44 protein-coding genes, 1 tRNA gene and 1 pseudogene (1 of these 46 running past the window's edge) are annotated in these 57671 nt (G+C 59.2%); 30 read left to right on the top strand and 16 right to left on the bottom strand.

From position 1 onward, the window contains the following. The 10 genes from wecB to ACFWYE_RS15760 all read left to right on the top strand — a co-directional run. A protein-coding gene (wecB, locus tag ACFWYE_RS15805; RefSeq protein WP_379061400.1) for a non-hydrolyzing UDP-N-acetylglucosamine 2-epimerase crosses the window boundary here: on the top strand, positions 1 to 871 show its 3' portion. 206 nt of this gene lie to the left of the window's left edge; 871 of the gene's 1077 nt are visible here — the last part of the coding sequence; its start codon lies beyond the left edge, outside the window; it ends in the stop codon at positions 869 to 871. 17 nt (positions 872 to 888) lie between these two features. Continuing rightward, positions 889 to 1998, top strand: a complete 1110-nt coding sequence (locus tag ACFWYE_RS15800; protein WP_379061398.1) for a glycosyltransferase family 4 protein — start codon at positions 889 to 891, stop codon at positions 1996 to 1998. 3 nt (positions 1999 to 2001) lie between these two features. Further along, a complete protein-coding gene (locus ACFWYE_RS15795; protein WP_379061396.1) occupies positions 2002 to 2814 on the top strand; it encodes a glycosyltransferase family 2 protein in 813 nt (270 codons plus the stop codon). Next, complete coding sequence (gene rfbB, locus ACFWYE_RS15790) at positions 2811 to 3875, top strand: dTDP-glucose 4,6-dehydratase (protein ID WP_379061394.1); 1065 nt, start codon at positions 2811 to 2813, stop codon at positions 3873 to 3875. Before ACFWYE_RS15795 ends, rfbB begins: the two co-directional genes overlap by 4 nt. 8 nt (positions 3876 to 3883) lie before the next feature. Continuing rightward, positions 3884 to 4753, top strand: coding sequence for a glucose-1-phosphate thymidylyltransferase RfbA (gene rfbA, locus ACFWYE_RS15785; RefSeq protein ID WP_379061391.1), 870 nt, complete (start codon positions 3884 to 3886; stop codon positions 4751 to 4753). A gap of 1 nt (position 4754) precedes the next feature. Then, positions 4755 to 5159, top strand: a complete 405-nt coding sequence (locus ACFWYE_RS15780) for a sugar 3,4-ketoisomerase (RefSeq protein ID WP_379061389.1) — start codon at positions 4755 to 4757, stop codon at positions 5157 to 5159. Continuing rightward, the gene (locus tag ACFWYE_RS15775; protein WP_379061387.1) at positions 5152 to 5622 is read left to right on the top strand and encodes an acyltransferase; all 471 of its coding nucleotides are present in this window, start codon (positions 5152 to 5154) and stop codon (positions 5620 to 5622) included. Before ACFWYE_RS15780 ends, ACFWYE_RS15775 begins: the two co-directional genes overlap by 8 nt. Next, positions 5615 to 6718, top strand: a complete 1104-nt coding sequence (locus ACFWYE_RS15770) for a DegT/DnrJ/EryC1/StrS family aminotransferase (RefSeq protein WP_379061385.1) — start codon at positions 5615 to 5617, stop codon at positions 6716 to 6718. The genes ACFWYE_RS15775 and ACFWYE_RS15770 overlap by 8 nt, the downstream gene beginning before the upstream one ends. A gap of 174 nt (positions 6719 to 6892) precedes the next feature. Next, positions 6893 to 8026: a DegT/DnrJ/EryC1/StrS family aminotransferase gene (locus ACFWYE_RS15765; RefSeq protein WP_379061383.1), complete on the top strand. Its 1134-nt coding sequence runs from the start codon at positions 6893 to 6895 to the stop codon at positions 8024 to 8026. 145 nt (positions 8027 to 8171) lie between these two features. Next, on the top strand, positions 8172 to 8726 hold the full coding sequence (locus ACFWYE_RS15760; RefSeq protein ID WP_379061381.1) for a sugar transferase: 555 nt from the start codon (positions 8172 to 8174) through the stop codon (positions 8724 to 8726). Between the two features lie 18 nt (positions 8727 to 8744). Here ACFWYE_RS15760 and ACFWYE_RS15755 read toward each other — a convergent pair whose 3' ends face one another. Both ACFWYE_RS15755 and ACFWYE_RS15750 read right to left on the bottom strand, forming a co-directional pair. Next, the gene (locus ACFWYE_RS15755; protein ID WP_379112572.1) at positions 8745 to 10298 is read right to left on the bottom strand and encodes a polysaccharide biosynthesis protein; all 1554 of its coding nucleotides are present in this window, start codon (positions 10296 to 10298) and stop codon (positions 8745 to 8747) included. Positions 10299 to 10829: 531 nt separating this feature from the next. Further along, positions 10830 to 12200 (bottom strand): UDP-glucose dehydrogenase family protein, encoded by a 1371-nt coding sequence (locus tag ACFWYE_RS15750; protein WP_379112570.1) that lies wholly within the window; start codon positions 12198 to 12200, stop codon positions 10830 to 10832. A 298-nt stretch (positions 12201 to 12498) separates the two neighbouring features. Here ACFWYE_RS15750 and cysD point away from each other — a divergent pair, with 298 nt between their 5' ends. The 3 genes from cysD to cysQ are packed head-to-tail and all read left to right on the top strand — an operon-like array spanning position 12499 to position 16151. After that, a complete protein-coding gene (cysD, locus tag ACFWYE_RS15745) occupies positions 12499 to 13404 on the top strand; it encodes a sulfate adenylyltransferase subunit CysD (protein WP_379112568.1) in 906 nt (301 codons plus the stop codon). Between the two features lie 2 nt (positions 13405 to 13406). Next, positions 13407 to 15344 carry a sulfate adenylyltransferase subunit CysN gene (gene cysN / locus ACFWYE_RS15740; protein ID WP_379112566.1) on the top strand — a complete coding sequence of 646 codons (1938 nt, stop codon included), beginning with the start codon at positions 13407 to 13409 and terminating at the stop codon, positions 15342 to 15344. A gap of 33 nt (positions 15345 to 15377) precedes the next feature. Further along, on the top strand, positions 15378 to 16151 hold the full coding sequence (gene cysQ / locus ACFWYE_RS15735; RefSeq protein WP_379113128.1) for a 3'(2'),5'-bisphosphate nucleotidase CysQ: 774 nt from the start codon (positions 15378 to 15380) through the stop codon (positions 16149 to 16151). 110 nt (positions 16152 to 16261) lie between these two features. Here the strand turns inward: cysQ and ACFWYE_RS15730 are convergent, their stop codons facing one another. From ACFWYE_RS15730 to ACFWYE_RS15715, 4 genes are all read right to left on the bottom strand, one after another. Further along, positions 16262 to 17401 (bottom strand): DegT/DnrJ/EryC1/StrS family aminotransferase, encoded by a 1140-nt coding sequence (locus ACFWYE_RS15730; RefSeq protein ID WP_379112564.1) that lies wholly within the window; start codon positions 17399 to 17401, stop codon positions 16262 to 16264. Between the two features lie 228 nt (positions 17402 to 17629). After that, positions 17630 to 18574 carry a carbohydrate kinase gene (locus ACFWYE_RS15725; RefSeq protein ID WP_379112563.1) on the bottom strand — a complete coding sequence of 315 codons (945 nt, stop codon included), beginning with the start codon at positions 18572 to 18574 and terminating at the stop codon, positions 17630 to 17632. A 4-nt stretch (positions 18575 to 18578) separates the two neighbouring features. Next, positions 18579 to 19016: an RbsD/FucU family protein gene (locus tag ACFWYE_RS15720; RefSeq protein WP_379061369.1), complete on the bottom strand. Its 438-nt coding sequence runs from the start codon at positions 19014 to 19016 to the stop codon at positions 18579 to 18581. A gap of 1 nt (position 19017) precedes the next feature. Next, positions 19018 to 20166, bottom strand: coding sequence for an ROK family protein (locus ACFWYE_RS15715; protein WP_379073120.1), 1149 nt, complete (start codon positions 20164 to 20166; stop codon positions 19018 to 19020). Between the two features lie 295 nt (positions 20167 to 20461). Here ACFWYE_RS15715 and ACFWYE_RS15710 point away from each other — a divergent pair, with 295 nt between their 5' ends. The 8 genes and pseudogenes from ACFWYE_RS15710 to ACFWYE_RS15675 all read left to right on the top strand — a co-directional run bounded on the left by ACFWYE_RS15710 (position 20462) and on the right by ACFWYE_RS15675 (position 32896). After that, positions 20462 to 21493, top strand: coding sequence for a sugar ABC transporter substrate-binding protein (locus tag ACFWYE_RS15710; RefSeq protein WP_379061367.1), 1032 nt, complete (start codon positions 20462 to 20464; stop codon positions 21491 to 21493). Between the two features lie 164 nt (positions 21494 to 21657). Continuing rightward, a complete protein-coding gene (locus ACFWYE_RS15705) occupies positions 21658 to 22740 on the top strand; it encodes an ABC transporter permease (protein ID WP_379112562.1) in 1083 nt (360 codons plus the stop codon). After that, entirely contained in the window at positions 22737 to 23522 is a 786-nt protein-coding gene (locus ACFWYE_RS15700) for an ATP-binding cassette domain-containing protein (protein WP_379112560.1), read from the top strand. The genes ACFWYE_RS15705 and ACFWYE_RS15700 overlap by 4 nt, the downstream gene beginning before the upstream one ends. A gap of 197 nt (positions 23523 to 23719) precedes the next feature. After that, positions 23720 to 26188: a glycogen/starch/alpha-glucan phosphorylase gene (locus ACFWYE_RS15695; protein WP_379112559.1), complete on the top strand. Its 2469-nt coding sequence runs from the start codon at positions 23720 to 23722 to the stop codon at positions 26186 to 26188. A gap of 52 nt (positions 26189 to 26240) precedes the next feature. Continuing rightward, positions 26241 to 28442 (top strand): annotated as a pseudogene (gene glgB / locus ACFWYE_RS15690) (1,4-alpha-glucan branching protein GlgB); the annotation flags it as partial. Between the two features lie 107 nt (positions 28443 to 28549). Further along, positions 28550 to 29815 carry a glucose-1-phosphate adenylyltransferase gene (glgC, locus tag ACFWYE_RS15685; RefSeq protein ID WP_379061359.1) on the top strand — a complete coding sequence of 422 codons (1266 nt, stop codon included), beginning with the start codon at positions 28550 to 28552 and terminating at the stop codon, positions 29813 to 29815. A 3-nt stretch (positions 29816 to 29818) separates the two neighbouring features. Beyond that, a complete protein-coding gene (gene glgA / locus ACFWYE_RS15680) occupies positions 29819 to 31264 on the top strand; it encodes a glycogen synthase GlgA (protein ID WP_379112558.1) in 1446 nt (481 codons plus the stop codon). A gap of 3 nt (positions 31265 to 31267) precedes the next feature. Then, a complete protein-coding gene (locus ACFWYE_RS15675) occupies positions 31268 to 32896 on the top strand; it encodes an alpha-D-glucose phosphate-specific phosphoglucomutase (protein WP_379061355.1) in 1629 nt (542 codons plus the stop codon). Positions 32897 to 33011: 115 nt separating this feature from the next. On the opposite strand, the gene ACFWYE_RS15670 is transcribed toward ACFWYE_RS15675, so the two are convergent. Then, the gene (locus tag ACFWYE_RS15670; RefSeq protein WP_379061353.1) at positions 33012 to 33452 is read right to left on the bottom strand and encodes an SRPBCC family protein; all 441 of its coding nucleotides are present in this window, start codon (positions 33450 to 33452) and stop codon (positions 33012 to 33014) included. A 160-nt stretch (positions 33453 to 33612) separates the two neighbouring features. Between ACFWYE_RS15670 and glgX the strand changes: the two genes are divergently transcribed. Beyond that, complete coding sequence (gene glgX, locus ACFWYE_RS15665) at positions 33613 to 35616, top strand: glycogen debranching protein GlgX (RefSeq protein ID WP_379112557.1); 2004 nt, start codon at positions 33613 to 33615, stop codon at positions 35614 to 35616. After that, positions 35613 to 37244, top strand: a complete 1632-nt coding sequence (locus ACFWYE_RS15660) for an alpha-glucosidase family protein (protein ID WP_379112555.1) — start codon at positions 35613 to 35615, stop codon at positions 37242 to 37244. Before glgX ends, ACFWYE_RS15660 begins: the two co-directional genes overlap by 4 nt. Positions 37245 to 37299: 55 nt before the next feature. Here ACFWYE_RS15660 and ACFWYE_RS15655 read toward each other — a convergent pair whose 3' ends face one another. Next, entirely contained in the window at positions 37300 to 39096 is a 1797-nt protein-coding gene (locus tag ACFWYE_RS15655) for a pilus assembly protein TadG-related protein (protein ID WP_379112553.1), read from the bottom strand. After that, complete coding sequence (locus ACFWYE_RS15650; RefSeq protein ID WP_379061345.1) at positions 39096 to 39557, bottom strand: TadE/TadG family type IV pilus assembly protein; 462 nt, start codon at positions 39555 to 39557, stop codon at positions 39096 to 39098. Before ACFWYE_RS15650 ends, ACFWYE_RS15655 begins: the two co-directional genes overlap by 1 nt. Before the next feature lie 380 nt (positions 39558 to 39937). Here ACFWYE_RS15650 and ACFWYE_RS15645 point away from each other — a divergent pair, with 380 nt between their 5' ends. The 4 genes from ACFWYE_RS15645 (at position 39938) to ACFWYE_RS15630 (ending at position 45265) form a co-directional block, all read left to right on the top strand. Further along, the gene (locus ACFWYE_RS15645) at positions 39938 to 41533 is read left to right on the top strand and encodes a peptide ABC transporter substrate-binding protein (protein ID WP_379061342.1); all 1596 of its coding nucleotides are present in this window, start codon (positions 39938 to 39940) and stop codon (positions 41531 to 41533) included. 64 nt (positions 41534 to 41597) lie between these two features. Then, complete coding sequence (locus tag ACFWYE_RS15640) at positions 41598 to 42521, top strand: ABC transporter permease subunit (protein ID WP_379112551.1); 924 nt, start codon at positions 41598 to 41600, stop codon at positions 42519 to 42521. Further along, complete coding sequence (locus ACFWYE_RS15635; protein WP_379112549.1) at positions 42514 to 43644, top strand: ABC transporter permease; 1131 nt, start codon at positions 42514 to 42516, stop codon at positions 43642 to 43644. The genes ACFWYE_RS15640 and ACFWYE_RS15635 overlap by 8 nt, the downstream gene beginning before the upstream one ends. A gap of 1 nt (position 43645) precedes the next feature. Continuing rightward, on the top strand, positions 43646 to 45265 hold the full coding sequence (locus ACFWYE_RS15630) for an ABC transporter ATP-binding protein (RefSeq protein WP_379061336.1): 1620 nt from the start codon (positions 43646 to 43648) through the stop codon (positions 45263 to 45265). An 87-nt stretch (positions 45266 to 45352) separates the two neighbouring features. Here ACFWYE_RS15630 and ACFWYE_RS15625 read toward each other — a convergent pair whose 3' ends face one another. Together ACFWYE_RS15625 and ACFWYE_RS15620 are read right to left on the bottom strand one after the other, a co-directional pair. Then, positions 45353 to 45667, bottom strand: coding sequence for a YMGG-like glycine zipper-containing protein (locus ACFWYE_RS15625; RefSeq protein ID WP_379061333.1), 315 nt, complete (start codon positions 45665 to 45667; stop codon positions 45353 to 45355). A 218-nt stretch (positions 45668 to 45885) separates the two neighbouring features. Continuing rightward, positions 45886 to 45962, bottom strand: a tRNA-Pro gene (locus ACFWYE_RS15620). A gap of 219 nt (positions 45963 to 46181) precedes the next feature. On the opposite strand from ACFWYE_RS15620, the gene ACFWYE_RS15615 reads away from it, so the two are divergent. Beyond that, positions 46182 to 47702, top strand: coding sequence for a phosphomannomutase/phosphoglucomutase (locus ACFWYE_RS15615; RefSeq protein ID WP_379112547.1), 1521 nt, complete (start codon positions 46182 to 46184; stop codon positions 47700 to 47702). Between the two features lie 20 nt (positions 47703 to 47722). Continuing rightward, on the top strand, positions 47723 to 49975 hold the full coding sequence (locus ACFWYE_RS15610) for a mannose-1-phosphate guanylyltransferase/mannose-6-phosphate isomerase (protein ID WP_379112545.1): 2253 nt from the start codon (positions 47723 to 47725) through the stop codon (positions 49973 to 49975). On the opposite strand, the gene betB is transcribed toward ACFWYE_RS15610, so the two are convergent. From betB to betI, 5 genes are read right to left on the bottom strand one after another with little or no spacing between them, the layout of a single operon-like run. Continuing rightward, positions 49972 to 51435, bottom strand: a complete 1464-nt coding sequence (gene betB / locus ACFWYE_RS15605) for a betaine-aldehyde dehydrogenase (protein ID WP_379112543.1) — start codon at positions 51433 to 51435, stop codon at positions 49972 to 49974. The genes ACFWYE_RS15610 and betB overlap by 4 nt on opposite strands. A 49-nt stretch (positions 51436 to 51484) precedes the next feature. Beyond that, positions 51485 to 53137, bottom strand: a complete 1653-nt coding sequence (gene betA, locus ACFWYE_RS15600; RefSeq protein ID WP_379112541.1) for a choline dehydrogenase — start codon at positions 53135 to 53137, stop codon at positions 51485 to 51487. Beyond that, on the bottom strand, positions 53130 to 54131 hold the full coding sequence (locus ACFWYE_RS15595; RefSeq protein ID WP_379113126.1) for a threonine/serine dehydratase: 1002 nt from the start codon (positions 54129 to 54131) through the stop codon (positions 53130 to 53132). Before ACFWYE_RS15595 ends, betA begins: the two co-directional genes overlap by 8 nt. Then, on the bottom strand, positions 54131 to 55657 hold the full coding sequence (gene betC / locus ACFWYE_RS15590) for a choline-sulfatase (protein WP_379112539.1): 1527 nt from the start codon (positions 55655 to 55657) through the stop codon (positions 54131 to 54133). Before betC ends, ACFWYE_RS15595 begins: the two co-directional genes overlap by 1 nt. Beyond that, entirely contained in the window at positions 55654 to 56238 is a 585-nt protein-coding gene (gene betI, locus ACFWYE_RS15585; protein WP_379061324.1) for a transcriptional regulator BetI, read from the bottom strand. Before betI ends, betC begins: the two co-directional genes overlap by 4 nt. 201 nt (positions 56239 to 56439) lie before the next feature. Here betI and ACFWYE_RS15580 point away from each other — a divergent pair, with 201 nt between their 5' ends. Continuing rightward, positions 56440 to 57606 (top strand): acetyl-CoA acetyltransferase, encoded by a 1167-nt coding sequence (locus ACFWYE_RS15580; RefSeq protein WP_379112537.1) that lies wholly within the window; start codon positions 56440 to 56442, stop codon positions 57604 to 57606. Positions 57607 to 57671: the final 65 nt, after the last annotated feature.

Here is a 57671-nt window from a genome sequence, read left to right as displayed (position 1 = left end):
ACACGGTGAGATGACGGGCCGGATGCTTGTCGAAATCGAACGTATCCTGCTAGCGGAAAAACCTGACAGGGTTCTCGTATACGGGGACACCAATTCGACCTTGGCTGGCGCGTTGGCGGCAATCAAACTTCATATTCCCGTCGCGCACGTCGAAGCTGGCCTTCGCAGCTTCAACATGGAGATGCCCGAGGAAGTAAACCGGATATTGACCGACCAGGTCAGCGACGTTCTGTTTTGCCCGACTGAAACTGCGGTTCAAAATCTCGAAGCTGAAGGGTTCGGCAGAAAGGCTGTTAGCGTCATTAATGCGGGTGATGTGATGCAGGATTCCGCGATCGCATTTGCAAGCAAAGCCGCAAGGCCTCTGGGCCTTCAGTTTGAGGGCGGGTTTATTATCGCAACTTTGCATCGTGCTGAAAATACCGATAGCAGGGATCGTCTGGCTGCGATTGTTCAGGCTCTAAATGAAGTTCAGCGGCGACTTGGTCCTGTTGTGCTGCCATTGCATCCGAGAACTCGAAAAGCTATTGAAAATCATGGGCTTAAACTGAGTGTCACCGTTATTGATCCGGTTGGCTATCTTGAGATGCTCTGGCTGCTGAGCCGCTGCGAATTGGTAATCACCGACAGTGGCGGTGTTCAGAAGGAAGCATTTTTCTTCGGGAAATTCTGCGTGACGATGCGCGATCAGACAGAGTGGACCGAATTGGTAAAGATTGATGCTAACGTACTTGCCGGCGCGAACGAAGCGGCGATTGTTGCTGCTTCGGTCAGTAAATTTGGCACGCGTGTTGTAGATGATGCCTCCCTCTATGGAGGGGGGCATGCAGCGATCCGCATTGCCGACGAATTGGTCGCGCGGACAGTTTAGTTCCGGGGTGCCGAATTGTGAGAGTTGCTCATTTAACATCCGTTCATCCGCGCGACGACGTGCGGATTTTTCGAAAGCAGTGCCGAACTTTGGCGAGTGCGGGCTATCATACGACTTTGGTTGTGGCTGATGGCAAAGGCGATCAGGAAGTTGACCGCGTGCAGGTCATCGACGTTGGCGTCTCGGGAAGTGGGCGGTTGCGTCGAATGATGGCTACAACGCAGCTTGTCTATAAGCGGGCATGCCTGTTGGACGCAGATTTGTATCACTTACATGACCCTGAGCTGCTCCCAGTTGGGTTAAAGTTGAAAGCGCAGGGGCGGAGGGTAATTTTCGATGCTCACGAAGATTTCCCTGCCGACATTATGACAAAGCCCTATCTGAAAAGAGGATTGCGTAAAGTTATTGCTGGATCTTTTTCTATCTTTGAAAATTATGCTTGTAAGAAGATGGATTTTGTTGTGACGGCAACGCCGACTATTCGGTCAAAATTTGAGAGATCGGGTTGTCGGGCGGTCGATATCAATAACTATCCTCTGCTTGAAGAGTTGAGCGAATATCTTTCCTGGGATGAAAGGCGCAAGCATGTTTGCTACGTCGGGGCGATGACGAGTATTCGTGGCGTTCCGCAGTTGGTTGATGCAATGGCATTAACGTCTGAAGAGGTGAGACTCGCCCTTGTCGGTAATTTTACCGAGAAGGAAACCGGTCGGCGCTGTCGAGAGAGCGCCGGGTGGTCCAAGGTCGATGATCATGGATTTGTTGGGCGTTCTGAAGTTCGCAGGGTTATGGAGAACTCTGCGGCCGGAGTTGTGACGTTCCTCCCTGCGCCGAATCATATCGATTCGCAGCCGAACAAGATGTTTGAATACATGTCCGCTGGTATACCTGTGGTGGGATCGGATTTTCCGCTTTGGCGTAGCATCATAGAAGGCAACGAATGTGGCTTATGTGTCGATCCGACGAAGCCTCAAGATGTCGCTCAGGCCATAGACCGACTGTGTCGTGATCAAGAGGCCGGCCAAGCCATGGGCAAGCGCGGCCGTGAAGCAGTTCTGGCGCGCTATAATTGGGATAGCGAAGGACGGAAACTGGTCGAACTTTACAAGTCGATCCTGGGGCACTGAGCAATGGCTCCTTCCACTACCGTCAGCGTTGTCATACCGAGTTATAACCACGCAACTTATGTGATTGATGCGATCGGGAGCGTCATTAGGCAGAAAAAGGGCGGGTTCGAACTCGACCTTATCGTCATAGACGACGGATCGACTGACGGGAGCGTGGAGTTATTGAAGCGTCTCCATGGTGCGGACACGTCCGCGTTCCGCCTTGTTACCAAGCACAATGAAGGGCTTTGCAGAACCCTCAACCGTGCTATTCGCGAACACGCGGTCGGTTCACATATCGCCGTTCTAGCATCCGACGATATGTGGCGAGCCGACAAGCTCCGTACCCAATTGGTGGCTCTCCAGCAGGCTCCCGATTGCGAACTTTGCTACAGCAATGCCGAGACCTTTGGCGAAGGGCGGCGGGAAGGTCGCTCATCGTCATTTCTCTTTTCCGGTGCCGTCAAGCCGTGGCTTACGGTCTACAATTTCGTGCCGGCGGGAACGATGCTCTTCACTCGTCGTCTTTTTGATAAAATCGGCGGGTTCGATGAGACAGGGCTCAAGCTTGAAGATTGGGATTTTCTGCTTCGCGCATCGGCACATACCCGTTTCTGCTGTGTCCGTGAAAATCTTCTACTCTACCGTGTCCACAGCGAGAGCTCGCTGATTAAGATGCGGCGAACCGGTACGCTCTTCGGTGAAAAAATGAAGGTTCTAAAAAAGAATATTTCTATAACATCTCCGTTTTTGCGGCTTGTTTCAACTTGTCTTCATTTTGGCCTCGATCGTATATTGCGTCCAGTCCTGTATAGAATTGAGGCAACGCGTTCATGAAAGTACTTGTTACCGGAGGTGCAGGATTCATCGGTTCTGCTGTCATCCGTCATATTATCCGGGATACCAACGACAGCGTCCTTAATGTTGACAAGCTAACATATGCCGGAAATCTGACTTCCCTTGCGGAGATCGGAGGTAGTAATCGGTACACATTCGAACAAGTGGACGTGTGCGATAGCTCCGCTCTGGATCGGATACTAAATAGCTATCAACCTGATGTAGTGATTCATTTGGCAGCCGAATCACATGTAGACCGTTCGATTGACGGGCCCGCTGCCTTTATCGAAACTAATATCGTTGGCACTTATTCCCTTCTGGAGGCGACACGAAAGTACTGGAAAGGACTGAGTGTCGAACGAAGGGATACTTTTCGATTCCATCATGTCTCGACCGACGAGGTCTATGGTGATCTCGATCACCCCAAAGCGCTTTTTCTAGAGACCACGCCCTACGCGCCAAGTTCTCCTTATTCAGCAAGCAAGGCTGCGTCAGACCATCTGGTCCGTGCTTGGCGGCGTACATATGGCCTTCCGACGATCATCACCAATTGCTCCAACAACTACGGGCCATATCATTTTCCAGAGAAGATGATTCCGCTCATGATCCTCAATGCTTTGGAGGGGAAAAAGCTGCCGGTGTATGGAGCTGGCGATCAGATCCGCGACTGGCTCTATGTGGAGGATCACGCGCGAGCGCTCTATCAAGTCGCTACCAAAGGGAAATCCGGTGAGACTTACAATATCGGGGGGCACAACGAGAAACGCAACATCGATGTTGTTCGTTCGATTTGCGCAATCCTCGAAGAACTTGCTCCTGAAAAACAAGGAGACTTTACCCGTTATGAGGATCTGATCGCTCATGTGGAGGATCGTCCCGGCCATGATAAGCGATACGCTATCGATGCCACCAAGATCGAGCGCGAACTGGGTTGGAAGCCGCTTGAGACGTTTGAGACAGGGTTGCGTAAAACCGTTGAATGGTATTTGAGCAACCGAGAGTGGTGCAGGCACGTTCAGGACGGCAGCTATCAGCGCGAGCGCCTGGGCGCAGATATCTAGGAATTTTGATGAAAGGCATTATTCTAGCGGGAGGCTCGGGAACAAGGCTCTACCCCATTACCATTGGTGTGTCGAAGCAACTGTTGCCAGTGTACGACAAGCCGATGATCTACTATCCGCTGTCGGTGTTGATGCTGGCTGGAATTCGCGATGTGTTGATCATCACGACACCCGAGGATCGGTCCAGTTTCGAGCGTCTTCTCGGTAGCGGTTCGCAGTTTGGCATCTCGATTTCTTATGCCGTTCAGCCACGTCCCGATGGCTTGGCGCAAGCGTTCATTATTGGCGAAGAGTTCATTGGCAAGGACGGGGTCTGCCTTGTTCTGGGGGACAACATTTTTTATGGGCAAGGCTTCACCCCCATGCTCAAGCGCGCTGTCTCACGCGAAAAAGGCGCGACTGTATTCGGCTACAAGGTGAAGGACCCGGAGCGCTTCGGCGTTGTCGCCTTCGATGAAGAGTTGCGTGCGATTTCAATCGAGGAGAAGCCTCAGTATCCGAAGTCAAATTACGCGGTTACCGGTCTTTATTTCTATGACAATGACGTCGTTGCCGTCGCTAAGGATGTTAAGCCTTCCCATCGGGGTGAATTGGAGATCACCAGCGTTAATCAAGCCTACCTTGATCGCGGTAATTTGAGCGTTGAGATTCTTGGTCGCGGGTTTGCTTGGCTCGATACAGGCACTCACGAAAGCCTCTTGGAGGCGAGCATGTTCGTGCAAACTATAGAACACAGGCAGGGTTTCAAAATCGCCTGCCTGGAGGAAATTGCATTCTACAACCGTTGGCTTGATGCTGCTGCGCTTAAAAGTAAAGGCGATGCGCTCGCAAAAAACGGATATGGGCAATATTTACTTTCTCTAGCGGCGGGCAACTGAAATGCCCGAGATCATTCGCTTGAATTTTCGCTCATTGGGTGATGACAGAGGCACTCTGGTTGCGCTGGAGGGTAATCGTAACATCCCTTTTGCGATCAAGCGGGTTTATTACATGACGGGTATGTCGTCAGACCATCCGCGAGGCTTTCATGCCCACAAGCTCTTGCAGCAAGTGGCCATCTGTGTAGCAGGCCGCTGTAGGATGGTTCTGGATGATGGCGTTGAGCGCAGCGAAGCTTTGCTGGATTCGCCGGACAGCGGAATTTTTATCGGCAATATGACATGGCGGGAAATGCATGATTTCTCGGGCGATTGTGTGCTGCTGGTCCTAGCCAGCGAGCTATATGATGAGGCGGATTACATCCGCGACTACGATGAATTCTTGAAAGCCGTGAAACATGCCTAAGATCCATCCTTTCGCCGATGTAGCAGAAGGCGTTGCAATTGGAGAGGATACACGCATCTGGCAGTATGTCGTGGTGTTGAAGGGGGCTCGAATTGGCTCGGGATGTAATCTCTGTGCTCATACTTTTGTGGAAGGTGACGTAGTTGTCGGCAACAATGTGACTCTTAAGTCCGGAGTCTTCCTTTGGGACGGCACCCGTATTGAAGACGATGTTTTCATCGGACCAAACGCGACTTTCACGAATGACAGAATGCCTCGCTCAAAGGCATATCCGGAGAAATTCCTAGGTGTAACGGTTAGAAGGGGCGCAAGTATCGGTGCAAATGCGACGATACTGCCAGGGATCATCATTGGTGAACATGCGATGATTGGCGCCGGTGCGGTCGTCACAAAGGATGTGGAGCCATATTGCGTCGTCGTCGGCAATCCTGCGCAAATTATCAGAAAGCTCCCGCATGATTAAGTTTCTAGATCTCCAGGCCGTCAATCGGTCCTATAGAGATGAGTTGCTTGACGCCTGCGCGCGCGTCATCGATTCCGGTTGGTATATCGGTGGCAAGGAATTATCCATTTTCGAGCAAAATTTCGCAGCCTACTGCGGCACGAAGCACTGCGTGGGCATGGCCAATGGGCTCGATGCCCTCGTGCTCACCTTGCGCGCCTGGAAAGTGCTCGGTCGTTTGCGGCCGGGAGACGAAGTCATAGTTCCCGCCAACACTTACATTGCTAGCATCTTGGCAATTACGGAAAACGAGCTCGTTCCCGTTCTTGTCGAGCCGGATGAGAGGACATTCAATCTTAGCGTCGCCGGGGTAGCTAGTGCGTTGACTGCCAGGACAAAGGTCATTCTGCCGGTTCATCTTTATGGGCAGATAACCGATATGCCGGGGATCATGGAGCTTGCAAGTAAGCACGATCTGCTCGTCCTGGAAGATGCGGCTCAAGCCCATGGAGCCGAAATCGCAGGTCGGCGTGCCGGGAGTTGGGGGCATGCCGCAGGTTTCAGCTTCTACCCTGGGAAGAATCTGGGAGCGCTCGGTGATGCTGGAGCGATGACAACAGATGATGAAAATCTCGCCAGGACTGTTCGCTCGCTTGGAAACTATGGATCGATAGAAAAATATCGTTGCGACTTCCAGGGTGTGAACAGCAGGCTGGACGACATTCAGGCGGCGATGCTTGATGTTAAATTGAAGCACCTCGATGGTGAGATTTCAGCTCGGCGTCGTGTTGCGGGCGCGTATCGAAGTGGTATCCACAACAAAGCGGTTACGGTTCCCTTCTGCAATGATGAGGCTGGCCATGTCTGGCACCTGTTTGTCTTGCGTTGCCGCAGACGTCCAGAACTGCAAGCGCATCTACAAGCATTGGGTGTTCACACACTTATCCATTACCCAATTCCGCCACATCGACAGAAGGCTTACCCTGAACTGTCTTCTTTGAGCCTGCCATTGACGGAGTCGATTCACGATGAGGCCTTAAGTCTGCCGATCTCATCTGCCATGGCAAAGGCGGAGATAGAGGCGGTTATTGCCGGCGTTAATTCGTTCCTTTCGTAACTGAGTGGCTCAGGGGCATTGCAAATGGACATTTGCTTTGCTGCTATTCGTTCGAAGCACGAGGCGGCCTTCGATCTCCTCGGTCGGAATATGGTTGCCGGTATCTGGCGCTTTGTATAGAAGCTGCCCAACGGCCATCGTCATTCCTCGGCCGCGTTCGCAAAAAGAAAATCTATGAGTGTCAAAGACATGGCTATTCCTTTTATTGATCTTGCTGCTCAGCAGAGCCGGATTCGCAGCAATCTGGACTTAGCCATTTCAAATGTTTTGGATGAGGGCCAGTACATAATGGGTCCTCATGTTGCCAATTTTGAACGAGCAATCGCTGAATATTGCGGCGCCAAGCATTGTCTATCATGTGCGAATGGTACAGATGCTTTGCAGTTGGCCTTGATGGCTTTGGGTATCAAGGCTGGTGATGCGGTGTTTGTTCCCGCTTTTACATTCGCGGCTACCGCGGAAGTTGTTCCGTTTCTGAATGCGACGCCGATTTTTGTCGACGTCGACGAGAATACATTCAACATGGATCCCGAAAGCCTCAAACGTGCGATAATTTTTGCCAAATCCGCAGGGTTCAGGCCGGCCTGTGTCATCCCGGTTGATCTGTTTGGGCTGCCCGCTGACTACGATCCGATCATTTCGATTGCACGCGAAAACGGCATGTTCGTGGTTGGAGACAGTGCCCAGGGCTTCGGCGGTGTGTATAAGGGCAGGATGACTGGTTCTCTTGGGGACATCACCACGACATCATTTTTCCCGGCAAAGCCACTTGGCTGCTATGGAGATGGCGGTGCCGTCTTCACGGACGATGATGATCTGGCCAGCTTGATCGACTCTTTTCGGGTGCACGGGAAGGGCACTCATAAATACTACAACGATCGGATTGGTATGAATAGCAGGCTGGATACGCTCCAGGCGGCCATTCTTATCGAGAAGCTGGCCATCTATGAGGATGAAACCAAAGCGCGTCAACGGATCGCTGAACGGTATAATTCCGGGCTATCGAATCGATATGCCACTCCTTATGTTCCTGATGGTTCTTCCAGCATCTGGGCGCAATACACCTTGAAGATGCGGGATCAAGGGGAGCGCGATGCGTTTCAGGCGCGGGCCAAAGACGCGGGAATACCGACGGTCATCTACTATCCTGTCCCTCTTCATCGTCAAAATGCTTATAAGGACTTCCCTAGCGATCCGGCAGGTTTGTCGATCAGTGATGATCTATCCAAACGCGTAGTCAGCTTGCCAATGCATCCTTACCTGACAAGAGAAACCCAAGATGTAATCATTGAGGCTGTCGGCGGTTAACAAGCGGAACCGCAACATTTTTGCTATGGGCGTTGCGAAGCGCCGTGTGGTTATTTGTGGCGATGACGACGCCCGCGATCGGGGTTAAGCAGCAGTCTGCTCACTAGTTGAAGGCAGATCAAATTGTGCCGTGGAAATGCTTTCTATGAAAAGGCTCTTTGATATTGTCGCGGCCACATTAGCGCTCATAATTTTCGCGCCGTTTATCGCAGTTGGCATCTTCATTGTGCGTTGGACTTCACCAGGGCCAGGCATATTTCGTCAGGTGCGAGTCGGGCGCAGGGGAAAGCACTTTTGCTGTTACAAGATGCGAACCATGTTTTATGGGTCGCCATCGGTTCCCACACATGAGGCGACTGTTTCGCTCATAACTCCAACCGGTCAGTTTCTGCGCCGTACAAAAATTGACGAGCTACCCCAACTTTGGAACGTCTTAAAAGGTGAGATGAGCTTTGTGGGCCCTCGCCCCTGCCTTCCTTCGCAAGACAGGCTGGTTTCGGAGCGACAGGCTTTGGGGGTTCTTGAGGCGCGTCCAGGCATTACAGGGCTGGCACAGGTCCGGGGCATCGACATGTCCGACCCGGTACGCCTTGCCCGAATTGACGCCGAGTACCTGGAGACCGCTACCTTTCTCGGCGATCTGTTGATTATCCTGAAAACAGTTTCCGGCGGCGGACAGGGCGACAAGGTCGGAATATAATTTTTTCCCGGCCTTTTCTCAAAGGCGAGGGATGTCGGCCCTGTTGCTGGCATTTTCATGCGCGGCATTCTCACCAGCTTTTTTATACTCCGGAACGATGTGTGTCAGAAGTTCAAGCGCTCGTGCGGCATTCTCATGTGTGATAACGTCTTCGAGTGAAGCGAGCGACTTCAGAAGCAGGGTCTTGTCGGTAACGCGCGGGGATGCAACGACGTATCCATCCGCTGTCTGCATCTTTTGCACTTCCGACGGATCGAAAAGCTCTTCGTAAAGCTTTTCGCCAGGTCGTAGTCCCGTATAGATGATCTCGATATCAACATAGGGTCGAAATCCGGCGAGCTGTATCATGCGTTCTGCCAGGTCAACAATTCGAACTGGCTTACCCATGTCCAGCACCATGATCTTGCCGCGCTTTTCCTGCTCATCCTCATCGTGGGCCGAGGCGTTCAGAACCAATCGAACCGCCTCAGGTATGGTCATGAAAAAGCGAACAATGTTCGGGTGGGTAACCGTAATGGGGCCGCCGTCTATGATCTGTTTCTGAAAGCGAGGCACCACGGACCCGTTGGATCCAAGCACGTTGCCGAAACGCACGGTTTTGAAGCGTGTCTTAGGCGAATCCACATCCAGTGACTGACAGTAGGCTTCCGCCGCTCGTTTCGTGGCCCCCATGACATTGGTTGGATTGACCGCTTTGTCGGTTGAAATCATGACAAAGTTCGCAACGCCGTGTTCAACAGCTGCGTTGGCGACATTTCGCGTTCCCAGTAAATTGGTCTTGATGGCTTCCAGCGGATTGTCTTCCACTAGGGGGACATGCTTGAGAGCCGCCGCATGAAAGACGGATGCCGGTTGGAATTTAGAGAATAAGGCTGAGACCCTGGCCTTGTCGCGCACATCCATGATGCACGTAATAACATCCAGGCTCGGATAAGATTCGCGAATTTCAATATCCAGGGTATAGAGATGAAACTCCGAACTGTCGGTGAGGATCAGTTGCCTTGGACCGAATGCGGCAATCTGACGGCATAACTCCGATCCAATGGAGCCAGCAGCTCCGGTAACTAGAATGATCTTGTTATTGAGCATATCGGATACAACTTTGAGGTCGGCAACAACCTCAGGCCGACCGAGTAGGTCACCCAACTCAATAGCCTTGGGTTGCAGGACAGAACCACTGGTTAGGGCAGAGGTAACCGTGAAGTCGGGAATGCGCGACGCTTTGATGCCCAGGCCTGAGGCTTTTTCAACAATTTCCGCCAGTTGATTTCGAGCGTGTCCCGCGTCTGTCAATATAAGCTCGGATATCTTGTATCCTCTTTGATCAAATCTGCTAACAATCGACGAAAGAGCGGAAAAGTCACCCAGTACCTTCACCCCTTGTATCATTCTGGACTGATTAAGTAATCCGTCGTCCAGGATCCCGATGACATTGAACTCACTTTTTGTTCCGCGGCGATTTGCGCGAATGAAGCTTTCTGTATTATCCGTGAGGCCGTACAGAAGAACGTTACGGGATTTTCGCGCGAGACTAGCGTTGTCACTAGAAGGGGCAAAAAAAGCTCGCTCCATTAGCAGTCTGTAAATTAACCTGGAGGAGGACAAGCCTGCTATTAGGTAAAGTAACGTGAGGACGGGGGCCGATCGGGGAAGATTCGATCCGCGAGTCACAAGGAAAGAGATCACAGTGTAAGTTATGACAGTAAACAAACTTACCCGAATTATATTTGTAAGATCTGGGATGGAAACGTATCGCCACGACCCTCTGTGCACCGAGAAGAATAAGTAAAACAGGAAAAATATGGCGACGAATCCAAAGGCTTTTTCTTCTATACCGGGTATCGATCTCGTGATCCTCAGATCGTACCCGAAAATAGTTACATAAGAAAGCGTAAATGCAGACAGTGCTGTCAGCATGTCCAGGCAAAAACCAGTGTACCTCCGTAGAAGCTCTGGTGAAGTGAGCTTCTCAATACTCACGCGAGGGTTAGGTTTCTTTTTCATATAAATCTTATTTGTTCTTTGTTTCTGGGGCTTCGAAAGAGAGGGGTATGCATTTTCGACAATGGTATTTCGCGTCGATGCTGTACCTCTCTTGGAAACTTAACCGCTATCCGGGCTGTCGATATTGGCAGCTCGACCAATACCATAATATTTCCATCCACTGGCACCCAATATCGCGGGCGAGTAGAGATTTCTTCCATCAAAAATGACTTTGTTTTTTAGAAGCCGCCCGATTTTTTCAAAATCGGGCGCCCTGAACTGCGGCCACTCCGTGCAAATGATCAGCGCATCTGCATCGATTAGCGTGTCGTATTTCTCGTCGCACAATACCAGATCAGGCCTGATACCGTAGAGCCGTTGGGCTTCCTCCATTGCAACCGGGTCGAACGCTTGGACGTTGGCTCCGGCTTCCCACAGTGCTTCCATCAGCGTTCGGCTTGGCGCTTCGCGCATGTCGTCGGTATTGGGCTTGAATGCGAGTCCCCAAACTGCAAGTGTTTTTCCCCTCAACTTGTCAAGGCCGCCAAAGTACTGGGCAAGCTTCTGGAAAATCCGGCTCTTCTGACGGTTGTTGACGTTTTCAATGGCTCTAAGAAGTTCGGCGTCATAGCCTAGCTCACGGGCTCTATGCTCTAGCGCTCTGACATCTTTTGGAAAGCAGGAGCCGCCATAACCGGCGCCTGCGTAGATAAAGTGATACCCGATGCGTGGATCTGAACCTATCCCGGTTCGAACCTGCTCTATGTCGGCTCCAACCAGCTCGGCAATATTCGCCAGTTCGTTCATGACGCTGATTTTGGTCGCGAGCATAATGTTGGCTGCATACTTTGTAAGCTCTGCCGAGACGACGTCCATAAAGATCATGCGGTTGTGGTTTCGGTTAAAGGGCTCGTAGAGGGTGCGCATAAGCGCGCCCGCGCGCTTAGAATTTGTGCCAACGATGATGCGATCTGGCTTCAAAAAATCGGCAATCGCCGCGCCTTCTTTCAGGAATTCCGGATTGGAAACGATGTCGAATTGTAGCGGGCCGATGGTCGTCTCACGGTGACGTGCGTCAAGAACACTCTGTACTCTTCCTGCAACTCTCCGCGCGGTTCCAGCTGGAACCGTGGATTTCGTTACGATCACGCGGTAGCCGTCCATGTGGGCGGCAATTCCTTCAGCGACCGCGAAGATGTGACTCAGGTTCGCGGCACCGTCGCTTGCAGGAGGAGTGCCGACTGCTATAAATTGGATTTCGCCATGCCGTGCCGCCGCGGCAGTGTCGGTTGTAAAGCTCAGGTTGCCGTTCTCCAAATTGCGGCGAACGATGTCCTCTAACCCTGGCTCCCAGATAGGCAGTTTGCCATGGGCAAGGCCCTCGATCTTGCCTTGATCCACATCCATGCAAAGTACCGAATGACCGACTTCGGCAAGACAGGCACCGGTGACCAGCCCAACATATCCAGTTCCGAAGATGGTGACTTTCATGCTGCTTTCCGGATTCTTCTTGGATAACTTGTAGGGACGGTATGCCCTTGTCTTGTTAATGAGGGGGATTGGAGCGGTCAAGCAAACCCGGAATTGGCTCGACGCGCGACTCGCGCGGATTTTTCCGATTTTCGATCTTTGGAGATTTTTGTTTCGCGCAATGGCCGCTGAAGGGGGTAGTTTGCCTGTAAGGCATGCCATCTATTTGCTACAGCGCAATTGTGCCGTCCGGTTGTTTCCATGTGATCAGCTGTTGGCTTCTTATATGCGGTCGATTTTGTGATGAAGGGTACGTGGCATGAATGCGGCTCTAACCCACCTCCAGCGGCTGGAAGCGGAGTCCATCCACATCTTCCGTGAGGTTGCGGCCAATTTCTCCAAGCCGGTGATGCTTTATTCAGTGGGCAAGGATTCTTCGGTCCTCATGCATCTGGCGATGAAGGCCTTTTATCCAGCCAAGCCGCCGTTCCCGTTCCTGCATGTCGACACGACCTGGAAGTTCCGCGAGATGATCGCTTTCCGCGATCAGATGGCAGAGAAGCTCGGCTTCGACCTTTTGGTGCACGTCAACGAGGACGGTGTGCGCGACAACATCAACCCGTTTGACCACGGTTCGAACGTGCACACCCACGTCATGAAGACGGTTGGCCTGCGCCAGGCGCTCGACAAGTATGGCTTCGATGCCGCATTCGGGGGTGCCCGCCGCGATGAAGAGAAGTCGCGCGCCAAGGAGCGCATCTTCTCCTTCCGCAATGCCAGCCATGCCTGGGATCCAAAGAACCAGCGGCCGGAGATGTGGAACATCTACAACACCCGCATCGCCGCTGGTGAATCGATCCGTGTCTTCCCGCTGTCCAACTGGACCGAGCTCGATATCTGGCAGTACATTCTGCAGGAAGACATCCCGATCGTGCCGCTCTACTTCGCCAAGGAGCGGCCCGTGGTCGAGCGCGACGGCATGCTGATCCTGAAGGATGACGACCGCATGAAGCTGCGTCCTGACGAGGTGGTCGAAAACCGTCTGGTGCGCTTCCGCACTCTCGGTTGCTATCCACTCACGGGTGCCATCGAATCCAGCGCCGACACGCTGGAAGCCATCGTCGGCGAGATGCTGACGGCGCGCACCTCCGAGCGGCAAGGGCGCCTGATCGACCGCGACGAGGCCGGCTCGATGGAAAAGAAGAAGCGCGAGGGGTATTTTTGAGAATGCGCCATGTTCCGGCAAAGACCCTCGAGCCGAGCAACGAGGTGCGCGACTATCTGGCTGCGCAGGAGAAGAAATCGCTGCTGCGCTTCCTAACCTGTGGCTCGGTGGACGACGGCAAGTCGACGCTGATCGGCCGCCTGCTTTCCGACACCAAGCAGATCTTCGAGGACCAGCTGGCGGCACTTGAGCGCGATTCCCGCAAGCACGGCACGACCGGTGAGGATGTCGATTTCGCGCTGCTGGTCGATGGTCTCGAGGCCGAACGCGAGCAGGGCATCACCATCGACGTTGCCTACCGCTTTTTCGCCACGCCGAAGCGCAAATTCATTGTCGCCGACACGCCGGGGCATGAACAATACACCCGCAACATGGCGACCGGCGCTTCTACCGCCGATCTCGCCATCGTGTTGATCGATGCACGCCAGGGCGTGCTGCGCCAGACAAGGCGTCATTCCATCATCGCCTCGCTGCTTGGCATCCGCTACATCGTACTGGCGGTGAACAAGATCGACCTGGTCGGTTTTGACCGTGTCACCTTCGATCGCATCGTTGCCGAATACCGGGATTTCGCGCGTGACCTCGGCTTCGAAAGCATCGCGCCGATCCCGATGTCGGCGCGCTATGGCGACAATGTCTCGATGCGTTCGGAGCGCCTGGCCTGGTATCAGGGGCCGACTCTGATCGAGCATCTGGAGACTGTCCCGGTTGACAGTGCTTCGGCGGAACAGCCGTTCCGTTTTCCCGTTCAGTACGTGAACCGGCCGAACCTCGATTTCCGTGGCTTTGCCGGCACTGTCGCGTCCGGCTCGGTGTCGCGTGGCGACGAGGTGGTGGTGGCGAAGTCCGGCCGCTCGGCCCGCGTCAAGCGCATCGTCTCTTATGGTGGCGACCTTCAGAAGGCCGTTGCTGGCCAGGCGGTAACACTGGTGCTGGACGAGGAAGTCGAGGTCTCGCGCGGCAACGTGCTGGTGCAGCCGGATGCGCGCCCGCAGGTGTCCGATCAGTTCGCCGCCAATCTGGTGTGGTTCGACGAACAGGCATTGCTTCCGGGCCGCTCCTACATCCTGCGCACCGAGACGGATGAAGCAAGCGCGACCGTCACCGAGCTGAAGCACCGCCTCAACATCAATGACTTCGCGGAAGAAGCAGCGAAGTCGCTGGAGATGAACGAGGTCGGCGTCGTCAACATCTCGACCCGTACACCAATCGCTTTCGACGCTTTTGCTGAAAACCGTTCGACCGGCGCGTTCATCCTGATCGACCGCATCACCAATGCGACCGTAGGCGCTGGCATGATCCAGCATGCGCTGCGCCGCGCCGAGAATATCCACTGGCAGTCGCTCGATGTCGACAAGCGCGCGCGCTCCGACATGAAGCACCAGCGCCCGGCGGTGTTCTGGTTCACCGGGCTTTCGGGCTCGGGCAAATCGACCATCGCCAATCTGCTTGAGAAGAAGCTCGCCGCAACGGGGCGCCATACCTATCTGCTCGATGGCGACAACGTGCGCCATGGCCTCAATCGCGACCTCGGTTTCACCGACGCCGACCGCGTCGAGAACATCCGCCGTGTCGCCGAGGTGGCGAAATTGATGGCGGATGCCGGTCTGATCGTGCTGGTCTCCTTCATTTCGCCGTTCCGCGCCGAACGGCGTCTGGCGCGCGAACTGATGGCTGGCGGCGAGTTCGTCGAAGTGTTTGTCGATACACCGTTCGACGAATGCGCTCGTCGCGATCCGAAGGGACTGTATGCGCGGGCGTTGCGCGGGGAGATCAAGAATTTCACCGGCGTCGATTCTCCCTACGAGCCGCCGGAGAACCCGGAGATCCGCCTTCAAACCGTGGGCAGGACCGTTGAAGAGATGGTCGATATTCTGGACGACTGGCTGGCCGAGCGTGACAAGGCAGAGACGCAGTATGAAAGCGGCGGCGGCATCTAGATGAGCCCGGTGGACGCGACCGCTGACGCGGCGATGCTTGCCATACTCGAAAGGCTGTCCCTGGCCGCCGGCAGCGCCATCATGCGCATCTTCCATGAAGGCTGCGCTGTCGACGCCAAGGCGGACGCCTCGCCGGTAACGGAAGCCGACCGGCAGGCCGAGCAGATCATCCTGGCAGGTCTGCGTGAAATCTATCCGGATATCCCTTGCGTGGCGGAAGAAGAGGCTAGCGCTGGTATCCTGCCGGCTTCGCTGGGCGAAGCCTTCTTCCTGATCGATCCTCTCGATGGCACCAAGGAATTCGTCAAGCGAGGCAATGACTTCACCGTCAACATCGCGCTGATACGCCATGGTGCGCCGGAGGTGGGTGTCGTCTTCGCGCCATGCTCGGGAAAGCTTTATTCGGGGCGGCCGGGCAGGGCGGAAATGGCAGATGTCGATGCCGACCTCGGCGTTGGCGAACGCCGGTCAATCACAGCGCGTGCAGCAGCTTCACCGCTAGCCGTAGTCGCCAGCCGCTCGCACCGCACCGCGGAAACCGATGACTACATCGCGACGCTCGGCCAGACCGAGATTGTCTCGATTGGCTCGTCGCTGAAGTTCTGCTTGCTGGCGGAAGCCGTGGCCGACATCTATCCGCGCTTCGGTCGCACCATGGAATGGGATACAGCGGCGGGGGATGCGGTATTGCGCGCCGCGGGCGGCAGCACTTCGACTCTTGACGGCGCGCCGCTCATCTATGGCAAGCGCAACCAGGTGGATGACGCCGATTTCGCCAACCCGTTCTTCATTGCGAAGGGCAGGTGAGGCCTTTCTGTCCCGCCAGGACAGGTGTCTGAACAACCGCTGTAGCGGAGGCGATGCTTGACCGGCGTCGCCTGTCTCACTTGCCTGCAAACACCGGCGAAGGCAGCTGCCTATTCCGCCGCCTGCGCCGAGTTCGAGCCGATATAGTTGCGTATCGTCTCAATGACGCGATCCTGGTCGGCTTCGCTGAGATAAGGATGCATCGGCAGGCACAGGATCCGGTTTGGCAAGCCCTCCGATACCGCCAGGCCCGTTGGCGTGCGCGGGAAGTGGCGATAGGCAACTTGCTCGTGCAGCGGCTTGACGTAGTAGATGACGGACGGAATTCCCTTTTCCTGAAGGTGCGCCTTCAGCCCGTCGCGCTTTGGCGTTTCAATGGCGTATTGCGCCCACGCCGAACGCGTCCCGTCGAGGTTGCGCGCTGCGGTAACAATGTCACCTAGGCCGTCGGCATAACGCGCCGCCACCTTCTGGCGGGCTACCATCTCGTCTTCCAGGATCGCCAGCTTTTCGATCAGGATCGCCGCCTGCAGTGTATCGAGGCGCGAATTGATGCCGACATGGACATTGTCGTATTGCGTCTCGCCCTTGCCATGGAAAGCGAAGGACCGCAGCTTTTCGGCGAGCGCCGCATCATTGGTAAACATGGCGCCGCCGTCACCATAACAGCCGAGCGGCTTTGCCGGGTAGAACGAGGTGCCGGCAACGTGGCCGAAAGTCCCGCATTTGGCATTGTCAGCGGTGCCACCGATGGACTGCGCCGCGTCTTCGATGACCAGCAGGTTCTCACGCTTGGCAATCGCCATGATCGCGTCGTAGTCGGCGGCAAGGCCGAACAGGTCGACAGGGATGATCGCCTTCGGCTTCAGCCGACCCTCGGCCTTCACCATGGCGATGGCCGCTTCCAGGCTTTCGATGTCGATGTTGTAGGTCTTGGCATCGACATCGACGAAGATCGGTTCCGCCTTGGCCAGCGCCACCACCTCGGCGGTAGCCGCGAATGTGAAGCTTGGCACGAACACCGCATCGCCGGGCCCAATGCCTGAGGCATAGAGAGGAAGCAGCAGCGCGTCAGTGCCATTGGCACAAGCCACCACATGCTTGACGCCAACGTAGTCGGCCAGCTTGGCTTCGAATTCGGCGACCTGCGGCCCCAGAATATAGCGGCCTTCCTCAACGACCTTGTCCATGGCCGCTTTCAGCCTGTCGTGGATGCGTGCGCGCTGCGCGCCTAGATCGATGAACTGCATGTCGGTTCCGAATTTTGCCTGATAACGCGCCGCTGGTACCAGAGTTGCACGCCGCGCGAAAGATTTGCGGTCGGGCTGCGGCTTTAGGCAGCGGCGATCCTCGTTACCAGCAGATGTCCGCCTGCTTGCGCAAAAAGCCGCAAAGCCAAGCTTTTGCAGGGCTTCTTGTGCGGCAGACCGCAACGGCACCGCAATCCGCGAAACATAATGTGATTGCGCCGGCCGCTGTTAGTCAGCGACGGCGGCACTTTCGACAAGCTCCCGCCGCGACGGCGGATTGGCGCCGGCACGGGAAACGGTGATGGCGGCGGCCTTGGCGCTGAAGGCGAGCACCGTACGGATCTGGTTTTCGGAAAGGCCGGCGATTGCCTGCTTGGATAGCAGTCCTTGATCGCGCAGTGAGGCGAGGATTCCGGCATTGATCGTGTCGCCCGCACCTACCGTGTCGACGACTTTGACTGGCTCGGCGGGCACCGAAACCGAATGGTTCCGGGAAAAAGCCACCACGCCCTTGGCGCCTTGCGTTACCACAATCAGGCTAGGCCCCAGTTCAAGCCAGCGCGCGGCGATGTCTTCGAGGCTGCCTGTCTCGCCAAACCAGTCCAGATCCTCGTCGGAGAGCTTCACGATGTCTGCGAGCGCCAGCATCCGCTGCATGCGTGCGAGATGCCTCGGCTTGTCCTTGATGAAGTTCTTGCGGATGTTGGGATCGAACATCATCACCCGCTTGTCGTGCTCGCGGCGCATCAGCGTTTCATAGGTTGCCCCGCATGGCTCCTGGATAAGGCTGACGCAGGAAAAGTGCATGGCTTCAACCATGTCACCGACGGCGGGCAAGTCGGCTTCAAGCAGCATGCGGCCGGCCGTGTTTTCATCGTAGAAGAGGTAACTTGCGTGGCCGGCGTTGAGCCGTACGAAGGCCAGCGTCGTCGGCAGGTCGGCAAACTTGATGAAGTCGAGCGAGACATTACTGGCGACAAGGGCGTTGCGCAGCATGTCGCCGTAGAAATCCGTCGAGATACCGGTGAAGAAACCAACCGGAATGTCCAGACGACCGAGCGCCACTGCCGTGTTGAACACCGCCCCCCCGACATAGGGTGCGAAAGCCGCTTCGCCCGCCATGGTCTCGCGCGGCAACATGTCGATGAGGGCCTCGCCGCAGCACAGGATCATGCGCTCAAGCTCCGGTCGGGTAGATCACGCCCTTGCGGACGATGATGTTGGCGTAGAGCCGTGGCTCCGATGTCTGGACGATGGCATGGGCGGCTTTCACCCTGGCATAGAAATCGGCGCCGGGCATGGCGGTCACCTTACGACCGGGCGCTCGTTTGGCACAGACCGCCTCGATCTCGCCATGGACGGGGTCGACCAGTTTCGGATCGCCTTTTTTCGAAGAGCGGAACAGCGCTTCTTCGACAAAGTCATCCACCGGCAGAACGGAAAGGATGGCATCGAGCATTGGCACCAGGTCGACGCCGTCTGCCCGGATCAGGCGGGTAGCCTGTTCCTCGGCTGGATAGTTGCCGTCGACGATGGCGATTTCGTCGCCGTGGCCCATGGCGCGCAGCACGGCAAGAAGTTCGGGCCCGAGCAGGGGGGAAATGCCGATCAGCATGTCAGAGTGTTCCGGATGTGGAGGTTGGGCCGACGAGGAAACGGTCGGATAGCGGCAGGCTGGCGCCGCCGAGCGCACGGGCATGGATGCCGACGGTGCCTTCGCGCACGGTTGGCAGTTTGAGGCCCTCGGCATCGACTTTGTCCAGTGCGCTGCCAACGGCCTTGACGAGGCGCGCACGGATCGTGGTGGGCATCCAGCCGTCAATCACCGCTTCCTCGAAATCGATCACGGAAGATGCGGAGGCAATGGCGTAGGCGAGGGCATCGGCAGCGTCGGCAAGCCACGTGTCGAGCTCCGGCCCGATGTCGCCCCATTCCTCGGGTGATGTCCAAAGGTGCTGGGCATCGACGCCGCGCAGCGCGAGCGCCTTTTCCAGCGTCGCGATGGAGGCAACGTCGATGAGCTGCATTGGCCTGCCGTCCGGTCCAGGCACTGGCATCGACCCAAGGGCGCCGGCATTACCCGTCGGTCCGCTGTAGATGCGACCGTTGAGCACGATGCCACCGCCGGCAAAGGCACCGATATAGAAATAGACGAAGTCGCGCACATCCAGGGCATTGCCGAAAACAAGCTCGGCGCCGCAGGCCGCGGTCGCGTCGTTTTGCAGATAGACGGGGAAGTCACACAGCGCCTGGATGTCGGCGCGGATGTCGCGATGACGCCATTCCTCCATGATCGAACGCGGCGCACCGGCTGCGTCGGCCCAGCTCCACAGTTCGAAAGGTACGGCGATGCCGAGGCCTGAGACGCGCCGGTCCTGGGCTGGCGTCAGCTCCGATCTCAGTTTGGCGACTCCTGCCGCAACGAAATCCACGGTCTCCGATGGCGCCGGATAACGGTAGGAGTGGTGCAGCATCGCGCGCACCTCGCCGAGGAAGTCGATCAGCACCAGTTCGGCGCTGCGGCGGCCGATCTTTAGACCGATGAAGAAGGCGCCTTCCGGATTGAGCGCCATGGGAATGGACGGCTGGCCGATGCGTCCACGCAGCGGTTCGCGCCTGAGCAGCAGACCCTCGTCCTCCAGCTCACGCATGATGACGGAGACGGTCTGCGCCGAAAGGCCGGTCATGCGCGCGATGTCGGATTTTGCGAGGCCGCCGTGCTGGCGCACGAGCGAAAGCACGAGCCGCTCATTGTGGTCACGCATGCCGCTCTGGTTCGTGCCACGGTGGAGACGGCTGGCCGCCGGCTCGCCCGAACCGTGCTTTTGAACGCCGTCGTCCAACAGCTTCCTCCCTCCCGTGATTTCTTGTCTGACTTTTGGCCGAGAATGAGCCGGCTCCGCAAGTGTGTCAATAATAAATAAGAGTGATTTAATTATTGACTCGAGGTTGCGATTGGTGTTTCGTTTGTGCCGGGGAGCTCACCGGGAAAAGCAGACGGGCGCCTCGGCGGTGCACATTCAGCTGGCCGCGATCTTTGGTTCTGGGAGGAGTACCTCAATGCGATTTTCTGTTCTCAAGACGTCCGTGTTCGGTGCTGCGGTCGCAGCACTCGCAAGTTTTGCCGCGCCTGCCTCGGCAGCCGACGTCGGCGCATGCCTGATCACCAAGACCGACACCAATCCGTTTTTCGTCAAGATGAAGGAAGGCGCCACCGCCAAGGCGAAGGAACTGGGGGTCACCCTGAAGACCTATGCCGGCAAGATCGACGGCGACACCGAAAGCCAGGTCGCTGCGATTGAAAGTTGCATCGCCGACGGCGCCAAGGGCATCCTGATCACCGCTTCCGACACCAAGGGCATCGTGCCGACCATCAAGAAGGCGCGCGATGCCGGCATTCTCGTGATTGCGCTCGACACCCCGCTCGAACCGGCCGATGCCGCGGACGCCACCTTCGCCACCGATAACCTTTTGGCCGGCAAGCTGATCGGCCAATGGGCTGCAGCCACGCTCGGCGACAAGGCCAAGGATGCCAAGATCGCGTTTCTTGACCTCACCCCGTCGCAGCCAACCGTCGACGTGCTGCGCGATCAGGGCTTCATGATCGGTTTCGGTATCGATCCCAAGGACCCCAACAAGATCGGCGATGAGGATGATCCGCGCATCGTTGGTCACGATATCACCAACGGCAACGAAGAAGGTGGCCGCAAGGCGATGGAGAACCTGCTGCAGAAGGATCCTTCCATCAACGTCGTCCACACCATCAACGAACCGGCGGCAGCGGGTGCCTATGAGGCACTGAAAGCCGTCGGCATGGAAAAGAACGTCCTGATCGTATCGGTTGACGGCGGTTGCCCGGGCGTGAAGAACGTCGAAGGCGGCGTCATCGGCGCCACCTCGCAGCAATATCCGCTGCTGATGGCGTCACTCGGCGTCGAGGCGATCAAGAAGTTCGCCGACAGCGGCGAGAAGCCGAAGCCGACGGAAGGCAAGAGCTTCTTCGACACTGGCGTGGCCCTGGTCACCGACAAGCCGGCAAAGGGCGTCGAATCCATCGACGTCAAGACCGGCCTTTCAAAGTGCTGGGGTTGATCTGAACCCACAACGGCGTGACATTGCTTAAGCGGGTGCTCTCCTGGCGGAGCACCCTCTCATCCGGTTGGTTTCCGGCCGGGGAGGGGGCATCGGCGCGCCGGCGAGGCATCACCACCTTGGGCGTATGACGGGGCATCAGTCCCCGATCGGGAGGAGCCGACATGACCGACGCTTCGGCGGATGCCAGGCGACCGCAGGAATTCGAGAAAGTGCTGACTGGAGCCGACACGGCAGTGGCGGACTTCGACACGCACACGCGTTCGACCCTGGAAAAGATACAGCATTTCCTGCATTCCAATCCGGCGGCCGTGCCATTGATCGTGCTGGTGGCTTCGGTGCTGATCTTCGGCCTGATCATCGGCGGCAAATTCTTCTCGGCCTTCTCGATGACGCTGATCCTGCAGCAGGTCGCCATCACCGGCGTGATCGGCGCAGCGCAGACACTGGTCATTCTCACTGCCGGCATCGACCTTTCGGTGGGCGCCATCATGGTGCTGTCGTCGGTGGTGATGGGGCAGTTCACCTTCCGCTACGGTTTGCCGCCTTCGATCGCCATCCTCTGCGGCTTTGCCGTCGGCGCGCTGTGCGGCTGGATCAATGGTGCGCTCGTCGCCTATATGAAGCTGCCGCCTTTCATCGTCACACTTGGCATGTGGCAGATCGTTCTGGCCTCGAATTTCCTCTATTCAGCCAACGAAACCATTCGCGCGCAGGATATCGAGACGCAGGCGCCGATCCTGCAGTTCTTCGGCAACAATTTTCGCATGGGCAACGCGGTCTTTACCTATGGCGTCGTCGCCATGGTGCTGCTGGTCGCCGTTCTCTGGTACGTCCTGAACCACACCGCCTGGGGCCGCCATGTCTACGCGATCGGCGACGATCCGGACGCGGCCGAACTGTCGGGGGTGCGTGTCACCCGCATGCTGCTGTCGGTCTATGTGCTGTCGGGCCTGATCTGCGCACTCGGCGGCTGGCTGCTCATCGGCCGTATCGGTTCTGTTTCGCCGACGGCTGGCCAGTTCGCCAACATCGAATCCATCACCGCGGTGGTGATCGGCGGCATTTCGCTGTTCGGCGGGCGCGGATCCATCCTCGGCATGCTTTTCGGGGCGCTGATCGTTGGCGTCTTCTCGCTCGGGCTGCGCCTCATCGGTACGGACCCGCAATGGACCTATCTCTTGATTGGCGTGCTGATCATCAGCGCCGTCGCCATCGACCAATGGATCAGGAGGGTCGCAGGATGACCAATGAACCCATTCTCACCGCACGCGGACTGGTCAAACGGTACGGCCGCGTCACGGCACTGAACAACGCCGATTTCGACCTCTATCCAGGTGAAATCCTGGCCGTCATCGGCGACAACGGTGCCGGAAAGTCGTCGCTGATCAAGGCGATCTCCGGGGCCGTTACGCCGGACGAGGGCGAGATCCTCCTGGAAGGCAAGCTGGTACAGTTCAAGTCTCCGATGGAGGCGCGCGCCGCCGGCATCGAGACCGTGTACCAGAACCTCGCCTTGTCGCCGGCCCTGTCCATCGCCGACAACATGTTTCTCGGCCGCGAGATCCGCAAGCCCGGCATTCTTGGCTCCTGGTTTCGTATGCTCGACCGCACGGCGATGGAAAAGCGGGCGCGCGAAAAGCTCACCGAGCTTGGCCTGATGACCATCCAGAACATCGGCCAGGCGGTCGAGACTCTGTCAGGTGGCCAGCGCCAGGGTGTGGCTGTGGCGCGCGCGGCCGCTTTCGGCAGCCGCGTCGTCATCATGGACGAGCCGACGGCTGCACTCGGTGTCAAGGAGAGCCGGCGTGTCCTGGAACTCATCCTCGACGTGAAGCGGCGCGGCCTGCCCATCGTGCTCATCTCGCATAACATGCCGCACGTCTTCGAGGTGGCGGACCGCATCCATATCCATCGGCTTGGCCGACGTCTCACTGTCATCAATCCGAAGGAATATTCGATGTCGGATGCGGTCGCCTTCATGACCGGGGCGAAGGTTCCGCCGGAGGCCGCCGCGGCCGCTGCATGATCTGCCGATTGCGCCCGGAGTGCATTGCGATATGCTCTGGGTGCAATGCGGAATATTAGCAATATTAAATCGATTGAAAAATTCCGATCGGCTGTCTAGTCTGGACCGGAACGTCCTGCTATGCATGCTTTTTGAAAGGCAAAATCGGTTCTCGGCGAGATGAGTGAGCTCTGATCGCCGGTCGCGCGAGAGGCAAGATGACCCGCACCAAGACGCCGAGTGTCCCGCTGCCAGATCTCGATCATCCGGACCCTCAGACGCTCGCGTCCGAGGTGCTGATGGCGCTCAAATATCGGGTCGGCAAGGATACCACGGTTGCGACGCCCTACGATTGGTTGACAGCCTCGATCAAGGTGGTGCGCGACCGCATCATCGACCACTGGATCAGCGCTACAAAAGAGACCTACGATCAGCAGGAGAAGCGCGTCTATTACCTGTCGCTCGAGTTTCTGATCGGCCGGTTGATGCGCGATGCGTTTTCCAATCTCGACATCATGGAACCGATGCGCGAGGCGCTGTCCTCGCTTGGCGTCGACCTCGACGAGATCGCCACGCTCGAGCCAGATGCCGCACTCGGCAACGGCGGTCTGGGCCGGCTTGCCGCCTGCTTCATGGAATCAATGGCGACCGTCGACGTGCCGGCCCACGGCTACGGCATCCGCTACGCCAACGGCATGTTCCGCCAGGAGATACAGGACGGCTGGCAGGTGGAACTGCCGGAGACCTGGCTCGATCATGGCAACTCATGGGAGTTCGAGCGTCGCGAGCGCTCCTTCGAAGTCGGCTTCGGCGGCTCGGTGGAATCCGTGACGGCCAGGGATGGTCGGCTCGAGCGGCATGTCTGGAAACCCTTGGAGCATGTGCTGGCGGTTGCCTATGACACGCCTGTGGTCGGCTGGAAGGCCAAGCGTGTCAACACATTGCGGCTCTGGTCCGGCATGCCCGTCGACCCGATCCTGCTCGACAAGTTCAATGCCGGCGATCACATCGGCGCGCTGGCTGAAAGCAACAAGGCGGACGCGTTGTCGCGCGTGCTCTACCCGGCGGATTCGCACAAGGCTGGCCAGGAGCTGCGCCTGCGGCAGGAATATTTCTTCTCGACCGCTTCGCTGCAGGACATCCTGCAGCGTCATCTCAGCCAGTATGGCGAGCTGGAATCGCTGCCGGACAAGGCCGCCATCCATCTCAACGACACCCACCCGGCTGTTGCCGTGCCGGAACTGATGCGGCTGTTGATGGATGTCCATGGCATGGATTTCGCCAAGGCCTGGGACATCACCAAGCGAACCTTCGCCTATACCAACCACACGCTGCTGCCGGAGGCCCTGGAAAGCTGGCCGGTGCCGCTGTTCGAACGGTTGCTGCCGCGGCACATGCAGATCGTCTACGCCATCAATGCCGAGGTGTTGCAGGAAGCGCGCGCGACGGGTCGTTTCTCCGGCGACCAGATCGCTTCCATCTCGCTGATCCAGGAAAACGGCGACCGCCGCGTGCGCATGGGCAATCTTGCCTTCGTCGGCTCGCATTCGATCAACGGCGTGTCGGCGCTTCACACCGAACTGATGAAGCAGACGGTGTTCGCCGATCTGCACCGGCTCTATCCCGACCGTATCAACAACAAGACCAACGGCATCACGCCGCGGCGCTGGTTGATCCAGTGCAATCCCGGCCTGACTTCATTGGCACGCGAAGCCATCGGCGATCGTTTCCTCGACGACATTGCAGGCATCAAGGATCTGGACCGTTTCGCGGACGACGCGGCATTCCGCAAGAAGTTCGCGGCCGTCAAGCGCGCCAACAAGGTGCGGCTTGCCAATCTGGTCGCCGACCGGCTGGGTATCCGCGTCGATCCATCGGCGCTGTTCGACATCCAGATCAAGCGCATCCACGAATACAAGCGGCAACTGCTCAACATCCTGGAAGCCGTGGCGCTTTACGACCAGATCCGTTCGCATCCGGAGAAGGACTGGACGCCGCGCGTGAAGTTCTTCGGCGGCAAGGCGGCCCCCAGCTATCACAACGCAAAGCTGATTATCAAACTGGCCAACGACGTCGCCAAGGTCATCAACGGCGATCCCGCTGTTCGCGGGCTGCTCAAGGTCGTGTTCGTGCCCAACTACAACGTCAGCCTTGCCGAGATCATGATGCCGGCGGCCGACCTGTCGGAACAGATCTCGACGGCCGGCATGGAAGCGTCGGGGACCGGCAATATGAAGTTCGGACTGAACGGCGCGCTCACCATCGGTACGCTTGACGGCGCCAATGTCGAAATGAAGGAACATGTCGGCGACGACAACATCTTCATCTTCGGCCTGAAAGCCGACGAGGTGGCCGAGCGCCGCCGCAGCGGCTACCAGCCGCGCGCCGTCATCGAAGGTTCGCCGGAACTGGCGCAGGCCATTTCAGCGATCTCGTCCGGAGTGTTCTCGCCGCATGATCCGGATCGCTATCGCGACCTGATGAACGGTCTCTACGACAGCGACTGGTTCATGGTCGCGGCAGACTTTGACGCCTACGCCGCCAAGCAGCGCGAGGTGGACGCGGTTTGGGGCGACAGTGCTGCTTGGAACGCCCGCGCCGTCCGCAACGTTGCGCGTATGGGCTGGTTCTCTTCGGACAGGACGATCCGACAGTACGCGAAAGAAATCTGGAACGTGCCTGTGTGATGTGATTGCATGAGGCCATGTCCGTGGCCGTGGACCCAGGGAGGGGTACTGCTTGACAAAAAAGCCGCGCGCGACCGCGACGAGCGATCAATCTGACGGGCCGGCTTCAGCTGTCGACGTCAAGGCGATTGCGGCGGGCACGCATGGCAATCCCTTCTCGGTCTTGGGCGTCCAGGAAGCCGGAAAGGGTTTTGTCGCACGGTGTTTCATTCCCGATGCCGAGACCGTCGCTGTGTATACCTTGGCCGGCAAGGAGATCGGTGAACTCTCCCGTCGCGGCGAGGCCGGTTTTTTCGAAGGGCCTATCGCGGTCAGCAGGCGCCAGCCTGTGAAGTATCATGCGCGCAACGCGGGCGGCGACTGGTGGATCACCGATCCTTACTCGTTCGGACCGGTCCTGGGGCCGATCGACGATTATTACATGGCCGAAGGGTCGCATCTGCGCCTGTTCGACAAGCTGGGCGCGCATCTCATCGATCATGAAGGGGCGAGCGGCGTGCATTTCGCTGTCTGGGCACCCAACGCCAGACGCGTTTCCATCGTTGGCGATTTCAACGCATGGGATGGCCGCCGCCATCCGATGCGGCAGCGGCAGGACAGCGGCATCTGGGAGATATTCATTCCGGACCTGGGCGAGGGACGGCCCTACAAATACGAGATCGTCGGTGCAAAGGGCGTTCGCCTGCCGCTCAAGGCCGATCCCTTCGCTTTCCGCTCGGAATTGCGGCCAGCCACTGCTTCGGTGACGACCGCGCCCTCAAGTCGCAAATGGGGTGACACCGCGCATCGCAAATTCTGGCGCGAAGCGGAGGCGCGCCGCCAGCCTATCTCGATCTACGAGGTTCACGCCGGATCCTGGCAACGCAACGAAGACGACAGCTTTCTCACCTGGGATGAACTGGCGGAGCGGCTCATCCCGTATGTGATCGATACCGGCTTCACGCATATCGAACTGCTGCCGATCTCGGAACATCCTTACGATCCGTCCTGGGGTTATCAGACCACCGGTCTCTACGCACCGACCGCTCGTTTCGGCGACCCGGAGGGCTTCGCACGTTTCGTCGACGGTGCGCACAGGGCTGGCATCGGCGTCATCCTCGACTGGGTGCCGGCGCACTTCCCAACCGACGAATTCGGGCTCGCCAGGTTCGATGGAACCGCCCTTTATGAACATGCCGACCCACGCAAGGGCTACCAGCCCGACTGGAACACGCTGATCTACAATTTCGGTCGCCGCGAAGTACTTTCCTTCCTCGTCAACAACGCGCTCTACTGGGCCGAGAAATACCATGTCGACGGGCTGCGCGTGGATGCGGTCGCCTCGATGCTTTATCTCGACTATTCCCGCAAGGCTGGCGAGTGGATCCCCAACGAGAAGGGTGGGCGCGAGAACCTCGAGGCTGTCGCGTTCCTGCAACGCATGAACAAGGAACTCTACGGTACCCATCCCGGCGTCATGACGATTGCCGAGGAATCCACTTCCTGGCCGAAGGTTTCGCATCCCGTGCACGAGGGCGGGCTGGGTTTCGGCTTCAAGTGGAACATGGGTTTCATGAATGACACGCTGGAATACCTTGCCCGCGAGCCGATCTTCCGCAAGCACCACCACAACCAGATCACCTTCGGGCTGATGTATGCCTTCACGGAGAATTTCGTGCTGCCGCTCTCGCATGACGAGGTGGTTCACGGGAAGTCGACGCTGATCGGCAAGATGGCCGGCGACGACTGGCAGAAGTTCGCAACGCTGCGTGCCTACTACGCGTTCATGTGGGGATATCCCGGCAAGAAATTGCTGTTCATGGGACAGGAGTTCGCCCAGCGCCGCGAATGGAGCGAGGCCCGTGCACTCGACTGGAACCTGCTGCAGCATCTTCCGCATCGCGGCGTGCAGGATGCGGTGCGCGATTTGAATCGCCTTTATCGTGAAAAGCCGGCGCTGCATGAACGTGACTGCGAGCCGGAAGGCTTTGAATGGCTGATTGTCGACGACGCAGAGAATTCCGTGTTTGCCTGGCTGCGCAAGGCTCCTGGTGCCAATCCGGTCGCCGTTGTTTCCAATTTTACACCGGTTCCGCGCGAGAACTATCGCGTTCCATTGCCTGAGGCGGGCACCTGGCGCGAGATTATGAATACCGATGCCGTCGCCTATGGCGGCTCGGGCAAGGGCAATGGTGGTGTTGTGGAAGCGCACGCCGAAGGCGATCGTGCGGCGGCACTGATGATGTTGCCGCCATTGGCGACGCTGATGCTGGAATTCGTGCCGGCGACCAAGGGCAGCAAGGTCGAAGGCCGAGTTGGTTCGGGTACGGGGCCACGCGCGAGGAAAACGGCGGCTCCAAGGGCAAAGCAGGGAGGTTGATAATGGCGGATTTCAAACGGTCGCAACCGCTGGCGCGCGATGCGATGGCCTACGTCCTGGCAGGCGGACGCGGGAGTCGCCTCAAGGAGTTGACCGACCGGCGTGCAAAACCCGCCGTCTATTTCGGCGGCAAGACCCGCATCATCGACTTCGCGCTTTCCAATGCATTGAACTCGGGCATCCGACGCCTCGGCGTGGCTACCCAATACAAGGCGCATTCGCTGATCCGCCATCTGCAGCGCGGCTGGAACTTCCTGAGGCCTGAGCGAAATGAGAGTTTCGATATCCTGCCGGCCAGCCAGCGCGTATCGGAAACGCAATGGTATGAGGGCACGGCCGACGCGGTCTACCAGAACATCGACATCATCGAGGCCTATGGGCCCGAATACATGGTGATCCTGGCCGGCGACCACATCTACAAGATGGACTATGAGCTGATGCTGCGCCAGCACGTCGACGCTGGTGCCGATGTCACTGTCGGGTGTCTCGAGGTCCCTCGCATGGAAGCCACCGGCTTCGGCGTCATGCATGTCGACAACAAGGACGCCATCCTCTCCTTCATCGAAAAGCCGGCTGATCCCCCGGGCATCCCTGACAAGCCCGACTATGCGCTCGCCTCGATGGGCATCTACGTCTTCAAGACCAAGTTCCTGATGGAACAGCTGCGCCGTGATGCCGCCGAGCCGGACTCCAGCCGCGATTTTGGCAAGGATATCATCCCGTACATCGTCCAGCACGGAAAGGCCGTGGCGCACCGTTTTGCCAAGTCCTGTGTGCGTTCGACTGCTGAGGCTGGACCCTATTGGCGCGATGTCGGAACCATCGACGCCTATTGGGAAGCCAATATCGACCTCACCGATATCACGCCGGAGCTTGACCTCTACGACCGCGACTGGCCGATCTGGACCTATGCGGAATTGAAGCCCCCGGCGAAGTTCGTGCATGACGACGAGGGACGGCGCGGCATGGCTGTGTCGTCACTGGTGTCGGGCGACTGCATCGTTTCGGGTGCCTCGCTGAAGCGCAGCCTGATCTTCACCGGAGCCCGCATCAATTCTTATTCCAGCCTCGACCATGTCGTGATGCTGCCGGACTGCCATGTTGGCCGCAATGCGCAACTGACCAATGTCGTCATCGATCACGGTGTGCACATCCCCGAAGGCCTTGTCGTTGGTGAGGATCTGGAACTTGACCGCAAGCGCTTCCGGGTTTCGGAAAGGGGCATTGTTCTGATAACGCAGGACATGATCGACAGGTTGGGAACGTAACGCATGCAGGTTCTGTCCGTCACGCCGGAGATATTCCCGCTGGTCAAGACCGGCGGGTTGGCCGATGTCGCGGGCGCTCTGCCGGTGGCACTGGCCGGCAAGGGCGTGGCGATGCGTTCGCTCGTGCCGGGCTACCCTGTCGTGATGGATGCGCTGAAGAAAAAGAAGGCCGCGGCGACATATCAGGCACTCTATGGCGGCAAGGCCACCGTCCAGGCAGCGCAGGTGGACGGGCTCGATCTCCTGGTGCTCGACGCACCGCATCTGTTTGATCGCGTCGGCGGGCCCTATGGCGATGCCAATGGCCGCGACTGGCAGGACAATTGGCGTCGCTTCGCGGCGTTGAGTCGTGTCGGAGGCGATATCGCCGGCGGCGGCATCGACGGCTACAAGCCCGATATCGTGCATGCGCATGACTGGCAGGCGGCAATGACGCTGGCCTACATGCGCTACGGCAAGGCGATCGGCACACCATCGCTCATCACCGTACACAATCTGGCCTTCCAGGGTCAGTTCGGCGCCGGCATCTTCGGAGAACTTGGCCTGCCTGCGCAGGCCATGAGCCTCGACGGCGTCGAATATTATGGCGGTGTGGGGTATCTGAAGGCCGGCCTGCAGGCCGCCTGGGCGATCACCACCGTCAGCCCGACCTACGCACAGGAAATCCGCGTGCCGGAGTTCGGCATGGGACTGGACGGACTGATCAACCTGCGGGCTGCCGATCTCCATGGCATCGTCAACGGCATCGACGTCGACATCTGGAATCCCGCTACCGACAAACATCTGGTCTCGACCTATTCCGCCGAGACCCTGGGCAAGCGCATCGCGAACCGTGCGGCGGTGGAAGAACGCTTCAATCTCGCCAAGGACGACAGCCCGATCATCTGCGTGGTCAGCCGTCTCACCTGGCAAAAGGGCATCGACATCCTTGCTGCTGTAGCAGACAGTGTTGTCGCTGCCGGTGCCAGGTTGGCCGTGCTGGGATCCGGCGATCCGGGTCTCGAAGGCGCCTTGCTGGCTGCCGCTGCTCGCCATCGTGGCCGTATCGGCACCGTGATCGGCTATGATGAGGCGCTGTCGCACGTCATGCAGGGTGGCTGCGATGCCATCATCATCCCGTCTCGATTCGAGCCATGCGGCCTGACCCAGCTCTATGGTCTGCGTTATGGCTGCGTCCCGTTGGTGGCGCGCACCGGCGGGTTGGCCGACACGATCATCGATGCCAACGAGGCCGCTGTGGCCGCCGGTGCGGCGACCGGTTTCCAGTTCGCCGCCAACAGTGGTGATGCGATGCTGCACGCGGTACATCGCTTGATGCAGGCACACGGCAATGCCGGCGTCTGGAACTCGATCCAGCGGCAAGGCATGAAAGCTGACGTGTCCTGGGACCGCAGCGCGGAGAAATATGTCGAGCTTTACCGCTCGCTGCTTGCAAGGAAGGTTGCCTGAACGATGATCCGTACCGTTGCCACCAAGCCCTTTGACGACCAGAAGCCCGGCACGTCGGGACTGCGCAAGAAGGTGCCGGTGTTTCAGCAGGAGAATTATGTCGAGAATTTCGTGCAGTCGATTTTTGATTCACTGCAGGAATTTCAGGGCAAGACGTTGGTGCTGGGCGGTGACGGCCGGTTCTATAACCGTGAAGTGGCGCAGAAGGTGATCGCCATCGCCGCTGCCAACGGCTTTGGCAAGGTGATGGTCGGGCAGGGTGGTATCCTGTCGACACCGGCCGCTTCGAATGTCATTCGCAAATACAAGGCCTTCGGCGGCATCATCCTGTCGGCCTCGCACAATCCCGGCGGTCCGCACGAGGATTTCGGCATCAAATACAATGCCGAGAACGGTGGTCCGGCGCCCGAAAAGCTGACCGACGCCATCTATGAGCGTACCAAGGCAATCACCGAATACAAGATAGCCGATATCGCGCCTGTCGACCTCGACACGATCGGCACGGTGCAGGCGGGCGACATGACGGTGGAGGTGATTGATTCCGTCACCGACTACGCCGAGCTGATGGCTGAGTTGTTCGACTTCGATGCGCTGCGCAGACTTTTCAAGTCTGGCTTTCGCATGCGTTTCGACGCAATGCATGCCGTCACCGGCCCATACGCCAAGGAAATCCTGGAAACCCAGCTCGGCGCGGCTGCCGGTACCTGCCGCAACTTCAAGCCACTGCCGGATTTTGGTGGCCACCATCCCGATCCGAACCTTGTCCACGCCAAGCATCTCTATGACGAGATGATGGGGCCGGATGCGCCTGATTTCGGCGCGGCTTCCGACGGCGACGGTGACCGCAACCTGATCATCGGCAAGGGTATTTTCGTCACGCCGTCGGATTCCGTTGCCATGCTGGCCGCCAACGCACATTTGGCACCGGGCTACAAGGACGGTCTCAAGGGCATCGCGCGCTCCATGCCGACCAGCGGCGCGGCCGACCGCGTGGCGGAGAAGCTCGGTATCGGCATCTACGAGACGCCGACTGGCTGGAAGTTCTTCGGCAACCTGCTCGACGCCGGCATGGCCACGATCTGTGGCGAGGAAAGTGCTGGCACAGGTTCCAACCATGTGCGCGAGAAAGACGGTCTCTGGGCCGTGCTGTTGTGGTTGTCGGTCCTGGCCGCGCGGGGAGAAAGTGCCAAGGAGATCGTCACCGGGCATTGGGCTGAATATGGCCGCAATTACTACTCCCGCCACGACTACGAAGAAGTCGACAGCGCCCGTGCCAACGCGCTGGTCGATGAACTGCGCGCCAAGCTAGCCACGCTTGTGGGAACGGTTGTGCGGGGCTTGAACGTCGCAGCGGCCGACGACTTTTCCTATCACGATCCGGTCGATGGTTCCGTCAGCCAGAAGCAGGGCATCCGCATCCTGTTCGAGGGTGGCTCGCGCGTGGTGCTGCGGCTCTCCGGTACCGGCACGTCGGGCGCGACGCTGCGTGTCTACATCGAGCGCTACGAACCGGATCCTTCCAAACATGGCCTCGACACGCAGGAGGCGCTGGCCGACCTCATCGCGGCCGCCGACGACATCGCCGGCATCAAGCGCCATACCGGTCGTGACAAGCCCAGCGTGATCACCTGAACCGTCTCGGCGGCAGGACCAGAGCGTTTCCGTTTTACACGGAAACGCTGCGGTTCTCTTGTAGTCACGCAACTCAGGACGCAAAAAACCGCTGCGCGCTTTTCCCGGAATTGCTTTAGGGAATGTTGGGCTCGACCACATTGGCGAGCTGCAGCAGCGACTCCTGCCAACCGAGATAGCAGCCGGCTTCCGGGATCAGGTCCGGTATGCCGGCCTGCTCGATCCTGAGGTCGGTGCCGCAGAACACTTCTGTGAGTTCAACCGTCACCTTGATCTCTCCGGGCAGGTTGGGATCATCGAAGCGATCGGTGTAGACGAGCTTGCGGTTGGGCTCGAGTTCCAGGAACTCGCCACCGAAGGAATGCGCATGGCCGGTCGTGTAGTTCCTGAACGCCATGCGGAAGCTGCCGCCAACCTTGGCGTCGACATGCTCGACGCTGCAAAGGAAACCGTAGGGCGGCAGCCAACGCGACAGGGCATCGGCATCGAGGAAGGCGCGATAGACTTTTTCGGGCGGAGCTTTCAGGACACGGTGCAAGCGGATGGTGTAGGGCACGACTTACTCCTCATCGGTTGCCGGCAAGAAATTCGGGTGAAACAGCCAGTATCGACTTTCTGAAACAGGGTGATGAAACGCGTGGTTTCGCGTCGCGGCAAGCTTGCTATTGTTGCTTGCTGGCGAGTCGCACACAACACTGAATTCACTGCAGGAGCGCATGGCCCCCGCCACACTCGGAGCACGACCCGACACATCAGGCACCGAATTTGCGGTCTGGTCCAGCCGTGCCGGAAAGATCGAGCTCTGCCTGTTCGACGCCGCCGATCATGAGATCGAGCGCCTGCCAATGGTGCGCAGCGAGGACGGGATCTTCCGGCTGCGTGCGAAGGGCATCACGGCAGGCGCACGCTATGGCTATCGAGCCGATGGCGACTACGACCCGGCCCGCGGCCTTTGGTTCGATCCTGACAAATTGTTGGTCGATCCCTACGCCGTCCTCATCGACCGCCCCTATGTCTACGATGCGAAGCTCGGTGCAAGACGCGGAGAAGGTGGCGATACCGCGCCTTTGGTGCCGAAGGCGGTTGTTGCGGCCCTGTCCAGCGTACCGTCAGTGCCGCCGCCGTTGTTCCAGCCCGGCGGGTTGATCTACGAACTGCCTGTCCGCGCTTTCTCCATGCGCCATCCGGACGTCCCGGAGAATGATCGCGGTACGCTGCGCGCGCTTGCACATCCGGTCGTTATCGATCATCTGAAGAAGATCGGCGTTTCCGCTGTCGAATTGATGCCTGTCACCGCAAAGATCGACGAACGCCATTTGCCGCCGCTTGGCCTGACCAATGTCTGGGGTTACAACCCTGTTACGTTCATGGCGCTGGATCCGCATCTGGCGCCGGCAGGTATTGACGATCTGCATGCCGCAACGGATGCCCTGCGCAAGGCTGGCATCGGCGTCATCCTCGATCTGGTTTTCAATCATACCGGCGAGAGCGACGAACACGGCCCAACACTGTCGCTGCGTGGCCTGGACAGTCTCGCCTACTATCGCCAGACCTCGGACGGCCGGTTGATCAATGACACCGGCACCGGCAACACGCTTGCCTGTGACCACCCGGCGGTGCGCGATCTTGTACTGGCGAGCTTGCGCCATTTCGTGCGCCATGCCGGTGTAGACGGTTTCCGTTTCGACCTCGCTCCCGTGCTGGGGCGCGACGACAACGGCTTCACACCGAATGCGCAACTGCTTGCGGCCATGCGTGCGGATCCGGTTCTTTCAGACCGTATCCTGATTGCCGAGCCTTGGGATATCGGGACGAGTGGCTATCAACTCGGCAGGTTCGGTTCCCCCTTTCTCGAGTGGAACGACAAGTATCGCGACGATGTCCGCCGATTCTGGCGCGGCGATGCCGGTCTGGTCGGACGGCTGGCGACGCGGCTGGCCGGGTCTTCGGATGTTTTCGCGGGCGAAACGCAAAGCCGCAGCGTGAACTTCATCGCCGCTCACGACGGCATGACGCTCGCCGACCTCGTGCGCTACGAGAAAAAGCACAACCAGGCCAATGGCGAAGCCAACCGTGACGGCCATGACGAGAACCTGTCCTGGAACTTTGGCGTCGAGGGCGAGAGCGCGGAACCTCGTATCGCGGCTCGACGCGCCGGCGACCAGCGGGCGCTGCTCGCGACGCTGTTTGCCTCCCGTGGCACCATCATGCTGACTGCAGGCGACGAATTCGGCCGCAGCCAAGGTGGTAACAACAACGCCTACGCGCAGGACAACGAGCTCACCTGGCTGGATTGGGGCAGGCGCGATCAGGCCCTGGAAGATCATGTCGCCGCTCTGTCGGCTTTGCGCGCCGATCTGCCTGGGCTGCGCAACACAGTCTTTTTGACCGGAAAGCCGCGTGATGACGGCGGGTTGCCCGATGTCGTCTGGATGACGGAGACCGGTCTGCCGATGGATGAGGCAGCCTGGAATGATCCGAGCCGGCGCCGCCTGGCTATGGTGCTGGGCAGTGCCGGCGTCGACGGAGGCCGGCTCGCCGTTCTGGTCAATGGCGACCGGCGATCTTCGACCTTCGTCATGCCGCTGCGCGATGGTTATCGCTGGTTCGATGCCCTTGACCCCAATGCATCTGCGGAGGCTTGGCGCCTGATCGAGGGCAGGGCGGTCTGCTTCATGATCGAGCGTGAGTGGGACGAGAACGGTGGAGAGCCGAGATGACCAATCCCGGAAACGAATGGTGGCGCGGCTGCGTCATCTACCAGATCTATCCGCGGTCCTTTCAGGATACGACCGGCGACGGCAGCGGCGATCTCAAGGGTGTCACAGCGCGGCTTGCTCATGTCGCCTCGCTCGGCGTCGACGCCGTTTGGCTCTCGCCTTTTTTCAAGTCTCCCATGGCCGACATGGGCTACGATGTTTCCGATTACCGTGCCGTCGACCCCATTTTCGGTTCGTTGGAGGATTTCGATGCGTTGCTGGCCGAGGCGCACCGGCTGGGACTGAAGGTCATCATCGACCAGGTGCTGTCGCATACGTCCGACCGGCACGATTGGTTCCGGGAAAGCCGTACCCGCCGCGACAATGAAAAGGCGGATTGGTACGTCTGGGCCGAGGCAAAGCCGGATGGCTCACCCCCAAATAACTGGCTGTCGGTGTTCGGAGGTCCTGCCTGGGAATGGGACGCGACACGACGGCAGTACTACATGCACAATTTCCTTGCCGCCCAGCCGGATCTGAATTTCCACAATCCCGCGGTGCAGGACGCGCTGCTGGACAGCGTTCGGTTCTGGCTGGAGCGTGGCGTCGACGGCTTTCGCCTCGATACGGTGAACTACTATGTCCACGATCGCTGGCTGCGCTCCAATCCACCTCTGACGGCAAGCCTCGCGGGCACGTTGACTGAAACCAATCCCTATCTTTTCCAGGAGCATCTGTTCGACAAGACGCGGCCGGAAAACCTTGAATTCCTGAAGCGCTTCCGTAGCTTGATCGACGAGTATGGCGACCGCGCGGTGGTCGGCGAAGTGGGTGACGAAGGCCGATCGTTGCAGACCATGGCGGCCTACACTTCGGGCGTCGATCGCCTCAACATGTGCTACACTTTCGATCTGCTGGGACAGGCTTTTTCGGCTGCGCATGTACGTGGCTGCGTCGAGGCGTTTGGCGCTGCCGCGCCGGAAGGCTGGGCCTGTTGGGCGTTTTCCAACCACGATGTCGTTCGCCATGTCAGTCGCTGGACGCCTCCTGGTGGAGATGGCGACGTCGTGGCGAAGTTCGCCATTCGATTGATCGCTTGCCTGCGCGGTTCGATCTGCCTTTACCAGGGCGAAGAACTTGGCTTGCCCGAAGCCGAGCTCGCCTTTGAAGATCTGCGCGATCCCTACGGCATCCGCTTCTGGCCGGGTTTCAAGGGGCGCGATGGCTGTCGGACGCCGATGCCTTGGGAGGCTGGTGCCGTCAATGCAGGTTTTTCGACTGCGAAACCATGGCTTCCTGTACCGGAAGAGCACCGCATTCGCGCCGTTGATGTTCAAAGCGATAGCAACGAGAGCGTGCTTGCCGTTTATCGCGCGGTGTTGGCGTTGCGCCGGCAGCATCCATCGCTCGCAACGGGCTCGATCCGTTTCCTGGATGCGGAGGGCGATGTGCTTGCCTTTGTGAGGAAAGGGGACGGAGAGGCGTTGCTGTGTGTCTTCAATTTCACCGGCGGGGACGCCGTCTGGCCGTTGCCTGACGGGTTGGAAGTCGCGGAAGTACTTGATTTCGCCGGGGGCGAAGCTGTCGGCTTTGATGCGAATGTTTCGCTGCCGCCACTGGGGATGTTTCTAGCCAGGCTGGTAAATTGAAGGAAGACGGAGGGCAAGCCCTCCGTCTTCATGCTTCGGATATCGCGAATAGCGTTTATTGCACGAGGACCGATTGTCCGCAGGTGGCTCCGGTCACGCGCACGTCAGCCTCGCCCAGCCCGATGCCGAGAGATGAGAGCAGCCACGCGAGGACGTTGTCCAGCGGGGTGGTAATCGTTTGCAGGATGGGAATCAGTGCCGGGCGGATGGTGTTCAGGAGAAGGTCCGTGATGAGGTCCAGTTTTATACCCAGGACGGTTGCACTCAATTGCAGATTTCCGAGCAGTGAGGTTGTTGCCGAATTGGTATAGTTCGTCGTTTTAACAGTTTTGGCCGTTTTGGCGGTTATGTCCGTATTGTTGAATGTCAGATTTGTCGTGTTCGTATTGCCGATGTCGATATCGGCATAAGCATTCACAGTCACGAGATTGAGCTGCAGCAGCAACAAGTTGATTCCTACATTCAGGATAGGTGCCGGGGTAAAGCTCTGCGGTTGTGTGAAATCGGCGAAACCCGTCCCTGTGGTCTGCGCGATCTTCACGTCACCGATCCCTGGGCGGGCTGCGATCGTGACGACACGGCTCGCGGGCTGTCCGGTCGAGCAGCTGATGTCACTCAGTGTGGCTTCGGCATAAGCCAGTTCTACGTTGACCGGTAATGTGATTACTCCTGGGTTGCCCTGTTGGTCCCTTTTAATATCGACGCCCGGCGTTAGTTGACTGGAGGCCGGAAGAACCTCGACGACCAGTTTCAACCGTGTCTGGGCGGTGCGTACCACGTCCCCTTTCTGCCCCACCCTGAACCATGGGGAGGATTGAGGTGGTTCGCCAACGGCGAGCAGGATGCTGATCTTCAGCACGCCCGGAATGTTCACGGCAGCTCCGAGATCGATCTGCTTGTTCCCGTTGGCGAGGCCGGCCGCCGCGGACACCATGTTGAACAGGCCGGCATCGACAGTCAGGCCGGCTGGTCGCTGGCCGAGGCCGAGGCGTCCGACATTTCCAAGGTCGACAAGGGCATTGAGCGGTATCTTGATCAGGTTGGTCGCGCCTGCCGCCAGGGTTTGCAGCGCAAGCTGGCTGCGTGAATCCAGCCCAGGCACGCTGGCCAGCGCGCTGAGGATCTGCCCGATGGTGGCCTTGGAGCCAAGTACATCTGAATAGCTGACGCCGGTAAGGTTCAGCTTGATGGCAAGCTGATCCAGAAACGACAGAACGTTCACATCGGCGCTGAGCAGCGAATTATAGTCCATCACGTTGAGCGCGACATTGGTGCCGAGAAGGCCGCCGAGTACGGCATTGAGCAGGGGGCTTTTGCTGGTGTCGACTGATGCCAGCCGCGAGCCGACGGAGAAGGCAGCCTGCGGTGTGACCGAGGCGATGGCGTTGTTGCTGATTATCGGCGGGCTCATGAAGGCCCCGCCAAAATACATCGTGCCAACCTTGCGCACCGATACCGAGACCGCGTTGTAGGGCTGCACATTGGCCTGGAAACGCTGGCCGATAGCCAAAGTCGGTGTGTATCGGCCTCGCACGACACTCACCAGCGGATTTGCAGGGGTTGGTGTGCCCGTGCCGGGTTGGACCACCGTCGCGCCGGTCAGGCCGTTGTCGTTCAAGGTGTTCAGCACAGCCTGGTTGGCATTGGTGATGTTTGAGCCGGCCGCGATAGCGGCAAGGTCGGTGATGGATTGCGATGCGCGCCGCTCGGTATAGAGAGAGCCTTCATCAATGGCGACGGCCATCAATGCAAAGACGACGGGCATGGACAGTGCCGCCATGATGGCGAAGTTGGCGTTCCGATCAGGCAGGAAGCGTTGAACCAGATCGCGCAGACTGGATGAAGCGCTCATCAGATGCCCCCGACACGGATCGTGGACTGGCGCGCGATGTTCGTGCCAGGCAGCGGCAACCCGGACAGGAGGTTCCAGATCGGGAGGTTGCGCGCATCATAGGTAACGGAAACGACGAACTGGCTGCCGTCGGCTGTGCTGTCCCTGGCCACCACGGTGAGCTTGGTGGCATCGACAAACGGATAGCCTGCGGCGTTGTTGGCCAGGAAGGTGGTAACGAGCGATTGACGCTCGGTCTGGTTCAGCCCGCCGATCGCAGTGCGGGCCGCGTCCGCCGCTATCTGTTGAACAGAATGGCTGGCACCAAAATAGATGCCGTATGCAACCATTCCGAGCAGAAAGAGAACGAACAGCGGCGCAAGCAAAGCAAACTCTACCGCCGAAGTTCCATCGTCGTTTTCTTTCCATCTCGAAATTTTCGAGTGGAGAGTGAAAGTTGAGACTCCTCGTATACTATGCATGCTTTCTCCCGCCTAAAAAAGAAAAGCCTACAAAAGTACATTCGAAAGTAACCGGTGGTTGCTTAATGCCGCATTAATATTTTGGGCGGCTGTCAAACGAGTTGGGTTTTTCGTGGGTTAAGCCGAATAATGGTTAGTTATGGGTTACGTATTTGATTTTATTAATCTTTCGAAACATCTGCACAACTATCCATGAAAGATGACGCTGGGGAAGGTTGAAGGTGTGTTGAAATAAAAATTCGCGGCGTTAGTGTCTGGCCATCTGCTGCGGAGAGGGAACCGCGGCTCGCCCCAGGAGAGGCCGGTGTACGGCCTGCGGGCGTCAACGTCCCGCGAGCCCCGATAGGGCCGGCTCGCATGAGAAAGGGAGAATTGATTCCATGCTGAAAACAATGCTGAAGGCGACCGTGTTCGCCTCTACGCTCGCTTTGTCGAGCGGTGCCTTCCATTCGGCGGCGTTCGCCGAAGTGGTCTATAATCGCGGCAGTGCCGCCGAGCCGGAAACCGTCGATCCGCACAAGACGTCGACTGTCTATGAAGCCCATGTGCTGCGCGACCTGTTCGAAGGTCTGGTCATGCAGGACGCCAAGGCCGATCTCATTCCGGGCGCCGCAGAAAGCTGGACGATTTCCGACGACGGCAAGACCTATACTTTCAAGCTGCGCAAGGATGCGGTCTGGTCGGATGGCAGCCCGGTGACGGCTGACGACTTCGTCTATGCCTTCCATCGCCTCGAAGATCCGGCGACCGGCGCTGAATACGCCTCGATGCTGTATCCCGTGGTCAAGGCGGAAGACGTCAACAAGGGCAAGGCCAAGCCCGAAGAGATGGGGATCAAGGCGATCGACCCGCTGACCCTCGAGGTCAAGCTCAATGCGCCGACGCCTTACTTCCTCGAAATGCTGACCCACCAGGCCGCCTATCCGGTCAACAAGGCTTCGATCGAGAAGCTCGGCGCGGAATGGGTGAAGCCGGGCAAGCTGGTTTCCAACGGCGCCTATACGCTCGCCGAATGGGTGCCGAACGACCACATCAAGATGGTCAAGAACCCGAAATTCCACGATGCGGCCAACGTCAAGATCGATGTGGTCAACTTCATCCCCACCGAAGACCGTTCTTCGGCGATGAAGCGCTTCGAAGCCGGTGAAATGGACAGCTATGATGATCTGCCGACCGAGCAGCTGCCCGACCTGAAGGCGAAGTTCGGCGATCAGATCCGTGTCGCGCCGTACCTCGGCACCTACTACTACGCGATCAAGACCGACAAGAAGCCCTGGGACAACGTTGAACTGCGCAATGCCATCTCCGAGGCGATTGACCGCGACTTCCTGGCCGAGAAGGTCTGGAACAATTCAATGTTCCCCGGCTATTCGATGGTGCCTCCGGGCATCAAGGGCTATACGCCCGCCATGGCCAAGTTTGCGGAGAAGTCGCAGATCGACCGCGAGGACGAAGCCAAGAAGGTCCTGGAGAAGCTTGGTTACGGTCCGAACAACCCGCTGAAGATGGAAATCCGCTACAATACTTCGGAGAACCACAAGAACACCGCCGTCGCCATCCAGGAGCAGCTGAAACCGCTGGGCGTCGAGGTTACCCTTCTCAACACCGACACCAAGACCCACTATGGCTTCCTTGAGCAGAAGGGCAATTACGACGTTGCCCGCGCTGCCTGGATTGCCGACTATCAGGATCCGGAAACCTTCCTCGGCATCACCCGCAAGGACAGTGGCAACAACTATTCGAGCTACAACAGCCCGAAATTTGAAGAAGCCATGAACAAGGCCGCCGCTGCTGGTGGCAATCCGGAAGAGCGCATGAAGCTGCTGAGCGACGCCGAACGCGTCCTGATCGACGAAGTCGGTCAGATTCCGCTGCTCTACTACAGCTTCCACAACATCGTCTCTCCGAAGTTGCACGGCTTCGAAGACAATGTGATGGACGTGCATCCTTCGCGCTTCATCAGCAAAGACCAATAATCCGTATGGACCGCCGTCTCCAGCAGGAGACGGCGGCTTCCTACGCTTGTGAGGTCTGGCGACTATGTTGATTTATGTGTTCCGGCGGCTTTTGACCGCCATCCCGACGCTATTCGTAATCGTTACGCTGGCGTTTTTCCTGATCCGGGTGGCCCCTGGCGGCCCCTTCAACCAGGAGCGCGGGTTAAGTCCCGTCATCAAAGCCAATCTTGAGGCCCAGTTCGGGCTCAATGATCCGCTCTGGAAACAATATCTGAATTATCTCAACAACTTGCTGCATGGCAGTTTCGGGCCGAGCTACAATCTGCCTGATTTCACCGTTGGCGAGCTCTTCTGGAAAGGGTTGCCGATCTCGGTCCAGCTAGGCACCTCCGCCTTGATCCTGGCACTGATCCTCGGCTCCATCCTTGGTGTCGTCGCCGCGCTCAATCAGAACAAGACGGCCGACTACACCGTGATCGCCGTGGCAACCGCCGGCTCGACGATCCCCACCTTCGTCATCGCGCCTTTGATCCAGCTTGTCTTTGGGCTGAGCTGGAAACTGTTGCCGATCGGTGGCTGGGGTGACGGCGCCTTGATCAACAAGATCGGCCCCGTCATCACACTGGCCCTGCCGCAGATTGCCATCGTGGCGCGCCTCATGCGCGGTTCGATGATCGAATCCCTGCGATCGCATCATATTCGAACAGCGCGGGCGCTCGGTCTTTCCGACTGGTCGGTCGTGGTCAAGCACGCTTTGCGAGGCGCATTGCTGCCGATCGTCTCTTATGCCGGTCCTGCAGCGGCGGCGCTGCTGACCGGTTCCATCGTGGTCGAGACCATCTTCTCGATCCCCGGGGTCGGCCGATACTTCGTCGATGCGGCGCTCAACCGTGACTATACGCTGGTGATGGGCACGGTGGTGGTGATCGCGATCTTCACGATCATCTTCAACCTGATCGTCGATATCCTCTACGCCGTGGTCGATCCGAGGGTGCGCTATGACTGAGATCGCAGCCACCTCCGCTCCTGCCTCAACCGTGGTGGGCCGCTCGCTCTGGGGCGATGCCTGGGCGCGATTGAAAGCCAATCGTGCTGCCATGATCAGCCTCTGTTATCTGATCCTGATGGGGCTGGTCTGCATCATCGGTCCCTGGTTCGTGCCGCACCAATACACAACGATCTATTCCGACTATGTGCGCACGCCGCCCAGTTTTTCGGCCTATCCGAAGGAAGAGATGATCAAGACTGCGCTGGACGATGTGGTTCGGCGCATGCGTGTCGATGTCAAGGACGTGAAGCAGGATGGTGGCAATCTCACCATAACCCTGACCTCGTCCAAGCCGATCGATGAACGCTATCTGCGCTACCTGGACCGTTCTGATACCTTCGATGGTGCGCAGGTGCTGAGCAAGTCGCCGGAAGGCAACGAAATCGTCATCGGCACGACGGTGCGACAGGCCTATTTCTTCTTCGGCACCGATAATATCGGCCGTGATCTGTTGTCCCGCACCCTGGTGGCGGGGCGGATTTCGCTGGCCATCGGCTTGCTTGCCGGTGTCGTCGCCGTCGTCATCGGCGTGCTCTACGGCGCTACGGCAGGCTTTGCCGGCGGCAAGGTCGATGAAGTCATGATGCGCATCGTCGATGTGCTCTATTCACTGCCTTTCATCTTTTTCGTCATCATGCTGGTGGTGTTCTTCGGGCGAAACTTCGTGCTGATGTTCCTGGCGGTCGGCGCCGTGCTATGGCTGGACATGGCTCGCATCGTCCGCGGCCAGGCATTGTCCATCCGCCGGCAGGAGTATGTGCAGGCGGCGGAGGCGCTTGGAGTTGGCCAGCGCGGTATTCTGCTGCGCCACGTCATTCCCAATCTGCTCGGCCCGGTCGTCATCTACATGACGTTGCTCGTGCCGCAGGTCATCATCCTGGAAAGTTTCCTGTCGTTCCTGGGGCTTGGCGTGCAGGAACCGATGACGAGCTGGGGCGTGCTCATCTCCGCCGGAGCCAAGAACATCGGTACCGCCAATTGGTTGCTGTTGTTTCCAGCCTTCTTCCTTGTTTCGACGCTGTTTGCGCTAAACTTCGTCGGCGATGGCCTGCGCGATGCGCTCGATCCGAAGGACCGTTGAGATGGCTGCTGCAGAAACCGTTCTCAATGTTCGCGACCTCAAGGTGCGTTTCCGCACACTCGATGGTGCCGTTGACGCCGTGAAGGGCATCAACATCAACGTGAAAGCCGGCGAAACCGTCGCCGTCGTCGGCGAGTCGGGCTCCGGCAAAAGCCAGACGATGATGGCTGCGATGGGGCTGCTCGCTTCGAATGGTGAAGCAACCGGCGCGGTTGACTACCGTGGCTCGAACCTGCTCACCATGCGCAAGGGCGAGCTCAACAAGGTCCGCGGGCGCAAGATCAGCATGATCTTCCAGGAGCCGATGACCTCGCTTGATCCGCTCTACACGATCGGCAACCAGTTGATGGAGCCGATACGGCGGCATCGCGGCCTGAGTGCTGCGGCCGCGCGTGAGGAGGCGCTGAAACTGCTGCGCCTCGTCCATATTCCCGATCCCGAGCGGCGGCTGAAATCCTATCCGCACGAGATGTCGGGCGGCCAGCGCCAGCGTGTGATGATCGCCATGGCGCTCGCCAACGATCCGGACATCCTGATCGCCGACGAGCCGACGACGGCGCTGGACGTGACCATCCAGGCGCAGATCCTGGTGCTGCTGGCCGAGCTGCAGAAGAAGCTCGGCATGGCCATCGTCTTCATCACGCACGATCTGGGCATCGTGCGGCGCTTCGCAGATCGCGTCTATGTGATGCGTTCCGGTGAGGTGGTGGAGGAAGGAGAGGCCACAGCGCTCTTCGCCAATCCGCAACATCCCTACACCAGGATGCTGCTGGCGGCCGAACCCACAGGCCACAAGGCGGCACCGGCGCCCGATGCCCCGGTTCTGCTCGAGGGACGCAAGGTTGAAGTCACATTCAAGATCGGCGGTGGTTTCCTTGCCGGTGATCCGGTCATCCTGCGTGCTGTCGACGACATCTCCATTCGGCTCAAACGCAACCAGACCATCGGCATTGTCGGTGAATCCGGTTCGGGCAAGTCGACGCTCGGACGCGCGTTGCTGCGGCTCTTGCCGAGCGACGGGCAGATCCGTTTCGGCGACAACGACATTTCCCGAGCCGACAAACAGGCCATGCGCCCGTTGCGCCGCGAGTTGCAACTGGTTTTCCAGGATCCGTTCGGTTCGCTGTCGCCGCGCATGACGGTTGGGCAGATCATCACCGAGGGGCTCCTGGTGCATGAACCTGCGCTGTCGTCCAAGGAGCGCGATCACCGTGCGGTGGAGGCGCTGAAGGAGGTCGGGCTCGACCCGATCATGCGCAATCGCTATCCGCACGAGTTTTCAGGCGGCCAGCGCCAGCGCATAGCCATTGCCCGTGCAATGATCCTGAAACCGAAAGTGGTGGTTCTGGACGAGCCGACTTCGGCGTTGGACCGTTCCGTGCAGAAGCAGATCGTGGAATTGCTGCGCAAGCTTCAGGCCGATCACGACCTGTCCTACCTGTTCATAAGCCATGACCTTGCGGTGGTGCGGGCGATGGCCGACTACATCATCGTCATGAAGCAGGGCAAGATCGTCGAAGAAGGGCCAACGGATGCCATCTTCGACCATCCACGCGAGAAGTACACGCAGACGCTGATGACTGCCGCCATCGACACCACCCGCTTCCGGGCAAGCGCCTGACGCCAGTTGGACGCAGATCGATCGATATGAAAAAGCCCCGGTTCGAACCGGGGCTTTTTTCATCTTGGCGGCAACTGGGCCTGGGGTTCAATAGTTGCCGTTATAATAGCGGTCATCGCAGGGCGCGGTATAAATGCGGCCGGAACGATCCTGGTAACGGCACATCTCCTCGCCGCGGCGTTGCGGGGTCGTCGAGCTGCCCACGGCCGCGCCAAGCAGTGCACCGGCGCCGGCTCCGATCAATGTGCTCTTGGTGTCGCGGCCGATCGCCTGGCCGACCAGTGCGCCGCCAGCGCCACCGATCAACGCGCCCGTACCTGCCCGCTGCTGCTGTTCCGACGTCTCGCAACCCGCGAGCGCCACCGCCATCAGCATGGCGGCAATTGTAGTATAAAGTCGCATCGGGAAATCCTCTCACTGAAGCCCCATCGTTGCCCTGAAAGGCCATTGCGGCGGAACGGGGGCAGGAAATCATGTCGTGACCGCCGGCAACGCAACGTGATCGGCACCAACAACACGGATTCGATGATTGTCTCGCGGCAAATTCGCCGCATGGCTCGGAATGGATAGCAGGAACTGAGAACCGGCTGATTTCGGGAAGCCAAGTCACTGACTTTTTCTGGTCGGAGTGGCAGGATTCGAACCTGCGACCCCATCGTCCCGAACGATGTGCGCTACCAGGCTGCGCTACACTCCGTGACCAGACGGCGGGCTTATAGCTGCCACGTTCGGTTCCTGCAAGCGGGTATGGCGCAGTTACGGTCGCATTTCATGAGCTTTGTTGAGCTTTGTCGGCGCAGTGCTTTTCCCAATAAGGTTCCTGTTAGGCAGATGTGCTAAGAGCGCTGCACGCGACGGCGAAGCGCAAGGTCATTCTCGCTGCAAAAAAGCCCGCGCCGATGGGAGTTTCGCTGCCTTGACCTTCAAGATCGTCACTGAGGCCAAGCCCAATACCTTCGCGTTCGAAACCTCGGCGCTCGTCAAGCCGTCGGGTTTCCGTGAGTATGATGCGCGCTGGTGGTTCGGTCATTCCGGCTCTGCTCAGCTGCCTGAACTCAACCTTGTTGGTGTCCAGGCACTGGGCATGGGGCTGGGCACCTTGATTCGCCGTCTGGGCGTCGGGCCAGCTATCGTCACGGCTCATGATTTTCGGTCTTATTCGCTGTCGATAAAACTGGCGCTGGTGTCCGGCCTGATGGCCGCCGGCGCCAAGGTCAAGGATATCGGACTGGCGTTGTCGCCCATGGCCTATTTCGCCCAGTTCGCGCTCGACGTTCCGTCTGTCGCCATGATCACCGCATCGCACAACGAAAACGGCTGGACAGGTGTGAAGATGGGGGCTCAGCGGCCACTCACCTTTGGCCCGGAAGAAATGGCTTCATTGCGCGACATCGTGCTCGGTGGCGATTTCGATCTCGTCGATGCTGGCAGCTATGCGTTCGTTCCGGACTTTCGCACTGCCTATATCGATGATCTTGTTTCCGGTGGATGTATCTCCCGAAAATTGAAAGTGGTGGCTGCGTGCGGCAACGGCACCGCAGGGGCTTTTGCACCTGAGGTGATGAAGCGTATCGGCTGTGAGGTGGTTCCGTTGGACGTTGAACTCGACCATACGTTCCCGCGCTACAATCCCAACCCGGAAGACATGGCAATGCTGCATGCCATCCGGGACAAGGTGCTGGAGACCGGTGCCGATATCGGCCTGGGTTTCGATGGTGATGGCGACCGCTGTGGTGTGGTCGACAACGAAGGCAATGAGATCTTCGCCGACAAGGTGGGAGTGATGCTCTCCCGCGACATCTCCAGCGAGCATCCTGGTTCAGCTTTCGTCGTCGATGTGAAATCGACCGGTCTGTTCAACACGGATGACGTTCTGCGCGGCAACGGCGCCAAAACGGACTATTGGAAGACCGGTCACTCCCACATCAAGCGCCGGGTTGCCGAACTTGGCGCCATCGCCGGATTTGAGAAGTCCGGCCATTTCTTCTTCAATCCGCCCATCGGGCGCGGCTATGACGATGGATTGGTGACGGCAATCGCGATTTGTCGCATGCTCGATCGCAACCCCGGCAAGTCCATGGCCGATCTCTACCGCGACCTGCCGTTGACCTTCGGCACGCCGACCATGTCGCCCCATTGTGATGACGACAAGAAATATGGCGTGGTCGAACGCGTTGTCGCCGATTTCCAGGCACTGAAGCAGCGCGGCGAGGTTTTTGCGGGTCAGAAGATCGTCGATCTGGTCACGGTCAACGGTGTCCGTGTGGTGGCGGAGGATGGCACCTGGGGGCTGGTGAGAGCTTCGTCGAACAAGCCCGAATTGGTGGTCGTGGTGGAAAGCCCGGTTTCTGTGGAGCGGCGGCGGCAGATGTTCGAAGGCGTTGACGCGGTATTGCGGCGCAGCCCGGACGTCGGGCCGTACAATCAGACATTTTGAATGCGGGCGACGGGGACGGCATGAGCGAGCGCATCGTCGGTTTTGTGATGAGCGGTGGGGTCGGTTCGCGGCTATGGCCGCTTTCGCGCGAGGACAATCCCAAGCAGTTCCACGACCTGTCGGGTGATGGTTCGATGCTGTTGAAGACGCTGCAGCGCCTGGCAGCGCGCAAGGACGGCGAGGCTTCCGTCTTTCTGATTGCCTCCGAGCGCCATGCCGACCGGGTCGGCAGCGATCTTGCAGGCATCGATCTTGGCGGCGGTGGTGCCCTGTTCGAGCCTGTTGGTCGCAACACCGCCGCCGCCGTGGCGCTGGCAACGCTGCGCACACTGGCGGAGTTCGACGATGCGCTGATGCTGGTGGTGCCATCCGATCACGAAATTTCAACCGCTGCCCAGTTCTGGCAAACGGTGGAGGCCGGCGTTCCCGCTGCCAATGCAGGCAGGCTGGTTGTGTTTGGTGTGCGGCCGACCCATTCGGAAACGGGTTATGGATACATCGAAGCCGGCGCGGAACGGGATGGTGTGTTCGATGTCTCGCGGTTCGTCGAAAAACCGGATCTCGCCACTGCGCAGACCTATCTTGCAGCAGGCAATTTCTACTGGAACGCCGGCATCTTCCTGTTTCGCGCCAGCGCCATGCGTGATGCCTTCGTGTCGTTTCGGCCGGATATATGGCAGGCCACCGAAGCCGCTTTCAAGGCGGCGACCAGCGATGTGTCCGGCCTCTACATGGCGCAGGATCTTTACGAAGCCATTCCCGCGATTTCGATAGACTATGCCATCATGGAACGGGCAGCTGATATCGCGATGGTGCCGGCCGGCTTCCGCTGGAACGACCTTGGCTCTTGGCAGTCCTTGCTCGATGTCGGCCCTGCCGACACCGACGGCAATGTCGTCATCGGCGACGTCGTCGCGATCGATTGCCGGAATTCCTACATCCGCAGCCAGGGCCGCCTTCTCTCTGCCGTCGGTCTTGAGGACATAGCCATCGTTTCCACCGCCGATGCCACTTTCGTGGCCCCCGTCAGTCACAGCCAGAATGTGCGCAAGGTGGTCGAGCAGCTCGAAAGAAGCGGACGCCTGGAGACCAGGTTCACGCCGGCACATGATCGTGTCATCGAGAGCGGCTCCTGGCGCAGGCGTGTGCGCCACTGGCTGTTCGAGGAAACCATGCCGTTGTGGTCGACCGTTGGGGTCGATGATCGCTTTGGCGGTTTTCACGAGGCCTTGGGCCTGGACGCATCACCCCTGATGAAGCCCAAGCGCATGCGCACCATGGCCCGCCAGGTCTACGCCTTCGCGGTAGCCAAGGAGCGTGGCTGGGATGGGCCGGCCGATCGGTTGATCGCGCACGGCATCGATTTCATGGCGCGTCATGGCCGTACCGACAAAGGCGGTTGGGTGCGCACGATGAATATAGACGGCAGCGTCGCTGATCCCGCGGAGGATGCTTACGACCACTCCTGCGTGCTGCTGGCGCTGGCGCATGCGCATATGTGCGGTAACCCGGATGCGTTGCGGCTTGGCCAGGAGACGTTCTCCTTCCTTGACGCGCATCTGGAGGACGAACGTCTGACCGGTTTCCTGGAAACATCGGGCGGCAAGGGAGAACGTCGTTCCAACCCGCATATGCATCTGCTGGAGGCTTTCCTGGCGTGGCATTCAGTCACCGGAGACCGCACCTATCTGCGCCGCGCCGCAAGGCTTGCAGACCTGTTTCGCAACCATTTCTTCGACCGCGAAAGCTGGACGCTGGGCGAATATTTCGATGACGAGTGGAGACCGGCGCCAGGCGAGCGTGGCCAATGGACCGAACCCGGTCATCACTTCGAATGGGCATCCCTGCTGGTCGATTTCGCGCAGCGCAGCGGCCAGGTCGATCTCACCGGTTTCGCGCGCAAGCTTTATGCCTCGGCCATAGCCAATGGCCTGAACCGCGCCACCGGGTTGGCTTACGGCGCTGTCTCGCGCGATGGCCTGCCGCTCGACGGCATCTCGCGCAGCTGGCCGCAGACGGAGGCGATCAAGGCGGCGATCGCACTGGACGGCACCGGGGGACCGGATCTGAAACCGGAGATCGAGGCGCGTGTCGGGCGCCTGTTCCGCTGGCACATCGATCCGGCGCCGCTCGGCCTGTGGGTCGACTGGATCGACGAGCGTGGCCGCTCACAGGCAACCGAAGTGCCGGCGAGCATCTTCTATCATCTCGTCACTGCTCTCACGCAGTATCTCGACAAGACCGAGGAAGCAGGCAAGGCTGGGCAGATCTAGTACGGGCTCGCCACGTCGCCGGTTTCCACATAGACCGACTTTTCCTGCGAATAGAGCGCCAGCGCCGCCAGCGAGTTTTCGCGGCCGATGCCCGACTGCTTGAAGCCACCGAACGGCATCTCGACCGGTGACAGGTTGTAGTTGTTGATCCAGCAGGTGCCGGCCTGGAGCTCGGCAATGACACGATGCGCGCGTGGCAGGTCGCGGGTGAAGACACCGGCAGAGAGACCGAACTCGGTATCGTTGGCGCGGTCGATCACTTCGTCTTCATCGGCGAAGGAAAGCACGCTCATCACCGGCCCGAAAATCTCCTCGCGTGCGATGCGCATCTGGTCGGTGACATTGGTGAAGATGGTCGGCTCGATGAAAAAACCGTTCTCGAAGCCCTGCAGTTTCGGTTCGCCGCCACCATAGTGCAGCGAAGCGCCTTCGGTCTTGCCGATGCCGACATAAGACATCACCTTGTCGTGCTGCGCCTTGTTGATCAGTGGCCCCATCTGCGTTTCGGGGTCGAGCGGATCACCGATGCGGATTGCCTTGGTGCGTTCGGTCAGCCGTTCGACGAACCGGTCATGCAGGCCCTTCTGCACGAACACCCGCGTGCCGTTGGAGCAGACCTGGCCCGTCGAATAGAAGTTGCCGAGCATGGCGCCACCGATGGCGTTCTCGAGGTCGGCATCGTCGAACACGATCAGCGGTGACTTGCCGCCGAGTTCCATTGTGGCGTGTTTCATCAGGGAACCGGTCAGGGCCAGCACTTTCTTGCCGGTCGGCACCGAGCCTGTCAGCGAGACCTTGGCGACCACTTCGTGCGAGGCCAGCGCGCCACCGACATCGCCATAGCCCTGCACGACGTTGAAAAGTCCATCCGGGAGCCCGGCTTCCGTGTAGATTTCGGCAAGCGCAAGGGCGGAAAGCGGCGTGTTTTCCGATGGCTTGAAGACCATCGCGTTGCCCATGGCGAGTGCAGGTGCCGATTTCCAGCCAGCACCCTGAATCGGATAGTTCCAGGCGCCGATGCCGACGCACACGCCGAGCGCTTCGCGCCGCGTATAGGCGAAGGGACCGCCAAGATCGATGTAATCGCCGGTGTAACTCGCCACCGCGCCGCCGAAATACTCGAGTGCATCGGCGGCGGATGCCGGGTCGGCAACCAGTGTTTCCTGAATAGCCTTGCCGGTATCCAGCGTCTCGATGCGGGCGAGTTCGGCATTGCGGGCACGCAGGATGTCGGCGGCACGGCGCAGGATGCGGCCGCGTTCGACGGGCTTCATCCGGGCCCAGGCCGGCTGCGCGGCGCGGGCTGCCTCGACGGCCAGTTCGACGATGTTGGGTGTCGCAGAATGCAGCGTGGCAATGGTTTCGCCGGTCGCCGGATAGATCACCGGCAGGGGCGCGCCCTGTTCGTCGTCGACGAAACGGCCATTGATATAGTGCGATGCCTTGGGTTGGGCGCGCATGGGATACTCCGAAGTCTGTGGCCTGCCGGATGTGGTAGCCGATGATGCTCTATCTGTCCGAGACCTGCCAGCGCGGATTGATCCAGGGTTCCTGGTTCGAAGGCGCGAGTGGTGTGCGGCCAAGAATATGGTCGGCGGCTTTTTCGCCGGTCATGATGGATGGCGCATTGAGATTGCCGTTGGTGACGCGCGGGAAGATCGAGGAGTCCGCGACACGGAGCCCGTCGACGCCGATCACACGGCATTCGGGATCGACAACGGCATGCAGATCGTCCGCGCGGCCGATGCGGCAGGTGCCGCAGGGATGGTAGGCGCTCTCAGCATGCGCGCGGATGAACGCGTCCAGCTCATCGTCGCTCTGCACATGGCTGCCCGGCGAAATCTCCTGACCGCGGAACGGATCGAAGGCAGCCTGGCCGAAGATCTCGCGGGTAAGGCGGATGCAGTGGCGGAAATCCTTCCAGTCGTCGGCATGCGACATGTAGTTGAAGCGGATCACCGGCTTGGCGTTGGGATCATGCGAGCGTAGCGTGACCGAGCCGCGTGATTTCGACCGCATCGGCCCGACATGTGCCTGGAAGCCGTGTGACTTCGCTGCGGCCTTGCCGTCGTAACGCACGGCCGCCGGAATGAAATGATACTGGATGTCGGGATAGTCGACACCTGGCGCCGAGCGCACGAAGGCGGCGGCTTCGAAATGGTTGGTGGCACCCAGACCGCTCTTGAAGAACATCCAGCGCGCACCGATCAGCGCCTTGGAGAACGGGTTGAGGATCGAGTTCAGCGTGATCGGCTGTATCGCTTCCTGCTGGATGTAAAGCTCCATGTGGTCCTGCAGGTTCTGGCCGACGCCAGGCCGGTCGGCGACGACGGCAATGCCGTGCTCGGCCAAGTGTTTCGCCGGGCCGATGCCGGACAGCAACAGGATCTTGGGCGAATTGATCGAGGATGCTGCGACGATAACCTCGCGCCGTGCTTTAACGACCTGAATCTGTTTGCGAGCCTCGATCTCGACGCCCGTCGCACGTTGATTCTCGATGATCACACGCCGCGCGAAGCCTTTGACGAGACTCACGTTCTGCCGCTTCAGTGCAGGCTTGAGGTAAGCATTCGCCGCCGACCAGCGTTGACCCTTGCGGATGGTCTGCTCCATCGGCCCGAAGCCTTCCTGCTTGGCGCCATTGTAGTCCTCGGTCAGTTCGAAGCCGGCCTGGTGGCCCGCCTTGATGAAGGCGGCGTAGAGCGGGTTCGTACGGGCGCCGCGCTGGACGTGCAGCGGGCCGCCTTTGCCGCGCCAGCCGTCCTCGCCGCCATGGCTGTCTTCCATGCGTTTGAAGTAGGGCAGCACGTCTGCGAAGCTCCAGCCATTCGCCCCCTGTTCTGCCCAATGATCGAAGTCGCGCGCATGGCCGCGTACGTAGACCATGCCGTTGATCGAGGACGAACCGCCTATGACCTTGCCGCGTGGCGTGGCGAGGATGCGCCCGCCGAGATGCGGCTCCGGTTCGGAGGCGAAGCCCCAGTCGTAAAGCGGCATGTTGAGCGGGATAGACAGCGCCGATGGCATCTGGATGAGCGGGCCGGCGTCGGAGCCGCCATATTCGATGACGATCACCGAATGTTTGCCGTCCTCCGACAGGCGGTGGGCCATGGCCGCGCCGGCAGAGCCGGAGCCGATGATCACAAAATCTGCTTCAAGCATTTTTCATATGCGCCATGAAATCGGCAAGCGAGACATTGCCGCCGGTTGCGATTACGAGCACTGTCTTGCCGGATACGTCTATGCCGCCATCAAGCAAGGCTGCCAGCGATGCTGCGCCCGAGGGCTCCAGCACGAGCTTGAGGCGTTCGAAGGCAGTTTTCATCGCGTTCCGCACGGCACCATCAGCCACCGTGATGCCCTCGGCTCCTGCGGTTTTCAGCGCGGCAAACGGGGCGCTGCCAGGTGCCCGCGCCATCAGGCCATCGCAGATCGACTTTGGGCCGAGCGGCATTGTTTCTATCGTGCCATGCGCCAGCGACGAGCCCATGCCGTTAAAGCCTTCGGGTTCTACGGCAAGGATCCGGGTTTTGGGTGAGAGATAGTGGAAGGCAAGAGAGACGCCTCCGATCAGGCCACCACCGCCGACCTGGCAGAAAAGAAGATCGGCTGCGGCACGCTGAGCGGCCAGCTGATCGAGTGCCTCCAGACCTGCGCCTGCCTGTCCGGCGACGATCTCGGGGTCATCGAAGGGGTGCAGCAAAGCCAGGCCTTCGGCTGCGGCAATCTCTCGAGCTTTCGCTGCCGCCACTTCTTCTCGGGGGCGGTCGCCGTGGTCGGTCAGCACCACCCGGGCGCCGTAGCCGGCAGTCGCTTCGCGCTTGGCCAACGGTGCATCGATCGGCATGACGATTGTGACGGGAATACCCAGCGCTTGTCCTGCGGCTCCCAGCCCTTGCGCAAAATTGCCCGAGGAATAGGCGACCACGCCTTTCCGCGCTTCCTCGGACGATAGCTGTTTCAAACGCCAATAGGCCCCTCGGACCTTGAAAGAGCCCGCCCATTGCAGCGATTCAGGTTTGACGAAGACCCTGGCGGCACCGATCTGGCGAGCAAGTGCTGCCGACTCCAGCAACGGCGTTCTTAGCGTTGCCTTCGCGGTTTCCGCATAGGCACGCCGGATGTGGTCAAGAGAAGGAATGTGCGGCTCAATCATCATTCACCTCTCGGGAAGCGTTTGTCCGCTTCGAGCGTGTCGAGATTCATGTGGTTGCGCATGTAGCGCTCGGACGCTTTCTGCAGCGGCTGGAACTCCCATGGGTAGTAGGCGCCGTTGCGCAGGGCCGGGTAGACGACCCAGCGGCGTGCCTGGCTTTCACGCACCGCGGCATCGAACACGTTCATGTCCCATCGCAACCGCACCTTTTCCATGAATGCCGCCGCGATCGCTGCATGGCGGGGATCGCCGGCGAGATTGACGCGCTCCTGCGGATCCTGTTCCAGATCGAACAGTTGCGGCGGGTCGATCTCGCAATGCACGAATTTGTAGCGGCCCTCGCGGATCGCAACGATCGGTGCGTAAGAGCCCTCAGCCGCGTACTCCATCAGCACCGGTTCGCTGCGTCCTCCACCTTGCAGCAGCGGCATGAGCGATTGTCCGTCGGTCCAGGGCTGGATGGCGCCGATATCGATGCCCGCGAAATCGCAGAGCGTCGGGCAGAGGTCGAGGTTCGACACCGGCGTGTCGATGCGGGCAGGGCGGATGTCCTTGCCGGCAATCATCAGCGGCACGCGTGCCGAACCTTCATAGAAGCACATCTTGAACCACAGACCGCGCTCACCCAGCATGTCGCCATGATCGGATGCGAACACGACAATGGTGTCATCGGCCATGCGTGTGCGCTCGAGCACGGACAGCAGCTCGCCGACCTTGTCGTCGAGATACGAGATGTTGGCGAAGTAACCCTGGCGGGCACGACGGACGTGTTCGGGCGTGATCGAGAAACTGTCGTAGTCGCTGGCCTTGTAGAGCCGCTGCGAATGCGGATCCTGCTTGTCGTATGGGATGAAGCCGGTTTCGGGTTCGAGTGCCGGGCAGTTCTCATAAAGATCCCAATAGCGGCGCCGTGCGACATAAGGATCGTGCGGATGGGTAAAGGATACGGTCAGGCACCACGGGCGGCGCTGCGGGTCGTCCGATGTCCGGGCGAAATCGTAGAGCTTCTGCTGGGCGTGGAAAGCGACTTCGTCGTCATACTCCATCTGGTTGGTGATTTCAGCGACGCCTGCGCCGGTCACCGAACCCAGATTGTGGTACCACCAGTCGATGCGCTCGCCAGGCTTGCGGTAATCCGGCGTCCAGCCGAAATCCGCCGGGTAGATGTCGGTGGTCAGGCGTTCCTCGAAGCCGTGCAGCTGATCCGGGCCGACGAAATGCATCTTGCCTGACAGTACGGCGTGATAGCCGGCCGCGCGCAGGTGGTGCGCGAAGGTCGGGATGGAGGACGGGAACTCGGCGGCGTTGTCGTAGACGCCGTTGCGTGACGGCAGCTGCCCGCTCATGAAAGCCGCACGCCCGGGTGCACACAGGGGCGAGGCGGTGTAGTTGTTGCGGAAGCGCGCCGAGCGTGCGGCGAGCGCCTTGAGGTTCGGCGCATGCAGGAAGTCCGCCGGCCCGTCTGGAAACATTGTTCCGGCAAGCTGGTCGACCATGATGATCAGGATGTTGGGGGCTTTTGTCATCGTACCTGCGCCAGCTTGGCGTCAATATAGTCCTCCACCAGCGCACCGGCGCTGAGAGGATTGGGCAGCCCGTCGCGCAGCGCACGGCGGATGTAGAGCCCGTCGATCATGGCAGCGATCGCTTCGGCCATTCGTGCGGCCTCCTCGCGCGACACCAGCGGCAGAAGCCCGCTCATCAGGTTGGAATGCAGGCGGCGGGCATAAATGCGCAGCAGGCGTCTCAATGGCAGCGAATTCTGCGCCTCGACATAGAAGGCAAGCCAGGCGTGTACGGTCTCTTCGCGGAACTGGCCGGCGTTGAAGTTGACGCCGACAATTGCCGAGAGCCTCTGACGCGGCGTGCTGACCTTGTTGAGGGCCACGATCGTGTCGGCGCCGAGATCGGCCAGCAGATGTCGCATCGTGGCGAGCAGCAGCTCTTCCTTCGGTCCGAAATAGTGGTGCGCCAGCGCCGAGGATACGCCGGCGCGGTCGGCGATCTCCGACATGGTGACGTTGAGCGATCCGCGCTCGCCGATCGCCAAGATCGTAGCGTCGATCAGCGCCTTTCGACGCAGCGGTTCCATTCCGATTTTCGGCATGTTCTGCTTCTCCCGCCCGGCAAGTTATTTTTAATTGATCCGTCAATCAATAAAAATCCCGCCATGCATTGTGGTCGTTGCGACGCGAGGCCGCGAGCGCCCTTCGCAACTCCTCGAGACTGGCCTATATGTTCAGGATTGAACAGTTACCGTGCCAGACCTAATATGCTAGGAAAGGCAAGGCCAATCTGGAGAACTCCCATGACGGCAAGCATCGTTGGCTGGGCGCATTCGCGCTTCGGCAAGCTGGAGGGCGAGACGCTCGAAGGCATGATCACCAAGGTCGCCTCGGAGGCGCTCGAACATGCCGGCATCGGGCCGGACGATGTCGACGAAATCGTGCTCGGCCACTTCAACGCCGGTTTCTCGGCCCAGGATTTTACCGCCAGCCTCGTGTTGCAGGCCGACGACCGGTTGCGCTTCAAGCCAGCCACCCGGGTCGAGAACGCCTGTGCCACCGGTTCGGCAGCGGTTCGTCAGGGCATCCGCGCCATCGACGCCAATGCCGCGCGTATCGTTCTTGTGGTCGGTGCCGAGCAGATGACGACGACACCAGGCCCCGAGATCGGCAAGAACCTTCTCAAGGCCTCCTATCTGCCGGAAGATGGCGAAACACCGGCCGGTTTCGCCGGCGTCTTCGGCAAGATCGCCCAGGCCTATTTCCAGCGTTACGGCGACCAGTCCGACGCGTTGGCGATGATCGCGGCCAAGAACCACAAGAATGGCGTCGACAACCCTTATGCGCAGATGCGCAAGGATTTCGGCTTCGACTTCTGTCGCCAGGAAAGTGAGAAGAACCCCTTTGTCGCCGGGCCGCTGAAGCGGACCGACTGTTCCCTGGTTTCGGATGGCGCCGCCGCCCTGGTGCTTGCCGATACCGACACCGCGCTCAGGATGCGCCGCGCCATCACCTTCCGCGCCAATGAGCATGTGCAGGATTTCCTGCCGATGTCGAAGCGCGACATTCTTGCCTTCGAAGGCTGCGAGCAGGCCTGGGAGCGCGCGCTCGGGAAGGCCGGGGTCACGCTCGACGACCTCTCCTTTGTCGAGACGCATGACTGCTTCACCATCGCCGAACTGATCGAATACGAGGCGATGGGCCTGGCCAGACCGGGCGAGGGTGCGAAGCTGGCCCTCGAAGGCTATACCGCCAAGGACGGCAAATTGCCGATCAACCCGTCAGGCGGCCTGAAGGCCAAGGGCCATCCGATCGGCGCGACTGGCGTATCGATGCATGTACTGACTGCCATGCAGCTTGCCGGTGAGGCAGGTGGCATCCAGGTGAAGGATGCCAAGCTCGGCGGCATCTTCAACATGGGCGGCGCCGCGGTTGCCAACTACGTCTCGATCCTAGACCGCATCCGCTGAAGCAATTTCCGGAAAGTGCGTGGCGCTTTTCCATCTGGAATAGCGTTGGACAAACAGAAGGGGCC

This window comes from Mesorhizobium sp. NPDC059025 (assembly GCF_042739655.1).
Classification (GTDB): domain Bacteria; phylum Pseudomonadota; class Alphaproteobacteria; order Rhizobiales; family Rhizobiaceae; genus Mesorhizobium.
Note: the sequence above shows the minus strand (reverse complement) of the source record. Positions and strands in the feature narration are given on the sequence as shown.

Coding starts and splice junctions, on each gene's coding strand:
- ACFWYE_RS15760 (WP_379061381.1), top strand. CDS start 8,172: ATGAAAAGGCTCTTTGATATTGTCGCGGCCACATTAGCGCTCATAATT.
- glgA (WP_379112558.1), top strand. CDS start 29,819: ATGCAGGTTCTGTCCGTCACGCCGGAGATATTCCCGCTGGTCAAGACC.
- cysD (WP_379112568.1), top strand. CDS start 12,499: ATGAATGCGGCTCTAACCCACCTCCAGCGGCTGGAAGCGGAGTCCATC.
- ACFWYE_RS15610 (WP_379112545.1), top strand. CDS start 47,723: ATGAGCGAGCGCATCGTCGGTTTTGTGATGAGCGGTGGGGTCGGTTCG.
- glgC (WP_379061359.1), top strand. CDS start 28,550: ATGGCGGATTTCAAACGGTCGCAACCGCTGGCGCGCGATGCGATGGCC.
- ACFWYE_RS15765 (WP_379061383.1), top strand. CDS start 6,893: ATGAGTGTCAAAGACATGGCTATTCCTTTTATTGATCTTGCTGCTCAG.
- ACFWYE_RS15750 (WP_379112570.1), bottom strand. CDS start 12,200: ATGAAAGTCACCATCTTCGGAACTGGATATGTTGGGCTGGTCACCGGT.
- betB (WP_379112543.1), bottom strand. CDS start 51,435: ATGCGCGCCCAACCCAAGGCATCGCACTATATCAATGGCCGTTTCGTC.
- ACFWYE_RS15720 (WP_379061369.1), bottom strand. CDS start 19,016: ATGCTGATCGGCATTTCCCCCCTGCTCGGGCCCGAACTTCTTGCCGTG.
- ACFWYE_RS15770 (WP_379061385.1), top strand. CDS start 5,615: ATGATTAAGTTTCTAGATCTCCAGGCCGTCAATCGGTCCTATAGAGAT.
- ACFWYE_RS15710 (WP_379061367.1), top strand. CDS start 20,462: ATGCGATTTTCTGTTCTCAAGACGTCCGTGTTCGGTGCTGCGGTCGCA.
- ACFWYE_RS15625 (WP_379061333.1), bottom strand. CDS start 45,667: ATGCGACTTTATACTACAATTGCCGCCATGCTGATGGCGGTGGCGCTC.
- betA (WP_379112541.1), bottom strand. CDS start 53,137: ATGCTTGAAGCAGATTTTGTGATCATCGGCTCCGGCTCTGCCGGCGCG.
- ACFWYE_RS15580 (WP_379112537.1), top strand. CDS start 56,440: ATGACGGCAAGCATCGTTGGCTGGGCGCATTCGCGCTTCGGCAAGCTG.
- ACFWYE_RS15635 (WP_379112549.1), top strand. CDS start 42,514: ATGACTGAGATCGCAGCCACCTCCGCTCCTGCCTCAACCGTGGTGGGC.
- ACFWYE_RS15775 (WP_379061387.1), top strand. CDS start 5,152: ATGCCTAAGATCCATCCTTTCGCCGATGTAGCAGAAGGCGTTGCAATT.
- ACFWYE_RS15650 (WP_379061345.1), bottom strand. CDS start 39,557: ATGCATAGTATACGAGGAGTCTCAACTTTCACTCTCCACTCGAAAATT.
- ACFWYE_RS15780 (WP_379061389.1), top strand. CDS start 4,755: ATGCCCGAGATCATTCGCTTGAATTTTCGCTCATTGGGTGATGACAGA.
- cysN (WP_379112566.1), top strand. CDS start 13,407: ATGCGCCATGTTCCGGCAAAGACCCTCGAGCCGAGCAACGAGGTGCGC.
- ACFWYE_RS15645 (WP_379061342.1), top strand. CDS start 39,938: ATGCTGAAAACAATGCTGAAGGCGACCGTGTTCGCCTCTACGCTCGCT.
- ACFWYE_RS15695 (WP_379112559.1), top strand. CDS start 23,720: ATGACCCGCACCAAGACGCCGAGTGTCCCGCTGCCAGATCTCGATCAT.
- cysQ (WP_379113128.1), top strand. CDS start 15,378: ATGCTTGCCATACTCGAAAGGCTGTCCCTGGCCGCCGGCAGCGCCATC.
- ACFWYE_RS15730 (WP_379112564.1), bottom strand. CDS start 17,401: ATGCAGTTCATCGATCTAGGCGCGCAGCGCGCACGCATCCACGACAGG.
- ACFWYE_RS15700 (WP_379112560.1), top strand. CDS start 22,737: ATGACCAATGAACCCATTCTCACCGCACGCGGACTGGTCAAACGGTAC.
- ACFWYE_RS15795 (WP_379061396.1), top strand. CDS start 2,002: ATGGCTCCTTCCACTACCGTCAGCGTTGTCATACCGAGTTATAACCAC.
- ACFWYE_RS15660 (WP_379112555.1), top strand. CDS start 35,613: ATGACCAATCCCGGAAACGAATGGTGGCGCGGCTGCGTCATCTACCAG.
- ACFWYE_RS15630 (WP_379061336.1), top strand. CDS start 43,646: ATGGCTGCTGCAGAAACCGTTCTCAATGTTCGCGACCTCAAGGTGCGT.
- ACFWYE_RS15705 (WP_379112562.1), top strand. CDS start 21,658: ATGACCGACGCTTCGGCGGATGCCAGGCGACCGCAGGAATTCGAGAAA.
- ACFWYE_RS15595 (WP_379113126.1), bottom strand. CDS start 54,131: ATGATTGAGCCGCACATTCCTTCTCTTGACCACATCCGGCGTGCCTAT.
- betC (WP_379112539.1), bottom strand. CDS start 55,657: ATGACAAAAGCCCCCAACATCCTGATCATCATGGTCGACCAGCTTGCC.
- ACFWYE_RS15725 (WP_379112563.1), bottom strand. CDS start 18,574: ATGATCCTGTGCTGCGGCGAGGCCCTCATCGACATGTTGCCGCGCGAG.
- rfbB (WP_379061394.1), top strand. CDS start 2,811: ATGAAAGTACTTGTTACCGGAGGTGCAGGATTCATCGGTTCTGCTGTC.
- ACFWYE_RS15675 (WP_379061355.1), top strand. CDS start 31,268: ATGATCCGTACCGTTGCCACCAAGCCCTTTGACGACCAGAAGCCCGGC.
- glgX (WP_379112557.1), top strand. CDS start 33,613: ATGGCCCCCGCCACACTCGGAGCACGACCCGACACATCAGGCACCGAA.
- ACFWYE_RS15755 (WP_379112572.1), bottom strand. CDS start 10,298: ATGGAGCGAGCTTTTTTTGCCCCTTCTAGTGACAACGCTAGTCTCGCG.
- betI (WP_379061324.1), bottom strand. CDS start 56,238: ATGCCGAAAATCGGAATGGAACCGCTGCGTCGAAAGGCGCTGATCGAC.
- ACFWYE_RS15715 (WP_379073120.1), bottom strand. CDS start 20,166: ATGCGTGACCACAATGAGCGGCTCGTGCTTTCGCTCGTGCGCCAGCAC.
- rfbA (WP_379061391.1), top strand. CDS start 3,884: ATGAAAGGCATTATTCTAGCGGGAGGCTCGGGAACAAGGCTCTACCCC.
- ACFWYE_RS15640 (WP_379112551.1), top strand. CDS start 41,598: ATGTTGATTTATGTGTTCCGGCGGCTTTTGACCGCCATCCCGACGCTA.
- ACFWYE_RS15655 (WP_379112553.1), bottom strand. CDS start 39,096: ATGAGCGCTTCATCCAGTCTGCGCGATCTGGTTCAACGCTTCCTGCCT.